The sequence below is a fragment of the Prevotella sp. Sow4_E9_plate genome (assembly GCF_052116205.1).
Lineage (GTDB): Bacteria > Bacteroidota > Bacteroidia > Bacteroidales > Bacteroidaceae > Prevotella.
In genome coordinates, this window is record NZ_JBQKLN010000021.1 from 1 (window position 1) to 57,671 (window position 57,671).

The 57,671-nt window shown below is 45.1% G+C and carries 38 protein-coding genes and 1 pseudogene (1 of these 39 running past the window's edge); 32 read left to right on the forward strand and 7 right to left on the reverse strand.

The genetic code is table 11. The annotated features are described in order from the left end of the window. Window positions 1–138 precede the first annotated feature (138 nt). Window positions 139–723 (reverse strand): DUF3575 domain-containing protein, encoded by a 585-nt coding sequence (locus ACTQ53_RS09670; protein WP_441932860.1) that lies wholly within the window; start codon window positions 721–723, stop codon window positions 139–141. Window positions 724–1,292: 569 nt separating this feature from the next. On the opposite strand from ACTQ53_RS09670, the gene ACTQ53_RS09675 reads away from it, so the two are divergent. Then, complete coding sequence (locus ACTQ53_RS09675) at window positions 1,293–1,898, forward strand: hypothetical protein (protein ID WP_441932861.1); 606 nt, start codon at window positions 1,293–1,295, stop codon at window positions 1,896–1,898. After that, window positions 1,853–2,287, forward strand: a complete 435-nt coding sequence (locus ACTQ53_RS09680; protein WP_441932862.1) for a helix-turn-helix transcriptional regulator — start codon at window positions 1,853–1,855, stop codon at window positions 2,285–2,287. Before ACTQ53_RS09675 ends, ACTQ53_RS09680 begins: the two co-directional genes overlap by 46 nt. Before the next feature lie 91 nt (window positions 2,288–2,378). Here the strand turns inward: ACTQ53_RS09680 and ACTQ53_RS09685 are convergent, their stop codons facing one another. After that, complete coding sequence (locus ACTQ53_RS09685) at window positions 2,379–3,893, reverse strand: NAD(P)H-hydrate dehydratase (protein WP_153124688.1); 1,515 nt, start codon at window positions 3,891–3,893, stop codon at window positions 2,379–2,381. Window positions 3,894–4,019: 126 nt separating this feature from the next. Between ACTQ53_RS09685 and hpt the strand changes: the two genes are divergently transcribed. From hpt to ACTQ53_RS09715, 6 genes are all read left to right on the forward strand, one after another. Then, complete coding sequence (gene hpt, locus ACTQ53_RS09690) at window positions 4,020–4,559, forward strand: hypoxanthine phosphoribosyltransferase (protein WP_217761246.1); 540 nt, start codon at window positions 4,020–4,022, stop codon at window positions 4,557–4,559. A gap of 37 nt (window positions 4,560–4,596) precedes the next feature. Continuing rightward, window positions 4,597–4,689 (forward strand): DUF6722 family protein, encoded by a 93-nt coding sequence (locus ACTQ53_RS09695; RefSeq protein ID WP_441932863.1) that lies wholly within the window; start codon window positions 4,597–4,599, stop codon window positions 4,687–4,689. A 421-nt stretch (window positions 4,690–5,110) separates the two neighbouring features. After that, window positions 5,111–5,683, forward strand: a complete 573-nt coding sequence (locus tag ACTQ53_RS09700) for an adenylate kinase (RefSeq protein WP_022122168.1) — start codon at window positions 5,111–5,113, stop codon at window positions 5,681–5,683. Between the two features lie 116 nt (window positions 5,684–5,799). Next, the gene (gene obgE, locus ACTQ53_RS09705; RefSeq protein WP_217761247.1) at window positions 5,800–6,960 is read left to right on the forward strand and encodes a GTPase ObgE; all 1,161 of its coding nucleotides are present in this window, start codon (window positions 5,800–5,802) and stop codon (window positions 6,958–6,960) included. Window positions 6,961–7,071: 111 nt separating this feature from the next. Beyond that, window positions 7,072–7,914 (forward strand): peptidoglycan editing factor PgeF, encoded by an 843-nt coding sequence (gene pgeF / locus ACTQ53_RS09710; protein WP_218416647.1) that lies wholly within the window; start codon window positions 7,072–7,074, stop codon window positions 7,912–7,914. Window positions 7,915–8,051: 137 nt separating this feature from the next. Beyond that, on the forward strand, window positions 8,052–9,266 hold the full coding sequence (locus ACTQ53_RS09715; protein ID WP_294968036.1) for a M23 family metallopeptidase: 1,215 nt from the start codon (window positions 8,052–8,054) through the stop codon (window positions 9,264–9,266). A 117-nt stretch (window positions 9,267–9,383) separates the two neighbouring features. On the opposite strand, the gene ACTQ53_RS09720 is transcribed toward ACTQ53_RS09715, so the two are convergent. Together ACTQ53_RS09720 and ACTQ53_RS09725 are read right to left on the reverse strand one after the other, a co-directional pair. Then, window positions 9,384–9,584 (reverse strand): hypothetical protein, encoded by a 201-nt coding sequence (locus tag ACTQ53_RS09720; protein ID WP_006848784.1) that lies wholly within the window; start codon window positions 9,582–9,584, stop codon window positions 9,384–9,386. A 62-nt stretch (window positions 9,585–9,646) separates the two neighbouring features. Beyond that, the gene (locus tag ACTQ53_RS09725) at window positions 9,647–10,831 is read right to left on the reverse strand and encodes a phosphoribosylaminoimidazolecarboxamide formyltransferase (protein WP_295348121.1); all 1,185 of its coding nucleotides are present in this window, start codon (window positions 10,829–10,831) and stop codon (window positions 9,647–9,649) included. Between the two features lie 148 nt (window positions 10,832–10,979). Between ACTQ53_RS09725 and ACTQ53_RS09730 the strand changes: the two genes are divergently transcribed. After that, complete coding sequence (locus ACTQ53_RS09730) at window positions 10,980–11,261, forward strand: hypothetical protein (protein ID WP_295348118.1); 282 nt, start codon at window positions 10,980–10,982, stop codon at window positions 11,259–11,261. A gap of 130 nt (window positions 11,262–11,391) precedes the next feature. On the opposite strand, the gene rplS is transcribed toward ACTQ53_RS09730, so the two are convergent. Next, window positions 11,392–11,757, reverse strand: coding sequence for a 50S ribosomal protein L19 (gene rplS / locus ACTQ53_RS09735; protein WP_117663883.1), 366 nt, complete (start codon window positions 11,755–11,757; stop codon window positions 11,392–11,394). A 266-nt stretch (window positions 11,758–12,023) separates the two neighbouring features. On the opposite strand from rplS, the gene ACTQ53_RS09740 reads away from it, so the two are divergent. Together ACTQ53_RS09740 and ACTQ53_RS09745 are read left to right on the forward strand one after the other, a co-directional pair. Beyond that, window positions 12,024–12,806 carry a 5'-nucleotidase C-terminal domain-containing protein gene (locus tag ACTQ53_RS09740; RefSeq protein ID WP_441932864.1) on the forward strand — a complete coding sequence of 261 codons (783 nt, stop codon included), beginning with the start codon at window positions 12,024–12,026 and terminating at the stop codon, window positions 12,804–12,806. A gap of 33 nt (window positions 12,807–12,839) precedes the next feature. Next, window positions 12,840–13,718 carry a bifunctional metallophosphatase/5'-nucleotidase gene (locus ACTQ53_RS09745; RefSeq protein ID WP_441932865.1) on the forward strand — a complete coding sequence of 293 codons (879 nt, stop codon included), beginning with the start codon at window positions 12,840–12,842 and terminating at the stop codon, window positions 13,716–13,718. Window positions 13,719–13,802: 84 nt separating this feature from the next. Here the strand turns inward: ACTQ53_RS09745 and ACTQ53_RS09750 are convergent, their stop codons facing one another. Together ACTQ53_RS09750 and ACTQ53_RS09755 are read right to left on the reverse strand one after the other, a co-directional pair. Next, on the reverse strand, window positions 13,803–15,473 hold the full coding sequence (locus ACTQ53_RS09750) for a glycoside hydrolase family 43 protein (protein WP_441932866.1): 1,671 nt from the start codon (window positions 15,471–15,473) through the stop codon (window positions 13,803–13,805). Window positions 15,474–15,665: 192 nt separating this feature from the next. Next, complete coding sequence (locus ACTQ53_RS09755) at window positions 15,666–19,787, reverse strand: hybrid sensor histidine kinase/response regulator transcription factor (protein ID WP_441932867.1); 4,122 nt, start codon at window positions 19,785–19,787, stop codon at window positions 15,666–15,668. 427 nt (window positions 19,788–20,214) lie between these two features. Between ACTQ53_RS09755 and ACTQ53_RS09760 the strand changes: the two genes are divergently transcribed. The 21 genes and pseudogenes from ACTQ53_RS09760 to ACTQ53_RS09860 all read left to right on the forward strand — a co-directional run. Beyond that, window positions 20,215–21,609, forward strand: coding sequence for a cellulase family glycosylhydrolase (locus ACTQ53_RS09760; protein ID WP_441932868.1), 1,395 nt, complete (start codon window positions 20,215–20,217; stop codon window positions 21,607–21,609). A gap of 150 nt (window positions 21,610–21,759) precedes the next feature. Further along, window positions 21,760–24,888, forward strand: a complete 3,129-nt coding sequence (locus ACTQ53_RS09765; RefSeq protein ID WP_441932869.1) for a SusC/RagA family TonB-linked outer membrane protein — start codon at window positions 21,760–21,762, stop codon at window positions 24,886–24,888. Between the two features lie 19 nt (window positions 24,889–24,907). Continuing rightward, a complete protein-coding gene (locus tag ACTQ53_RS09770; RefSeq protein WP_441932870.1) occupies window positions 24,908–26,872 on the forward strand; it encodes a RagB/SusD family nutrient uptake outer membrane protein in 1,965 nt (654 codons plus the stop codon). Between the two features lie 44 nt (window positions 26,873–26,916). After that, window positions 26,917–29,784 carry a SusC/RagA family TonB-linked outer membrane protein gene (locus ACTQ53_RS09775; RefSeq protein ID WP_441932871.1) on the forward strand — a complete coding sequence of 956 codons (2,868 nt, stop codon included), beginning with the start codon at window positions 26,917–26,919 and terminating at the stop codon, window positions 29,782–29,784. A gap of 22 nt (window positions 29,785–29,806) precedes the next feature. Then, the gene (locus ACTQ53_RS09780; protein ID WP_441932872.1) at window positions 29,807–31,624 is read left to right on the forward strand and encodes a RagB/SusD family nutrient uptake outer membrane protein; all 1,818 of its coding nucleotides are present in this window, start codon (window positions 29,807–29,809) and stop codon (window positions 31,622–31,624) included. 20 nt (window positions 31,625–31,644) lie between these two features. Continuing rightward, the gene (locus ACTQ53_RS09785) at window positions 31,645–32,694 is read left to right on the forward strand and encodes a DUF5627 domain-containing protein (RefSeq protein WP_441932873.1); all 1,050 of its coding nucleotides are present in this window, start codon (window positions 31,645–31,647) and stop codon (window positions 32,692–32,694) included. 41 nt (window positions 32,695–32,735) lie between these two features. Continuing rightward, complete coding sequence (locus ACTQ53_RS09790; protein WP_441932874.1) at window positions 32,736–34,964, forward strand: endo-1,4-beta-xylanase; 2,229 nt, start codon at window positions 32,736–32,738, stop codon at window positions 34,962–34,964. 480 nt (window positions 34,965–35,444) lie between these two features. After that, window positions 35,445–36,944 carry a glycoside hydrolase family 43 protein gene (locus ACTQ53_RS09795; protein ID WP_441932875.1) on the forward strand — a complete coding sequence of 500 codons (1,500 nt, stop codon included), beginning with the start codon at window positions 35,445–35,447 and terminating at the stop codon, window positions 36,942–36,944. Window positions 36,945–37,118: 174 nt separating this feature from the next. Then, window positions 37,119–39,023 carry a sialate O-acetylesterase gene (locus tag ACTQ53_RS09800; protein ID WP_441932876.1) on the forward strand — a complete coding sequence of 635 codons (1,905 nt, stop codon included), beginning with the start codon at window positions 37,119–37,121 and terminating at the stop codon, window positions 39,021–39,023. Window positions 39,024–39,287: 264 nt separating this feature from the next. Next, window positions 39,288–42,389, forward strand: coding sequence for a SusC/RagA family TonB-linked outer membrane protein (locus ACTQ53_RS09805; protein WP_441932877.1), 3,102 nt, complete (start codon window positions 39,288–39,290; stop codon window positions 42,387–42,389). Between the two features lie 19 nt (window positions 42,390–42,408). Further along, entirely contained in the window at window positions 42,409–44,211 is a 1,803-nt protein-coding gene (locus tag ACTQ53_RS09810) for a RagB/SusD family nutrient uptake outer membrane protein (RefSeq protein WP_294968072.1), read from the forward strand. A gap of 136 nt (window positions 44,212–44,347) precedes the next feature. After that, a pseudogene (locus tag ACTQ53_RS09815) lies at window positions 44,348–45,634 on the forward strand (family 43 glycosylhydrolase); the annotation flags it as partial. Further along, window positions 45,635–46,843 carry a glycosyl hydrolase family 8 gene (locus tag ACTQ53_RS09820; RefSeq protein ID WP_441932890.1) on the forward strand — a complete coding sequence of 403 codons (1,209 nt, stop codon included), beginning with the start codon at window positions 45,635–45,637 and terminating at the stop codon, window positions 46,841–46,843. It abuts the pseudogene before it with no gap. A gap of 12 nt (window positions 46,844–46,855) precedes the next feature. Next, entirely contained in the window at window positions 46,856–47,560 is a 705-nt protein-coding gene (locus ACTQ53_RS09825) for an acetylxylan esterase (protein ID WP_295348093.1), read from the forward strand. Window positions 47,561–47,580: 20 nt separating this feature from the next. Then, the gene (locus ACTQ53_RS09830) at window positions 47,581–49,071 is read left to right on the forward strand and encodes a family 43 glycosylhydrolase (RefSeq protein WP_441932878.1); all 1,491 of its coding nucleotides are present in this window, start codon (window positions 47,581–47,583) and stop codon (window positions 49,069–49,071) included. 419 nt (window positions 49,072–49,490) lie between these two features. Continuing rightward, on the forward strand, window positions 49,491–50,102 hold the full coding sequence (locus ACTQ53_RS09835) for an HU family DNA-binding protein (RefSeq protein WP_441932879.1): 612 nt from the start codon (window positions 49,491–49,493) through the stop codon (window positions 50,100–50,102). Between the two features lie 182 nt (window positions 50,103–50,284). Beyond that, on the forward strand, window positions 50,285–52,822 hold the full coding sequence (locus ACTQ53_RS09840) for a TIM-barrel domain-containing protein (RefSeq protein WP_441932880.1): 2,538 nt from the start codon (window positions 50,285–50,287) through the stop codon (window positions 52,820–52,822). Window positions 52,823–52,934: 112 nt separating this feature from the next. After that, complete coding sequence (gene xyl3A, locus ACTQ53_RS09845) at window positions 52,935–55,541, forward strand: xylan 1,4-beta-xylosidase (protein WP_441932881.1); 2,607 nt, start codon at window positions 52,935–52,937, stop codon at window positions 55,539–55,541. 199 nt (window positions 55,542–55,740) lie between these two features. Next, a complete protein-coding gene (locus ACTQ53_RS09850) occupies window positions 55,741–56,292 on the forward strand; it encodes a hypothetical protein (RefSeq protein WP_441932882.1) in 552 nt (183 codons plus the stop codon). Window positions 56,293–56,355: 63 nt separating this feature from the next. Next, complete coding sequence (locus ACTQ53_RS09855; RefSeq protein ID WP_441932883.1) at window positions 56,356–57,525, forward strand: RHS repeat domain-containing protein; 1,170 nt, start codon at window positions 56,356–56,358, stop codon at window positions 57,523–57,525. Between the two features lies 1 nt (window position 57,526). After that, on the forward strand, window positions 57,527–57,671 hold the beginning of the coding sequence (locus ACTQ53_RS09860; protein WP_153087547.1) for a hypothetical protein. The gene runs 392 nt beyond the window's last position; the window shows 145 of its 537 coding nt (coding positions 1–145); the start codon lies at window positions 57,527–57,529; its stop codon lies off the right edge, out of view.

A 57,671-nucleotide genomic window follows, 5' to 3' on the forward strand; every position in this document is an offset into this window, starting at 1 on the left:
AAGGACATTGATGCTTGGACTACCGAGCACTTGTCCAAAAACTGGGTGACAGAACGAACCAAAACACTCAAACAAGTGAGTTAATATTGGAACATAGAACTGGACACCCTACTTATTAATATAATAATGTATCACGAATTAGAAGACATACACCAGGTTGAGTGCCGCCTTGGTAGGGCCTACGTAGTGATGATCCTTGTCATTCTCGAGTCTCTCACCGCATTGTGGACATTCGTATTTATCCGCTTTTGAATAAACGTATCCCACTCCGAGTTCAGCCTCGAAGTTCCAATGCTTAGATAGTGCCCAGGTATAGCCGTATGCAATACCTGCACCAACGAACCATCCTTCGTATCTATAATCTTTCAATTTGGAGAAGTCGGTACCTAGGAACTTGAAATCAAGATCTACGTTACCAATATTATGAGAACCTCCAAGAGCGTGGAAACCGATGAAGGAGCCCATCATCTTATTGCAGAACCAGTATCTGGCTTCTGGCTGAACAAGCCAATGCTGCCATTTCTTGTTCTTGGAAAATGTCCAAGGGTTGTAGTTGCCGGATACATCCAAAGTCCATTTTGGTGAAAGGCCGAATTCAAAACCGAGATTTATGGTGCTGGTTGCATCATAAAGGAGGTTTGTTTTCAAGGCCGCATTCTGAGCGATGGCTGGGCAGATGAAGCTGCTTACAGCCAGTAGCGCAATTAAAATCCTTCTGTTCATACTTAAAATCCTTTAATGATTTAAGAATGACAAATAGTTTCTCTAAAGAAACGCATCATCATCTTTTACTTATACTTTTACTTATACTTATTTTTTTCTATTTATCAATAGGTTTTGAACTAGACTTCATTTATTAAAGAATAGTTAGCCTATCATTTACTTATCTTTTACTTATTATCATCTTTAACCATTTTATAACTCTGTTCTTAGATGCCTGTCAGCAACTTCGTGAGTTGATTGAAAGTTCGTGCTTTAAAAATCGAACTTTGTTTTTTCGATTGCAAATATAGAGCTTTTTTGCTTAGCTTCCAACAAAAGTAGCGCCTAAAAATGCTGATCACCTGCAAAAAAGGGACAAATGAAACACTGAAAAACCCTGAAAATGCTCCTTTTCTACATTTTTTTGATACTTTTTCCCTGAATTTCTTGGGCTGTTTCATTTTTTAGTTGTACTTTTGCAGCAGAGAACAAATAGTAAATCTGCAAAAGGGTTTATGATGAATATAAATCTCTAATGGAATGTAATAAGTCCTGATAGGACAGGATAGTATTAATCAATAAGTAAGATAATGAAAGCTAAGAACAAACTTTGGGATTGGTGTATGCGCCTAGAACATCATTTATTCCCAGACTTTTGTGGTGTGGTGGATCGCCGCAGGGTAATCGCCTTCGTCCTCTTGTCACTTATAGAGATATTGATCATTCCCTATCATTTCATTTTATTTTACATAATGGATGCGTGGATAGGCTTTTGCTATAACCTGGCTCATACCATCGGACTTGCAATTTTACTCTATCTTGTGTTAGCTCGCAAGGTTGTGTTTAAGAACGGCATCTCCATGCTCTATATCCTTGTATTCGTCAAATTGGCAGTTGACAGTATGTTATGTCTGCGTTATGGTGCCAAACAGGACAACCTCAGTGTAATGAGCAACATCTTCATCATGTTTATTCTTGCTATTACAGCCCAGAGCCAGCTACTCAACAAAATCAGTATTGGCTTTACCATTGCTCTGCTGCCTGTAGTAGCTGTAGCTATTTCGCATACGCAATTCTATGTACTGCTTTTTAGTGGCAAGGCGATTCTTGTTGGATTCTTAATGATTTTCTATGTGTGGTTATATAAAATATGGATCATGTCATCACCAAGGAACTCCGTCAGCCTAACCAGTTGAGGGAAGAAGAGAAGAAGGCGCTGCATCTGCTTGCCGACCTGAAGGAGAATGAGAAGGATATGGCGGTAAATCTGATGAACCGACTGAGACCCGAACAGCAGCAGAATATCCTGAAACGTGCCGCAGAACAGTTGAAAAGCAGTGAGCAGAGCAAGAAGGCTTGGGATCTGGTGTGTATTGACCTCACCAATAGCGAAAGACAGATTTGCCAAATGGTCATGGAGGGTAAGAGCTTGAAGGAAATCTGTATAGAATTGAACAAAAGCGAATCGAATATCACCAGTCAGCGTAGTCATATCCGTAAAAAGCTGAATATGGATCGAAAAGACGATTTGAAGCGCGAACTTGAAAAACGCTTTTATGAAGCAAGATACAAAGTAGAATCATAATGCAATATTAAAAAAGGGTAGGCTTACAAGAAGCTTACCCTTTTTTATTTATTATTGTGGCTTTTCAAGTTTTGCCATTTTCTTATAATTCTTAGTCTTCCATTCTAAGGAATGCCTTTGGCAGATATTGTATGATATCACTGGCAATGAGACTTTCCTTGCCCAGGTCTTTTGCGGCAAGGTCGCCTGCCAGACCGTGTAGATGCATTCCCAATCGGCAGGCATCTGCCTGCTTGTATCCTCGTGCCAGGAGGGCTGTGATGATACCTGTAAGTACATCACCGCTTCCGGCTGTTGCCATGCCACTGTTGCCGGTAGAGCAGAATTCTACTTTTCCGTCCGGATGGCAGAGGGCTGAATAGTGTCCTTTTAATATAATGTACGCCTGTAAGCGCTCAGCCAGTTCGCTGGCTTTCAAGAGCCGTTCGCTGCAACTGCTGCTGGTATTGCCTGCCAGGCGGTCCAGTTCTTTTGGATGGGGTGTGAGGATGATGTCCTTTGGAAGTTGCTGCATCCAGGCACGGTGGCTGGAGAGAATGTTCAATGCATCAGCATCTACGACCACCGGACAGCTGGCACGGCGCAGTTGGGCTATCAGGGCGATGGCGGTAGTCTCGTTGGTTCCCAGTCCAGGACCGATGCCCATGGCATGGAAGTTCTCTGTTTCCACCGGCTCGCTGAAGATGGTTTCTTCAGAATCCATCTGAAGTACCGCTTCCGGTACGCTTATCTGCATAATCTCGTAGTTGCGTTTGGGCGTATGTGTAGTCACTTTGCCTACGCCGCTTCTCAGACAAGCCTTGGTGGCAAGGACCGATGCACCGCACATACCGTAGCTTCCGGCAATGATAAGTGCATTGCCCATGTTGCCCTTATGCGCAAAATCATTACGGGGATGCATCAGCAGTCTGATGTCCTTTTCCTCAAGGATGCTGTATCTGCAATCTGTATTCTTGATATATTCTGTAGAAAGTCGGATGTCAAGTACTTTCAGATGCCCCAGGTATTGCTGGTTGTCTGCCATCAGCATGCAGAGCTTTTTCTGCTGAAGGGTAAGAGTCTGGTCTGCCCGGATAATGTTGGAGTGGATGTTGTAGGAATTATCTTCGGTCATCAGTCCCGAAGGAATGTCGATACTTACCACCTTGGCAGCACTCTGGTTGATGTATTTTACCATAGCAGCAAAACCTCCAGCCAGCGGTTTGTTCAGTCCGCTGCCAAAGAGACCGTCAATCACAAGCGTACCTGCTTCGAGCTGTGGAGGATCGAAGTTGAGAACGACTTCCGTGAATTTCACTCTTTTTGCTTCCTGGAGCCTTTTCTTGTTGGCTGCACAGTCTGCTGAGAGTTTATTGTGTACGTTGAACAGATATACATTCACCTGATATCCATCCTCGCTGAGCAATCTGGCAACAGCAAGTGCATCGCCACCATTGTTGCCGGGACCGGCAAAGACAACCACGGGTGTGCGGTTGGTCCATTCTTCCTCGATGGCACGAGTCAAAGCTTTGGCAGCGCGTTCCATGAGGTTGAGCGATGAGATGGGTTCATGCTCAATGGTGTATTTGTCTAGCTCATGTATCTGAGCACTTGTAAATATCTTCATATCTTACTGTATGTTATGTCCGATTATCTGATTAAATTAATGCAAAAGTACTAAAAAAAGTCGATGAATGGATGAAGTTTCATGTTTTTTTCGTAATTTTGCAGAAAATATTATATCATCAAGACTATGGGCATAGTAAAAATCAAGGATAAGACCTTCAAGACCTCCATTCCAGAGGCTGAGATTCTGAAGAAGGTACAGGTCGTTGCCGACCGTATCAACAAGGATTACGAAGGTAGGAAGCCAGTGTTCCTGGCTGTGTTGAATGGTTCGTTTATCTTCGCTGCCGATCTGATGCGAATGATTACGGTACCGAGCGAGATTTCGTTTGTGAAGTATGCTTCCTACGAGGGCACCAGCTCTACCGGCAGCATGAAGACCCTGATGGGCATCAACCAGAACCTGGAAGGCCGTGATGTCATCATTGTAGAAGACATTGTTGATTCCGGTTTTACCATGGCTCACATGATTGAGGATTTGAAGAAGAAGAATCCTGCCAGCATCGAGATTTGTTCGCTCCTCGTGAAGCCAGGCAACCTGAAGGTTGATCTGGACATTAACTATGCCGTGATGGAAATTCCTAACGATTTCATCGTAGGATATGGATTAGATTATGACCAAGAAGGCAGAAACCTCCGCGATATCTACACGATTGTAGAAGAATAGAGGGTGAAGCATATGGGAGAAGATTAGTGATTATTGCTTGGATGTCTCCAAGTACTTCTTGACTGCTGTATTTGTTACTTCGATGATGCAGGATCTCAATGATGTTCGTTGGATGTTGTCAGCGGATTAATAGCAATCATATTGTTTATAGCAGGTATTTATATTAGGAAGAATAAAAAAGATAACGATAAAAAGAAGAAATAATGGCAAATTTAAGTTTGATGGCATTTAATTGCCTTTTAGATATTCCTTTTTTGGGTACATACATTATTTTGGCTATGGTAGGAATCCCTGCTATAGTATTCTTGTTATTTGTTATGACTCCCAAAGGAAAGCAATGGTTTAACAGTATAAATTAAGTTTTTGACCCAAAGTATAACAATAAAAATAGGAGGACATAAAATGGATGCATTATTTTTTTTAGGTGTTGTAACAGTTCTCTTTGGAATTGTTTTTGCTGTTCTTTTGTCTCCAAAGGGACAGAAGTGGGTTAATAAATATAGTTAAGTTTCTGACACAACATAAAACAATTTATATATATTAAGGTAAAAATGAAAAATATCGTAATTTTCGGTGCTCCAGGTGCAGGTAAAGGTACACAGAGCGACAAGATGATCGAGAAGTATGGTCTCGGTCACATTTCTACAGGTGACGTACTTCGTAACGAAATCAAGAACGGTACAGAACTTGGTAAGACAGCTAAGGGTTATATCGACAATGGTCAGTTGATTCCAGACGAGTTGATGATTGACATCCTCGCAAGTGTATACGATAGCTTCGGTAAGGATCACGCTGGTGTTATCTTCGATGGTTTCCCACGTACCACTCCACAGGCTGAGGCTCTGAAGAAGATGCTCTCTGAGCGTGGTCATAAGATTGCTGCCATGATTGAGTTGGCAGTTCCTGAGGATGAGCTGATGGCTCGCCTGATTAACCGCGGTAAGGAAAGCGGTCGTTCTGATGATAATGAGGAGACTATCAAGAAGCGTCTCAATGTTTATCATACACAGACTGCTCCGCTCATCGACTGGTATGAGAAGGAAGGCATTCATCACCACATCGAGGGTCTCGGTACAGTAGATGAGATCTTTGCACGCGTTTGCAATGTAATCGACAACTTGTAATCAAGATAAAATAATCTTCCCAGCAAGGCTGCGGGGAAGATTTATTCGTTAAATAAAAGAAGAATCTTTTGTTCAATAAAAGAAGATTTATTCATTCAATTAAAAAGGAAAAATAAATGGCTGAATCCAATTTCGTAGATTATGTAAAGATCAACTGCCGCTCTGGTAAGGGTGGTAAAGGCTCCATGCACCTGCGCCACGTGAAGTACCAACCTAATGGTGGACCTGATGGTGGCGATGGCGGACGTGGAGGAAGCATCTATCTTCGCGGCAACCACAACTACTGGACTTTGCTGCATCTGAAGTATCAGCGCCACTTCTTCGCCGAGCATGGTGGCAATGGAGGACGTGACAAGTGTCATGGTACCGATGGCAAGGACATCTATATTGATGTGCCTTGTGGTACCGTGGTGTATAATGCCGAGACCGGCAAGTTTGTATGCGATGTGGCATACGATGGTCAGGAAGTGCTGCTTCTCAAGGGTGGTCGCGGTGGATTGGGTAATTTTCAGTTCCGTTCTGCCACTAATCAGGCGCCTCGTTATGCACAGCCTGGAGAACCTATGCAGGAGATGACCATCATCATGGAGTTGAAGCTCCTTGCCGATGTGGGTCTGGTAGGTTTCCCTAATGCCGGCAAGTCTACCTTGCTGAGTGCTGTTTCCAGTGCTCGTCCTAAGATTGCCAACTATCCGTTTACTACGCTCGAACCGTCACTGGGTATCGTGGATTATCGCGATCACCAGAGTTTTGTCATGGCCGACATTCCTGGCATCATCGAGGGTGCGAGCGAAGGAAAGGGCTTAGGTTTGCGATTCCTGCGCCATATCGAGCGCAACTCCCTGCTGCTCTTTATGGTGCCGGGCGATACAGATGATATCAAGAAGGAATATGAGGTATTGCTGGGCGAGTTGAAGAATTTCAATCCAGAGATGCTCGATAAGCACCGTGTGCTTGCCATTACCAAGTGTGATCTCCTGGATGATGAGCTCATCGAGATGTTGAAGGATACTCTTCCTACTGACCTTCCTGTGGTCTTCATTTCTTCTGTTACCGGACAGGGTATTCAGGATTTGAAGGATGTACTCTGGAAGGAACTGAACTCAGAGAGCAATAAGCTGCAGGAGATTACTGCCGAGGATACTCTCGTGCATCGTGATAAGGACATGTCCCGCTTCCAGCAGGAACTTGAAGCTGAGGGTGAGGACATCGTTGAATATATCGATGAGGATGAAATCGAGGATGTTGATGACCTCGATGATTTCGAATATGAGTAGATTTAATTGAAGAGTGAAGAACGAAGAGTGAAGAAACAATGTTCGGCGACCGCAGGGAAAGCCAATTCATTTGTTTCGTGAGCGTAAGCCTAATTTAACACTTAACATTAGATGATAAAGGAATATAATATAGCCGCTGGCGTCAAGGCTTTCTCTACTACCCGTAAGGATGGAGTAAGCCAGGGCAACTATGGCGAATTTAATATCAATGAGTTTTGCGGTGACAATGCAGAACATGTGGCTGAAAACCGCAAGCGTCTTGCCACAGAGTTGGGTATTGATACAGCCCATCTCATCATGCCGCATCAGGTACATGGAGTAGAGGTGCGTAATATCGCAGATGAGTTTTTTACCATGCCAGAGAATATCCGTAAGATGGTACTTGAAGGCGTAGATGCTATAATGACCGATCAGGCTGGTGTATGCATTGGCGTTTCTACTGCCGATTGCATCCCGGTGCTTCTTTATGATGAGGAGCATCATGCAGCCGCCGCCATCCATGCCGGATGGAGAGGGACCTTGGCTCGCATCGTTCACAAGACTCTTCAGGAGATGGCTTTTGCCTATAAGACAGATCCCAAGAAGCTGAAGGCGGTGATAGGTCCTGGTATTTCTCTCGACAGTTTTGAGGTGGGAGATGAGGTATATGAGGCTTTTGAGCAGGCTGCCTTTCCGATGGAAGAGATTGCAGAGCAGCGCCCTAATGCTGCCTTCTCTGCAGATCCTGCTGAGCGTGATCGCCTGGCTGCCGAAGGTAATATCGTTCAGCCCCTGAAGTGGCATATCAATCTTCCGCTCTGCAACAAGCAGATTCTTCTGCACTGTGGTGTAGCCGAGGAAAACATTCAGGATTGTGGCATCTGTACCTTCCAGCATAGCGACGAGTATTTCTCTGCTCGCAAGTTGGGCACAGAGAGCGGCAGAATCTATACGGCCATCCTCCTGGAGAAATAAATAAGATTTTTCATGATAACATCCATTTCTATCTTTTCTATGAACGAAGAGGGAGAAGTGGATGTTTTTCAATTTACAGTTAATAGTTTACAGTTAATAGTTTATAATTAATTTAGAGATTTAGAACGATAGAGATAATGAGTAGATTAAGACAGAGATTGGGGCTTGTAGCCGTCTCGGGCATGCTGATGCTATCCCTGAGCAGTTTCATGCCCGCCAAAAATGAGTTTACTGCCGCCGAGCAACAGCAGGTGAGCATCGCAACGCCAGGCCTCTTTGCCCAGAGTCAAGCCTTCAATGTTGACTTTGAGATATTCCGTGCCAAGGAATATTCCTTCCCGCTTCCTGTGGGCAAGGCTAGCCTTACCAATGGCAATAGCGTGATGCGCATCGAAACCTCGAAGGGCGACGCCGTCAAGGCGATGTTTGATGGTTATGTGCGACTCTCGCGCAAAACCGAGTCGATGGGTAATGTCATCGTCATCCGTCACGACAATGGTCTGGAAACCGTGTATGCCAACAATGCCGAGAACCTGATGAAGGTGGGACAGCATGTGGATGCCGGACAAACCATCGCCATCGTGGGTACCAAGGAGGGTGAGACCTACTGCGAATTCTCCATCATGGTGAATGGTGCACGCATCAACCCGGAAACCATCATCGAACTGAAGAGTCATAAGCTCCGCCGACAGACCGTGCAGTTCCGCAAGACAGGCAGCCGCATCAACATCACGGTGATAGGCGGCAAGGATTCCTCCGTTTCTAGAAACGATAAGAGTGATAGAAATGATAAGGGGGCAAATAAGAAGTCGGGCAGCCGGGCTGGCGATCATGCCATGACTCTCGACCCTGACGAGGTGAACGATCCGTTTACCATCACTAACACCTTCCTTCTCGATTTGGAGAAGATAGAGGAGAAGGCATGGTCATATCCATTGCCTGATGCCCGTGTCATCAGTCCATACGGAGGTGTCCGCCGTCACTCGGGTGTGGATTTGAAGACCAAGCCTAACGACGAGATTTATGCCGCCTTCGATGGCGAGGTGGTTGCCTCGGGACCTTACTACGGCTATGGCAACTGCATCCGAATCAAGCATGCCTACGGCTTGGAAACGCTCTATAGCCATCAGAGTAAGAACATGGTGAAGAAGGGTGATAAGGTGAAGGCAGGCCAGGTAATCGGTCTTACGGGCCGTACCGGAAGGGCCACCACAGAGCATCTCCATTTCGAGGTGTCTTTCGGCGGCAAGCGCCTGGATCCAGCCATCATCTTCGACCACAGTAACCATAAGCTGAAAGCCGCTACCTTGCATCTTACCAAGGGAAAAGGCGTGAAAAGCGTAAAGAACTGATAAAGACCAAATCAAGGATTGATTTGAAACAGAACAGATAAAAAACTTCGCCCGTGTACTGTTGAAATCTCAACAGCGCACGGGCGAAAGTTTTATCTGTATGCAGGGAGATAGAGATTATTTCTTCTTCTGCGATTTACGGTTGGCTCTCTGTTGGCGATACTTTGCCTTCTGACGGGCAGAGCCGCTGCCGTGAGCACCCGTAATATACTTCTTTTTCTTGGCTTTGGTCTTCACCTTGTCGTCGTCGTCCTTCTTGGGACCGCCTCCGCCTTTGAAGACCATACCACCCATGATAATATCGTCAATATCACTCATATACTTTGAACTTTGAACTTTATGATAAGTAAAGCCGTTGAATTCTTCACTCTTCACTTAAATTAGTGATGGAAGAGGCGAACGTGAGTGAACGCCATGGCAATGCCGTACTTGTCGCAAGTATCGATAACATTATCGTCACGGATGCTACCGCCTGCTTCTGCTATGTATTCCACACCACTCTTGTGAGCACGTTCGATGTTGTCGCCGAATGGGAAGAAAGCATCGCTACCAACGCTTACACCCTTGTTCTGTGCAATCCAAGCCTTCTTCTCCTCGCGGGTCAATGGCTCAGGCTTCTCTGTGAAGAACTGCTCCCAAACGCCATCCTGCAATACGTCTTCCCACTCATCAGAGATGTAGACATTGATGGTGTTGTCACGGTCTGCACGGCGAATCTTCTCCTTGAAAGGCAGGTTCATCACCTTAGGACACTGGCGCAACCACCACTCGTCTGCCTTGGAACCTGCAAGGCGGGTACAGTGGATACGGCTCTGCTGACCGGCACCGATACCGATAGCCTGACCATCCTTTACGTAGCATACAGAGTTACTCTGAGTATACTTCAGGGTGATGAGCGAGATAATCAGATCGCGCTTAGCCTCAGGAGTGAAAGTCTTGTTCTTGGTAGGAACATCCTCGAAGAGAGCTGGGTCATCGAGCTTCACCTCGTTGCGTCCCTGTTCGAAGGTAACACCGAATACCTGCTTGCGCTCGATAGGAGCTGGCACGTAGTCAGGATCAATCTGGATGACGCAGTAGGTACCCTTGCGCTTCTCCTTCAACACCTTGATAGCCTCAGGAGTATAGCCAGGAGCAATAACGCCGTCACTTACCTCACGCTTGATGAGGAGGGCAGTAGCCTCATCGCATACATCGCTCAGGGCAACAAAGTCACCGTAAGAGCACATGCGGTCTGCACCACGAGCACGAACATAAGCGCAAGCCAAAGGAGAAAGTTCGAAATCTACGTCATCGCAGAAGTAAATCTTCTTCAATGTGTCGCTCAGTGGCAAGCCGATGGCAGCACCGGCAGGAGAAACGTGTTTGAAACTAGCGGCAGCAGGCATTCCTGTAGCAGCCTTCAGTTCCTTGACCAATTGCCAAGAATTGAAAGCATCCAGGAAGTTGATGTAGCCTGGTCGGCCGTTGATAACTTCGATAGGCAGTTCCCTTCCGTCATCCATATAGATGCGAGAAGGCTTCTGATTCGGATTGCATCCGTACTTAAGTGCTAATTCTTTCATCTTGTAAGAAATATAATTGAATTCTGCTGCAAAATTACAACTTTTTTGTGGTAAAAACAAAAATAATCAGGAAAACATTACCTTGTTTCGATTTTATTATGTACTTTTGCTCTCTGTTAGAATAAATGAAATTTGAGAAATAGAGAAATTGAGAATTTGGGAAAGGAAAATCACAATGAAGAATGATTTGAAAATTCTCGCCGTAGCTTTAGAGAAGAAGCTCGGCAAGGCACACGTACAGCACGATGAGAAGCATAGTAAGACAAAAGTGCTACACAAGGTGTGGGATATTTTAAAGGGTAAGGAAAAGCCTTCGGCGCAGACACTCAACCGCTTGGCATTACTTGCCGGCTTCCAAAGTTGGGCGGATTTCCAGGGAGCATTGCATGGAACCGATGATGGGTTGACGAACTATAGCACCGGGGAATAAGCAAAACACTTCACTCAGGTTGAAGGGTATTTTTCTTGATGTAAAATTGATATGGAAATATAGAAAGGGCATCCTATCGGAAGATGGGATGCCCTTTTCAAATTCTAATTTTAATAGGTAACTAAGAAAATTACTCAGCGCTCTTAGCGATGGTCTTCTTCTCAGCGATACGAGCCTTCTTACCTGTGAGCTTACGCAAGTAATACAACTTAGCGCGACGTACCTTACCGTGCTTGTTCACCTCGATAGAATCGATAGCTGGTGACTCGATAGGGAAGATACGCTCTACACCTACTGTACCAGACATCTTACGAACTGTGAAACGCTTCTTGTCACCATGACCAGAGATCTTGATAACTACACCACGATAGAGCTGGATACGCTCCTTAGTACCCTCGACGATTTTGTAAGCGACAGTGATAGTGTCACCTGCCTTGAACTCAGGGAACTTCTTGCCGGTTGCAAATGCTTCTTCAGCAACTTTAATCAAATCCATTTTTTGTATAAAATTAAAAATTGTTTGTCGTTCCAACGCAACATGGACGGGTAACACTTCTACCCAGACAACAGCGGTTACGCCGAAAAGCGGGTGCAAAGTTACGACTTTTTCTCTTATCTCGCAAATTTTCAGATACTTTCTTTCGATTTCCTCGCAGTTTTTTTGTTTTCTTTACTACTGTCATTGAATTTTTTCGCAAATTTCGCAGATTTCGCAGATTTATTTTGTAACTTTGCACTCTAAAAGTATTTATTGTATTAAGTATGAAGAAAAAAAATAGTATCAAGATTTTGCTTGCTTCTGCAACCATGCTGCTGATGGCGTTTCCAGCTTTTGCACAGAAATTCAAGGTGGCAAAGGTAGAGAGAACCCGTATATTGGTAGATAAAAAATGGGATGCTCAGCCTGATGCTGAGGCTGCAGGGTTTCTTGCCCCTTATAAGAGCAAGGTGGATAGCATCATGGGTCCTGTGGTGGGTAGCATCGCTCATGATATGACCCGTCATCGCCCTGAGAGCGAGCTCAGCAACCTGCTTTGCGACATCCTGGTTTGGGGCGGTAAGCAGTTTGATGAGCAGCCGGTATTCTCTGTCTATAATATGGGTGGCATCCGGAGTAATCTTGCCAAGGGCAAGATTACTGTGGGTGATGTGAACGACATGGCTCCTTTCGAGAACAAGATCTGTTTCCTCACTCTGACCGGAGACAAGGTGCTCGAACTCTTCCAGCAGATAGCGCATCGTGGCGGTGAAGGCTTGAGCAGCGCTGTGAGAATGGTGATAACTAAGGAAGGTAAGCTGATGAACGTTACCATAAATGGTGAACCTGTTGACCCACAGAAGAGTTATCGTATTGCTACGCTTGATTACCTGGCTGAGGGTAACGACCAACTCGTGGCTTTCAAGAGCGGTACTGACGTATTGGCTCCCATGCAGCGTGAGAACAACGTGAGATATATCATCATGAATTACTTCCGTGAGATGATGGCGCAGGGCAAAGAGGTGGAATCAAAGATTGAAGGCCGCTGCGTGGTGGTGAATGAATAATTGATAATGGATAATTTATAATTGAGAATTCTGATGAAACATACATTATTATATATCGGTCTGGTTTTGGCATCGTTCGCGATGCTGCCAGCTACTGTACAGGCTAAGGCTAAGAAGGAGGCGAAGGTTGTCAGGCAGCTTGTGGTGCTCCATACCAATGATACCCACTCCTGCGTGATGCCTATCAATCCCAACCTGGCAGATACAGCGACAGCCAATCGTGGCGGTTTCCTCCGTCGTGTGGCTATGATTAAGGAAGAGCGTAAGCAGAATCCTGATCTCCTGCTCTTTGATAGTGGTGACTTCTCACAGGGATCACCTTATTATTCTCTCTTCAAGGGCGATGTAGAGGTTGGCTTGATGAACGAGATGAAGTATGATGCTGCTACCATCGGTAATCATGAGTTCGATTTCGGTATCGACAATATGGTTCGTCTCTTCAAGATGGCGAAGTTCCCAATAGTATGCTCAAATTATGATTTTACGGGTACAGAGCTTGCCGATATCGTCAAGCCATATGCAATCATCAACCGCAAGGGTTTGAAGATTGGCGTCTTCGGTCTTGGTCCGGAACTGGCGGGATTGGTAGCCGAGAAGAACTACGGTTGCATCAAGTATTTCGACCCAATAGAAAAAGCAAGGGAGATGACAGAGATTCTGAAGAACAAGGAGAAGTGTGATGTCATTATCTGCATCTCTCATCTGGGATGGAAGATTGATGGCATTGACGATTCTGAAGTAGCACCAGCTACCCGCAACATCGACCTGATATTGGGTGGTCATAGCCACACCTACTTTAAGCAGCTGGAATACCTGAACAATCTCGATGGCAAACCTGTTCCGGTAGATCAGAATGGCAAGAATGCCATCTGGGTAGGTAAAATGACATTGGATATTGTAAAGAATAAATAAAACTTATACAAAGGAAAAATACAAAAGACTCCTCGAAAAACTCGGGGAGTCTTTTTGTATTTTTATGATTTATAATGATATCTGTTATTCCTTGTTGGAAGAGGCATAGAGTCCGATGCAGGCACCGATGAAGCCACCGCTCTTTTGGGTGCTCAGGTTGCTGGCATCCACGCCTTTGGCGAGCAGCTGCCAGTCGCCGCCTTCCTCTGCATAATAGAAATCGTAGTATCTATCATGACCTTCAACCTTCAGCTTCAGCTTGCCAGCCTTGATAGGAGCAGAAGCAATGAGGGCATTGTTCTTCTCGGCACGGGTCAGGGTAATCATCAGCTTGCCCTTCTTCATGGTCTTACCCAATACGAAGTTGTGGTCTTCCTTCTGGAGAAGTGCCAAGCCTGCGATATCCTTGTCGTTGCGAGGAGTAAAGTTAATCTCTGTCTCGGCAGTGAAGGTTCCGTGCTGCTGACGAGCCCAGATGGCTGACATCGGTTCACGCTTGTAGACATTGCCCGGCAGGAGATTGAACTTCAATTTGCCGTTTTCTACCTTGTAACAGTCAACGAAGTCGCGGAGGAACATCCAGCGTGGGTTCAAATCCTTCAGACCTACGCCGTTGTCGGCTGTATCGAAGTTATCCACATAGCTGAAGTTGCCAGAGAACTCATTCTTCTCTGCTGGCTTCAAGCCTGCCTTTTCGCCTACTGTAGAAATTGGGGTGTTCTTGGCAAGAATCTCTGGCCATCCATTCTTCCATGTTACCGGCAGGAGATAGGTGTCGCGACCTGTGTTGTACATATCTTCCTCGTAAGGACGGCAAGCTAGGAATACAGCCCACCAGTTACCTTTGCCATCTTCTACGATGTCGGCATGACCGGCACTTGATACTGGGTCCTTGCGATTTGGATCCAAGCCTGTGCGCTGGGTGAGGATAGGGTTGTTAGGGCATTCCTCCCATGGACCCATCGGATTCTTGGCACGCAGGATTACCTCGCTGTGCCATCCGCCTGTACCGCCTTCTGCACACATCAGATAATAGAACTTGCCCTTCTTGAAGAGGTGTGGACCCTCAATCCAGATAGGACGAGCCTCTACATGGGTTCCGCCACGGAGAATCTCCTTGAAGTCTCCCTTGATGCTGTCGCCCTTCACGTCGAATTCGAAGCAGCGGATAGCACGCTGACCCTCATAGTCGGCACCGCCTACTACCGGACCGTTATGCACGATATATCCCTTTCCGTTGTCATCAAAGAAGAAGCTAGGGTCGATGCCGTCAATCTTCTTCAGATAGATAGGCTCGCTCCACCCCTTGGATGGGTCCTTGGATTTGACGAAGAAGTTTCCGGCTCCCACGTTGGTGGTGATCATATAGAACGTCTTGTTCTTCTTGTTATAGCTGATGGCTGGTGCGAAGATACCGGCTGATACTTGCTGACCCTTCAGGGGCACCTGCGATTGGCGGGTGAGCACATGGCCGGCAGGAGTCCAGTTTACCAGGTCCTTGCTGGTTGAGAGAGGCACACCTGGGAAGAAGGTGAAGGATGAGTTCACCAGATAGTAGGTGTCGCCCACGCGGCAGAGGGATGGGTCTGGATAGAATCCTGCCAATACTGGGTTGTAGTACTGATGCGTCTTGTCTATCTCTACATTGAAACGGGCATCATTGCCGGCATACTTGAAGTAGTCGAACTCTGCTGTCTGTGCCTGCGCTCCTGCTGCAAGCATCATCGAAAGCGATAAGATTGCTAATTTCTTCATTATGATTGTTGATTTTAAAGATTATACAAAAAATGCAGCGGAAAACCAGGGAGAGAATCCATACTGGTTTTTCCGCTGCAAAGTTACGGTTTTATTTGCAATCTTTCATTGTGAAATGTAACCAAGAGTTTTTCCTACGTTTCATATAGTCTTGTTTTTGTTACATATTCTTTTTTCTATTGTTTATCATCTTTATTCCTTCATGGCATTCTGCATGTATTCTCTAGGAGAACAGCCGTAGAGGTTCTTGAACATGGTGCTGAAACTTGCGGAATTGGTGAAACCGCAAGCGTACATCACGCCGGTGATGCTCTGCTTGCCATCCTTCAGCAACTTGGCTGCCTGCTGCAGACGGATGTTGCGGATGAAGCTGTGTGGCGTCTGATTGGTCAGCTCCTTCATCTTGCGGTGCAGGTGCACGCGACTGATGCCCACCTTTTGTGCAATCAAGTCCACACTCAGGTCGGAATCGTTGATGTTTTCGTTGATTACCTCCATCACCCTTTGCATCAGGGAATTGTCTGGTGTCTGCATTTCTATCTGCTCTACCTGGTGGTTCTGGCTTTCATTGCCCGTGAACTTGTTGCGCAAAGTGCGGCGCACGGTGAGCAGGTTGATGATGTTGCGGCGCAGGATGTCCATATTGAATGGCTTCAGTATGTAGGCATCGGCACCGGTCTGTAATCCTTCCAGCTGATCTTCTTCACGGCTCTTTGCCGTGAGCAGGATGATAGGCACATCATTGGTGTTGATGTTTGATTTCAGCTTGGCGCAGAGGGTGGTTCCGTCCATTTCCGGCATCATGATGTCGCTGATAATGAGGTCTGGCTTATTCTTCAGAATCTCGTTGAGTGCCACCTTTCCGTTAGGGTAGGTGCGTATCTTGAAGTCGCTGGCGAGCTGGGCCTTCAGGTAATCCTGGATATCCTCCTCGTCTTCCACAATCACGATTTCAGCCTTGTTTCCCCTAGCTGAGGCTGGCAGATTGCCCTCCATATCCGTTGTGCCGGCTGCGCTTTCGGCTTTTTCGGCATTTTCCGTTTCCTTCACCTCCTGTTCCAGCTGTTTCACCTCGGCAAGTTCCAGGTTCTGCTCTTCCTTCACCTCTTCTTCGTCGATGAGTTCTTCGGGTTTCAGATGGTCCTTGCCCAGCGGAATGCGGATGATGAACTCGCTGCCGTGCTCAAACTTGCTCCCCTTCTCGCCCTCGTTGTTGCGGGCTGAGATGGTGCCGTAGTGCAGTTCCACGAGCGAGCGGGTGAGGTCGAGACCGATGCCCGTACCGATGTTGCGGTCGCTAGGGGCGGCAGGAGTCTGGTAGAAGCGCTGGAAGATGGTTTCCAGCTTATCTTTTGGAATACCGATGCCGCTGTCCTTGACGCTGATGTAGGCATGGTAGTCGGTGTGGGTGAGCGAGAGCAGGATGTGGCCTGCCGTAGGGGTGAACTTGAAGGCGTTCGAAAGGATGTTGATAATCACCTTGTCGAAGTTGTTTCGGTCTATCCATACGGGCAGTTCTTCGCTGTCGTGCTGGTATTCGAAGTCGATGTTCTTGGCCAGAGCCTGCTGCCTGAAGAGTTCGTATTCCTCGTTGATGAACGCCACCATGTTGGTCTGGCACATGCGCATCACCATCTGTCCCTTGTCTATCTTTCTCAGGTCCATCATCTGGTTGATGAGGTGGAGGATACGTTCAGAGTTCTTTCGGATTATCTCGTAGATGCCCTGTCGGTGAGGCTCCTTGTCTTCCTTGATGAGCGAGAGCAGCGGCGTGATGATGAGCGTGAGCGGCGTGCGGATTTCATGACTGATGTTCATGAAGAACTTGATCTTCGCCTCGCCCATCTCTTCGGCGTGGATGTGCTGCTGCAGGATGAGCAGGTCTTCCATCTGGTGCTTGCGGTGGCGCAGGTAGAGCATGATGGCTGCTATGAGGAGCAGCAGATAGAAGAGCTTTGCCCAGATGCTGGCATACCAGGCTGGGTGAACGATGATGGTGAACTCCTTCACCGGTGTTTCGTAGCCGTTGCAGATGGCCTTGATGCGGTATTTGTAGCTGCCGGGAGCCATGTGCGAGAAGGCAAGTTCGTTCTGTCCGGCTGGCACGGTGCGCCAGGCATCGCCGTTGATGCTGTAGGCGTATCTTATCTGCTCCACATTATTATAGGTGAAGGTAGAGAGCTGCAGGGAGAAGGTGTTGTCATCGTGCGAGAGATTGAACTCCCGTGCCACTGTTACCCAGCTGTCCGTGATGGTATAGCTGCCCGACTCCATGCCTGGTGTCACTGTCTTGTTGTTGACCACGAAGCCCGAGATAACCACCTTTGCCTGCCATGGATGCTGCTTTACCCGGTCGGCCTGGAACCAGTTGATTCCGCCAGAGCCACCCACCAGAATCACCTTCTTATCCTGGGTGGTGCATATGGAAGCATCGCTGAACTCGTTGCTCTGCAGTCCGCTTTCGTTATAAAACCTGATGATGCTGCCATCCTTGGGGTTCAGCCTGTTGAGTCCGCTGTTGGTACCCAGCCATATTTTGCCCTTGTTGTCTTCTGTGATACTCGCCACACCGTTGTCGGTGAGTCCTTGGGCTGTGGAATAATGTTTAGGCTCTATTCCCTTTCTGAAGTCGAAGCAGAAGGCTCCATCCTCGGTGCCATACCATACGTGGTCTTTGCTATCTACAAACACGCAGTGCGAAAAACGGTTCTTGTTCAGGCAGTTGATGCCCTTGAAGGTGGAAACCCAGCTGTTTCGCTTGCGGTCGAGGCACGCCAGTCCCACAGAGGTGGCTATATACACGTGGTTGCCATCCTTTGATAAGGCCATCTTGACGAGGTAATCGTTGGGCAGGCTGTTGACCTTGAGGTTGTTATCTGCACCATATTTAGCCTTGTAGTTCCTTCGGCTTCCGTCTTTCTGCAGGCAGAAGAGACCTTCGCCCATGGTGGCTATCCAGATGTTGCCCTGTGGGTCTTGCTTGATATCGAAGATGCCCACCGACTTGCTGATGCCCAAATCAACAGGGTGGAAGCTTCCGGCTGCATCCATATAGCCCAGACCGTCGTTATAGGTTCCCACCCAGGTTCTGCCCTGCTGGTCCTTACAGAGGGTGAGCACGGTGCTTTGGTTTAGGAAATGCCCCTCTACGCTGCAGGTTGCTATATTAAATAGGTATAGGCCATCCTTGTCAGTACCCACCCACACCTGGTTGCCCTGGTTGATGCTGAGGCTGGTAACGCAGTTTTCTCCAATCACGTTGCGGTTGCCTAGGCGGAAGCCCATGTAGTTGAAGTCGTTCTTTATGTTGCTCTGCATGAACACGCCTTTCTGCAGCATGCTCACCCAGATGTTGCCCTGATTGTCTTCTATGATGCTGGTTATCTTGCTCTTGGCCAGGTTCACCAGTCGGCTGAAGAGAGGGTTATCCTGCAGGAATCCGGTCTGAGGGTCATATACATAGATGCCCAGTCCGTCGCTGCCGATATAGAGCTTGTTGTTGCGGCTGATATAGATGTTGTCGATGGGCAGGTTTCCGATGCTGCTGATTCGGGTAAAGACGTTGCTTCCTGCCCTGAGCAGATGTACGCCCTGGTTCTTGCTGGCGAGATAGATGTTGCCCAGGGCGTCCTGCTGGATATCCTGTGCGTTCACGCCTTCGGTACCGACAAAGTGGGAGGTGACTCTACCATTTGTTTCTTTGCGATACAGTCTTCCGTCTTCGGTGACAATCCAGAGTCTGCCCAATTTATCTTCCAATAATTTGTTGATGTATTTCAGTTTTTCCACTTCACCCTTCATTGCATGGCATACCTGAGCATCCGACTTTTTGAGCAGGATGCCATATCCGGATGTTCCAACGGCAAGATCCTTGTTTCGGAGTCTATAAACCAGGGTTACGTATGTGGTGAGTTCTTTGCCTTTCGAGTCGAACATAGGGATTTTTCGGAATCCACTTCCCGTAAAAGCCAGCAAAGAGTTGTTGGTTCCTAATATAATATATCCCTTGTCATCCTGGGTGATACTATTGATGTAGTTGCTGTTCAGCCCTTGACTATTGGGCAAATCTTTCTTCATGATAGAGATATGGTAACCATCGTAAGCATTCAGTCCGTTACGGGTAGCAATCCAGATAAAACCACTCTTGTCTTGGAACACTTGTGTGGCAAGATTGCTTGATAGTTGATTGTCTGTATTGAACAGTTTACCGCTCTGCCCCAATGACGGGAGGATAGAGAAAACTGATAGAATGAGTATCAGAAGGATACTTTTCACGACTAAGTGGCATTGTGTATTCATTGCTAGTTTAATCATTATTGGTTTATCAAGCGAGCTTATTGCTAGCTTTTTCTGAGTGCAAAAATAGTGTTTTTTTTTGGATTATTCAAGTAAAAACAAGGATTTTTTTACTTTGAGTGAAGAAAATGTTACATGTCGTAAAGTATTTGTTACATCCTGCAAGCGATTAGAAAAGAAATCGTTACTTGTAATAAAGTACATATTATATAATAGCAGTATCTTTGCAACTGAAAAAAAGTTTGTTTTTTTAATAGGTTAGGTTTAATAGTTAGGTTTATTAATAGTTAGGTTTACTAACGTTTAGATTTAATTTGGTTTATAACATTCAAGATATCATGTTGCTATAGGCTCATGATTAATTGGTTTTCTAAGAATGGTGCGTAGTGATTACGCGCCATTCTATTTTACAAAATATGATAGAATCTAAAAACAACAACTAGATATGAAAAAGAAAATAATACTTGGCTTGGCGATGACCATGGTGTCATTGCTTGGCAATGCGGCTGACAATCTTTCTGCCCTGCATGTAAAAGGAAAGAACCTTGTCGATGCCACAGGTAAGACGGTTGTCTTGCATGGCGTAATGGATACGCCAAACCGATACTTCAACGGTTGGAGATGGCAGCAGTGGAAGGCTGACTATTCTGAAGCCGACATCCAGCCTTGCTTGGAATATTTCTCTAAGCAGTTTGCTGCTATTACCGACAAGGAGCAGGGAGCTTACTGCACCGTGTTCCGTCTGCACATGGATCCTTGCTGGACCAACGATCCATCGAAGAAGGCAGAGAATGAGGCTGACATCTCGGCGTTCAGCATGGCGCGTTATCGCCTATATCTCCAGAAACTTTATATACCATTGATTAAGGATGCCATCGCTCATGGGCTTTACGTCATCGTTCGCCCACCTGGCGTCTGCCCTGGCGACATCAGCGTTGACGACAAATATAATCGCTATCTGAAGGCTATATGGAAAGCTTTTGCTGCTGATGAGTATATCCAGCAGAACTCTGGATTGATCTCCATCGAACTTGCCAACGAGCCGGTGAGGGTTCATCTGAGTGATGGATCTAATTCGGATAAAGCATTGCATGATTACTTCCAGCCGGTGGTGGATGTGATTCGCGAGCAGGGGTTCAAGGGAATTATCTGGGTTCCGGGTGCAGGTTATCAGAGCCAATATCAGAACTACGCCAAGTATCCTATTACCGATAGCGAGGATAATTTCTCGTATGCCGTACATGTATATTCCGGCTGGTATGGCAACATGACCGACAAGAACTGCAATCACGATACCTTTATCCGCAACTTCAAGAGTCAGGTGCCGATGGTAGAGACAAAGCCTATCATGGTAACGGAGATAGACTGGAGTCCGGAAGATCCTGACAAGGCGAGTGAAGGTCACTACAACGAGTGGGGACAGTGGATACAACCTAACCTGGGAAGCTGGGCAACAGCATCTACCTCGAAATGGGGATTGGCATGGAAGGCTGTTCATGACCATTTCGGCAATATCGGCATGACCCTTACCCATCCGCAGGAGTACTATGACATCGATGAGTATCTGAAGACCGGCAAGGTGATTCCGGGTTTCCAGAATGCCAAGAAGCACAATCTCTTTGAAGAGTGCTGCGGCTATGCCTGTATGAACTGGTACAAAGAATGGTACATGAAACAAACAGACACGGGAATTGAGCAAAAAGTGAACGATGCTGAGGTTGTCGCCACCTATTATTATAATATAGCTGGTGAAAAAGTGAATAAACCTCAAAAAGGTGTCTATGTAATAAAACAAGTGTTAAAAGCTGGTAAGATTCGTTCTTTTAAAGTTTGTTATTAACGGCAAAGTATCTGTTACAAGAGACAAAGTGCATCTGAAATGAAACAAGTATCTTTGCACCCGTGAATAGACAATCATATAAAATGTGAATGCATAAACTATAAAACATAAATCAAAAATGAATAGAACATGATTGAACAAGTGTTAACAATGAAACGGACAGCAGCCTTATGCTTGGTGGGAGCTTTCTGCAGCCTGAATGCTCAGGCACAGAATATCCAGGTCAAGGGTAATCTTGTTGACGGTACAGGTGAGCCTCTGATAGGTGCCACTGTAAAAGTGAAAGGTAATGCCAGCGTCGGTGCGGTCACCGACTTTGATGGTAATTTCAGTATCAGTGTTCCTTCAGAGAATTCTACCCTGGTATTTACATACGTGGGTATGAAGGCCAAGGAAGTAAAGGTAGGTACGAAGAGAGAGTTCAAACTTACTCTTGAAGACGACAATGCCATCGGCGAAGTTGTAGTTGTTGGTTATGGTCAGCAGAAGAAGGCTTCTGTCGTAGGTTCCATCACCCAGACTACTGGTGAGGTTTTGGAGCGTGCAGCTGGTGTTAGCGACGTTGGTTCAGCCTTGACAGGTAACCTCCCAGGAGTTGTTACAATCCAAGGCAATGGTATGCCTGGTGAGGAGGAACCTCAGATTATCATCCGTGGTTCTAGCTCATGGAACAATTCCGACCCTCTCGTTCTCGTTGATGGTATTGAACGTCCTCTGAGCAGCGTGGACATCTCTTCTGTGGAGAGCATCTCTGTACTGAAGGATGCTTCTGCTACTGCAGTCTATGGTGTGAAGGGAGCCAATGGTGTCATCTTGGTTACCACCAAGCGTGGTCAGGAAGGCAAGGCTAAGATTGACGTTGGTTTCAATGCTACGTTGAAAGCTCCTTCTAAGTTGCCTAATAAGTACGACTCTTATGATGCGTTGATGCTTCGCAACCAAGTGGTAGAGCGTGAACTGGGCATTTATCCTGAAGGTGTTTCATATCTTCGTCCTCAGTCTTTTATAGACAACTATCGAAACCAGACTACGGAGGAGCAGCGTGAACGTTATCCCAATGTGGATTGGCAGGATGCACTTTTCAAAAAGTCTGCAGTGTCCTATAATGCCAACGTGAACGTGAGTGGTGGTACAAAATTCGTTAAGTACTTCGCTTCTGCTGATTTCGTGCATGAGGGTGACCTCTTCCGTGAGTATGACAATGGTCGTAATTACAACTCTGGCTATGGATACAATCGTATCAATGTTCGTAGTAACTTGGACTTTGCCATCACAAGTAGCACTACTTTGAAGGTAAATGTGGCTGGTAGCAATGGCGTAAGAAAAGCTCCTTGGAGTAACATGAGCAATAGTGAGTGGCAGATTGGTCAGCAGTGGGCTGGTGCTTATAGCATCGCCCCAGATGTGTTCTTGCCACAATATTCTGACGGCACATGGGGATTCTATCCAGCTGCTTCCAATGTAAGTAACTCTGCACAGAATCTTGCTATTGGTGGTACAGCACAGGCTACAACCACTCGTATCAATACAGACTTTACCCTTGAGCAGAAATTGGATTTCATAACCAAAGGCTTAAATTTCCGTGGTACTATCTCTTGGGATAATGTTTTTGTTGAGACAGGACGAGGTATCAATGACTTGTATAATGATGCCCAGACTAAGTATATTGATCCTGAAACAGGTCAGGTTACTTATGGCAAAGAACTTGAGGGACAGAATAAGTTTGATTGGCAGCAAGGTGTGAACTGGACAACGGAAGGTGGTTCTGTAGATAATAACCAGACTGTTCGCAACCTCTACTATCAGTTGCAGCTCAACTGGGCTCGCAAGTTTGGACAGCATGATGTATCAGCCATGGGCTTGTTCTCACGTCAGGAGAATGCACGTGGTAGTGTGATGCCAACTTACCGTGAGGACTGGGCATTCCGTGCAACCTATAGTTATGCAGGTCGTTATAACATCGAGTATAATGGTGCCTATAACGGATCAGAAAAGTTCAGCAAGGACAATCGTTTTGCCTTCTTCAATTCTGGTGCTATCGGATGGACCATCACTGAGGAAAACTTCATGAAGTCTCTTCGTGACAAGCACATCATCGATATGTTGAAGTTCCGTGCTTCCTATGGTGAGATTGGTGATGACAACTTAGGTCCAGACCCATTTGATTCTACTCGTCGCTGGTTGTATATGAGTCAGTGGGCGTATGGCGGCAAGACTACTATGGATCTTGACCATACAGAGAGCATCTACACATGGTATCGACAGAACACTCTTGGAAATGATAATGTGAAATGGGAAACAGTTAAGAAAACCAACTTCGGTATTGATTATGGTTTCTTGGGAGGCTTGATTACTGGTTCTTTGGATTTCTTCTGTGATCGTCGTAATGACATCTTGATTTTCGGCTCCAACCGTTCTGTTCCTTCTTATTTCGGAACGACAGCACCTACTATTAATAAAGGTAAGGTTCGTACTAGTGGTTACGAGTGGGAATTGAAACTTAATAAGGTGTTTGCTAATGGCTTGCGACTCTGGGGTAATTTCAATATGACCCATGCCAAGAATAAGGTAATTTTGAAGGATGATGCCATCCTTACTCCAAATTATCAAAAGGAGGCAGGATTTGCCATGAATCAGTATCGCTCTTATATAGATAGGGGCTTTATCAATAATATTGATGATTTGATAGGTTCTCCGGCGCACGACTCCAATGACAATCACCGTTTGGTTGGTGACTATTACATTGTTGATTTCAATGGTGATGGTGTAGTTGATAGCAAGGACTCGGCTCCTGTAGGTTATAGTAGTAGTCCGCAGAACACCTATAATGCTACTATTGGTTTCGAATGGAAGGGGTTCTCTGCTTTCGCTCAGTTCTATGGAGTAACTAATGTGACCCGTGACGTAGGATTGGGAAGCTTTGGTAATAAGCTTGATAATGTTTATGATATTGGTACTTGGTGGAATAAGAATCAAACCAATGCAGAATGTGTCCTCCCTCGTTGGGGTGCCACTGCTTCAAGTTACTTCGATGGTACACAGTATATGTATGATGGCTCTTACATTCGTTTGAAGAATGTCGAGATTGCTTATACCTGGACCAAGGGTTGGATTAAGGCATTAGGCGTAAACTACCTCAAGATTTACTTGAATGGTAATAACCTCTGGCTCTGGACTCGTATGCCTGATGACCGTGAGGCAAACCTCGGTGGTGGTGGCTGGTTGGGAGCATACCCTACGGTTCGCCGCTTCAACTTAGGTGTTAAATTCTCATTGTAATTATAAAAAAAATATTCAGATGAAAAATAAGATAAAGACATTATTGTTGACGGGATGCGTCTCGCTGGCTCTCGGTACTTCGCTGAGTTCTTGTCAAGACTACTTGGACAAGGAGCCAGACTCAACAGTTTCTGCAGACGATGCCTTTGCCAATTTCCGTAATTTCCAAGGTTTCGTTGAGGAAATATACAACTGTATCCCTGATAAAGAGAAATGTAACTATTGTCCTTCATGGAACTGGGGTGATGATGAAATCTTCAATCCTGAGGCTGATAATAGAATGACCCATCAGGTTGATTTAGGTAACTTCCGTGCATGGGAAACTACTGGTAACTGGCTAAAGCGTGATGGTTCTTCTACTTCCACAGATAAGTTCGCACACGGTATTTGGAACCATGCGTGGTATTGCATCAGAAAATGTAATCTCGGTTTACAGAATATCGACAAGTTTGTGACTGGAAGTGCTGAAGAGAAAAAACTGATAGAGGGTCAGCTCTATTTCTTCCGTGCATGGTGGCATGAGGAAATGATGGAGTATTTTGGTGGTATGCCTTATGTGGATACTTATCTCGATGCCAATGCCGAGCTGAATTTGCCACGCCTTTCTTATCGGGAATGCGCTGATAAAGCGGCAGCAGATTTCCGCAAGGCTGCCGATTTGTTGCCTATTAATTGGGATAAGACTTCTGCAGGTGCTGCCACACAAGGTAAGAATGATCTTCGCATCAATAAGATCATGGCTCTTGGTTATCTTGGTAAAACCTATCTTTGGGCTGCTAGTCCTTTGATGAAGAATGGTGCGCAGACTGGTGCCAGCAAGAATGGCAAGACTTATGATTATGATCAAGAATATGCTAAGAAGGCAGCTGAGGTTTTTGGTGAACTGCTCTCTCTTGTGGAAGCTGGTCAGACACAATATGCATTGGCAGAGTTTAAGTACTCAGACATCTACAATCATGAGAAATCTTCTGATGCCAATAGCTGTTTTTCTGATATATTCTATACCAAGAAGCAGAACTGGAAAATGCCAGGAACGGTTGAAGCTATCTTCCGTGGTCCATCTGCTGATTTCAATGGCTCTAACTGGAACACCTCTAAGGTCTTTGGCCCTAAGGTACAGAAAGTCGTTGCTCATGATAATGTCATTCACCAACCTACGGCCAACCTTGTAGAGGCTTATGGAATGGCTAACGGAGAACCGATCTATTTGGTTGAGAATGGTCAGTATGTACTTAATCCAAAGTCTGGTTTCGACCCTGCCCATCCTTTCAAAAATCGTGATCCCCGTTTCTACCACGATATCGTCTTTGATGGTTTTAAGTATTTGAACGGATCACCTGGTCAGTATGCAGATTTACAGTATTGCCAATTATATACGGGTGGTAATATGCGCCCAGTAGCAAATGCAAGCCGTACGGGTTATTTCATTCAGAAGTTGGTGCCTCATACTTGTAATGAAGTGGATAAAGATTACGACTGGGGTGCAGCTTTCCACTGCTATTTGCCATATATGCGTCTTGCAGACATATACTTGATGTATGCAGAGGCTTGTGCTGCATTCGGTGGTGCTTCTGGAAAGTCTTCAAACTTTGGTAAGACCGCAGAAGATGCAATTAATACTCTTCGCGACCGTTGTGGTGCTGGTCATGTTGCTGCAGAATTTGTTGCAGACAACCATAAGTTCATGGACGAGGTTCGTCGTGAGCGTGAGGTAGAACTTTCTTTCGAAGGATTCCGTTTTTGTGACTTGCAGCGTTGGTTGCTTCTGACAGAGGCACCATATAATCAAAAATTCTCACAGGAGTTTGACCGTGTGGAAAGTGCTGACTTCTTTAAGAATCATGATCCTAAGGACGCTCAGGTTGCCAATTATCGCAGAGAGTTGATATTGACTCGTAATTTCGGTACCAAGCACTATTGGTTCCCATTGCCAATCAAGGAGACTCAGCTCTATCCAGAGTTTAGACAAAATCCAGGCTGGTAAGGTTTAAAATTATAAATTAGTAATACTAAATGAATAATGATAGTATGAATTCAATATTCAAATCATATAATTATAAGCTTTTTGTAGCAAGTCTTGTGGCTTTGGCTCCTCTTGGTGCCAATGCCAAGACTGCACAGACAAGCGAATCCGACACAGCCAGTGCCGACAAGGAGATGGTTCAGGTGGCTTACCGAAAGGTAGCCAAGGATGACCTCTTGGGCGGTGTGTCTGTAGTCGATGTAGAGAACTTGATGAAGAAGAACTACCATACTTATAGCCTCGACAATATGCAAGGTTATGTAGGTGGTTGGAATGGCAATTCTCTCTGGGGTATGGATGCCGACAACGCTGGTTATCTCGTCTTGGTAGATGGTGTGCCTCGTGAAGCTAACAACGTTCAACCAAGTGAGATTGCACAGATATCTTTCCTCAAGGGTGCGCAGGCTGTGGTGCTCTATGGTAGCAAGGCTGCCAAGGGAGCTGTAGTCATAACCACCAAGCGTGGTCATAATGATGGCTTGAAGGTCGAGGTGCAGGCTAATGCAGGTTTGAATGTAGCAATGTCTTATCCAGAGTATCTTTGCAGTGCAGAGTATATGACTCTCTATAACGAGGCTCGTCGTAATGATGGTCTGTCTGAACTTTATTCTACTGAGGACATCTATAATCATGGAGCAGGTTTGAACCCTTATCGTTATCCTAATCTCGATTTCTATTCTTCTGATTATCTCAGAAAGATGAACAGCCGTTATGAGGCTACTGCAGAAATCAGCGGTGGTGGTAAGCGAGCTCATTTCTATAGCAATATCAACTATTATCGCCAGGGCGATTATATCAAGTTTGGTGAGGCAAAGAATAATAATACCCAGCGCTTCAGCGTTCGTGGTAATGTGGATATAGACATTACTGATGATATTAAGGCTTGGGTCAACTCCAGTGCAACCTTCTATGATTCTCATTCTGCAAAGGGTAATTACTGGGATGCTGCTGCTACTTGGCGTCCTAATTTTCCACAGAATGCAGCTCCTCTTATCTCTACAGATATGATAGCCCCTAATGCTAAGGCTGCTTGGGACTTGATGAGCGTTGCGAAGTTGGTTGATGGCAAATACTTCCTTGCTGGTACTCAGGCAAACTCCTCTAATGTTTTTGCTGATATCTATTCTGCAGGAAGTAGTAAATTTACTAGTCGTCAATTCCAGTTTGATACGGGTGTCAATATCAACTTGCACAAGGTGTTGAAGGGCTTGTCTTTCGAGACTCATTTCGCAGTTGACTATGCCACCTCTTATAATACTTCTTTCGATAATAGCTATGCTGTTTATATCCCAACATGGGCTAACATCGATGGCAAGGATATGATTGTCGCATTGAAGAAGGAAGGTGAGGATAAAAAGTCTGGCAACCAGAACATCAGTGGAAGTACAGATAACCAGACCATGTTTTTCTCTGGTCAGTTAAACTACAACAATACTTTCAACAAGGTTCACAATCTGTCGGCAATGTTGATAGCTTCTGGCTTCCAGCAGTCGAAGTCTGGACAGTATCATAAGAACTCTAGTGCCAATCTTGCATTCGATGCTTCTTACAATTATGCCCAGAAGTATTACGCAGATTTTGGATTAGCTGCCATCCACTCTGCCCAGTTGGCTCCAGGTCATCGTGAGGCTCTCTCACCATCACTTTCTTTGGGTTGGAGACTCAAGAATGAGTCTTTCTTGAAGAATTCCAAGGTGGTAGATGACATGATGATTAGTGTATCAGGTAGTATTATCAATGAGGATATTGATATAGCAAATGGTGACAATCGCTACTATCTCTATCAGAGTATTTGGACTTCTGATTACGGCTATGGATGGTATGATGGATCTGGCGATAAATACACCTATTCAAAAAGAGGTGAGAACAAAGACCTTGATTTTATCAAGCGCAAAGAGTTGTCTCTGAATTTCAAGACATCCTTGTGGCAGAAATTGGTGACATTGGATGCAAGTTTCTTCATCAATTCGATGGAGGGTTATATCATCTCTTCGCCAACATTCTATCCATCTCATTTGAATACTGGTTATCCTGCGGCTTCGTTTATGCCTGTACTTAATTACAACAATAATCGAAGAGTTGGATTTGATTTCGCAGCCAACTTCAATAAGAAGGTAGGTGATGTGGATCTCTCACTTGGTGTGACAGGTACTTACTATACAACCAAGGCTACCAAACGAGATGAGAACAACGTTGAGCAGTATCAGAACAGACAAGGAAAGGCACTTGATGGCATTTGGGGCTACAAGAGCGCAGGTCTCTTCCAAAGCGAGGAGGAAGTCAAAAATTCTCCAGACCAGAGCTATTTTGGTGGAACAGTTAAACCTGGTGACATCAAGTATGTGGATGTAAATGGTGATAATAAAATTGACCAATACGACCAAGTCTTCTTGGGTAAGGGTGGTTGGTACGGAGCACCATTCACGCTTGGTGTCAATCTTACAGCTAAGTGGAAGAACTTTACCTTCTTCGCTCTTGGTACCGGTAACTTCGGTGCTTGGGGAGTCAAGAATAATTCTTATTGGTGGGTAAAGGGCGATAGCAAATATTCTGCTGTAGTTCGTAACCGATGGACAGAGGAAACCAAAGAGACTGCAACCTATCCTCGTTTGACATCTCTTGATGGTAACAACAACTTCCAGACATCAGACTTCTGGATGTACAAGACAGATGCATTCCGCTTGGCTAAGGTCCAGATAACTTACGACTTGCCTAGTACTTTGTTCCAAAAGACATGGCTTAAGGGGTTGTCGGCATACGTAAGCGGAGCTAACTTGCTTACCATTTCAGGAGAGCGCGAAGTTTTAGAGATGAACGTTGGGTCTGCGCCTCAGACACGCTATTATAATATAGGTGTGAAGGCAACATTCTAATCATTTTAAAATGTAGAAAGAAATGAAAGTAAAAAATATATTTATATTAGCAGCAATGTCGCTTACTTTGGCTTCTTGCTCAGATCTCTTCGAGCCTGCAGAGGAAAACAACCGTGGCTTGGATGAGATTTACAATGAGCCAACATACGCTCAGGGACTATTGGGATATGGTTATGCGATGCTTCCTTACAATACCAAGAGTGTTACTGATGTTGCTACAGATGACGCTGTAAGCAATGACTTGACAAATGGCTTTCTCAAGATGGCTACAGGTTCTTGGACTGCTAATAACGATCCTATGTCTAAATGGACAAATGGTCGTGCTTGTATCCAATATCTCAATATCTTCCTTCAGGAGGTAGATAAGGTAAACTGGGCAAAGGACGAGAATGCCCGTAAGATGTATTGTGATAGCCGTAAAGGTGAAGCTTATGCTTTGAGAGCTCTCAACTTGTATTATCTTTTGATGAATCATGGTGGATGGACAGCCGATGGCAAATTGCTTGGCGTTCCTAATTTGACAGAACCAGAGACTTCTACTGATGATTTCAACAAGCCACGTAATACATTCCAAGAGTGCTTGGATCAAATCTATAGCGATTTGGACGAGGCTGCCAAGCTTCTCCCTCTTGATTACAATGATTTGACAGATGATAACGATGTTCCTGCCAAGTATAAGGAAATCGGAGTAAAGACCGCAGGAGACTACAACCGTGTGTTTGGTACCATTATGCGTGGTCGTATCAGCGGTCGTATCGCTGAGGCTATTCGCTCACAGGTATCTTTGCTTGCAGCTAGTCCTGCTTTCTCTGAAGGTACAAACGTGGATTATGCTAAGGCTGCTGACGATGCAGCTACCGTTCTTGACCGTATCAATGGTGTGAATGGTTTGTCTGCTACAGGTAATAATTGGTTTATGCAAACCAGGGAAATCGATGCGCTTGGCTCAGGTGCTTGTCCTGCTGAAATTCTTTGGCGTGGCAGTCGTACCAATGGTTCTGATGACTGGGATCTTGGTCTGAACCAAGAATCTGATAATTTCCCTCCGTCTCTTTATGGTAAGGGTAGAATCAACCCAACTCAGAATCTGGTCGATGCATTCCCTGCTGTAAATGGTTATCCTATCACCGATGCTCGTTCTGAGTATGATAAGTTGAATCCTTACAGCAATCGAGATCCTCGTCTTGACCTTTATATCATTCATGATGGTAGTACTTATAAGGGAAAGACCATTCATACAGACATTACGACGGCTAATAACAATGATGGTTTGAATAAGATTTCCAATTCTACTCGTACAGGCTATTACATGAAAAAGCTGTTGCGTGAGGATTGTAATCCTGACCCTAATGCAAAGAATGCTCAGTATCATTATCCTGTGTATATTCGCTATACTGAGATATTCCTTGATTACGCTGAGGCTGCCAACGAGGCTTGGGGACCACAGGGTAAGGGATCTCACAACTACTCAGCTTACGATGTAATCAAGGCAATCCGTGAGCGTGCCGGAGTTGGCGAGTTTGGCGAGGATCCATACTTGGATGAGTGCGCTGGTAGCAAAGAGAAAATGCGTGAGTTGATTCGCAACGAGCGTCGTTTGGAACTTTGTTTTGAAAATAAGCGCTTTAGTGACCTTCGCCGTTGGAAAGCTCCTCTAAATGAGGCTGTGCGTGGTGTTGAAATCACTTCAGAGGCTGGTGTCCCATCATACAAAGACATGAAGGTTGAGGATCGCAGCTATAAAGATTACATGTATTACGGTCCTATACCACAGAGCGAAATGTTGAAGTGGAGCAACTTGCAGCAGAATAAGGGCTGGGAAGTAAAAAATAACGACTAATATTTAAAATGATGAAAACAATGAAGATAAGCAAATATTTGTCCATGGCTGCATTGGGAATCTTGGCTTTAGGCTTTAACTCTTGTGAGAATGGCGACCAAGAATTTCCTGATTATGAGGGCGGTACTACTGTATATTATCCTTATCAGTATATCGAACGTTCTGTAGTTTTAGGCAATGATGAGAATCGAGATAATACGGATGATAACAATCATGTATTGTATATCGTATCTACAATGGGTGGAGCATATAATGGAAAAAACATCACATTGAATGTAGATGTTGATAATTCATTGTGTGACAATCTGTATTTTGAGGATGGTGTCACTCCTGTAAAGCCAATGCCTAGCAATTATTATACAATTCCTACCAAGACGGTTGCGTATAATGGGAAATTGCAGGGACGTCTTCAGGTTAAGTTGGAGGATGCTTTTTTTGCTGACCCTGATTGTGCAAAGAATACATATGTGATCCCAGTTCGCATCAAGGAAATGGTGGGAGCCGATTCTATTCTTTCGGGTTCTCCTGCCGTTGCAGGTTCAACTCCTGTTCGTACTGATGCTTCAGCTTGGTCTGTTGTTCCTAAGGATTATATCCTTTATTGCGTTAGGTTTATGAATCCATGGGATGGCTATTATTTCCGTAGAGGAACTGACAAGATTACAGAGAATGGACAAACTAAAGAGGTAAAGCGTGAAGGTGCAACTCTTGAAAAGGATGAAGTGAGTCGAATTACAACCAAGAGTTTGAAGGAATGTAATTTCGAAGTCTCTGTAAATAAAGCTGACGGCTCTAAGGTCACTTGCAACTTGAAACTTACGTTCGATGATAATGGTAATTGTACTGTTACTTCTGATACAGAGGGCATGACTGCTTCTGGTTCAGGAAAGTTTGTTGAAAAGGGAGCTAAGTTGGCTTGGGGTAACAAGGATCGTGACATCCTGACTCTCAATTACAAGGTTGATTTCGGTTCTGGTATTGCATTGGAAACATCCGATCAGTTCGTTGCCGAGACTCGTGGTAACACCAATGGTGTTGTTCAATTCAGTCCTCAGTATATCAAGAAGTAATATTCTTGATAGATAAGTGTCATTCTAATAATTTGATTATTATGAAATTGAAAAATATTAATTTAGGTTTAGGCTTGATGGCTCTCTTGGCTTTGTCTTCTTGTGCTGATGACAAGTTCTCGGAGTACAGAACTGATATGACCAAGAATTTGAAGGATTATCAGTATCTGAATAACTACGAGCCTTTGAAGAAATACATGGAAGATATGAAAGCTGCCGGCAAGTGCAATCCCGACTTTAAGTTGGGCATTGCGCTCGAAGCAGCCGAATTCAACAAGCAGGGACTTGTATATTGCCTTGCTGGTAGCAATTTCAATGAAATGACTGCTGGTAATGCCATGAAAATGGCTTCTTGTGTGAAAAATGATGGCAGTATGGATTTTTCGTTAGTCAAGGAGTTCGTCAAGAATGCGCAAGATGCAGATATGACGATTTATGGTCATACGCTGGCTTGGCATGCTCAGGCAGCCAATAAGTACCTCAAAAATCTTATCAAGGATAAGGAGTTGCCACCTGATCCAAATGGTGGAAACAAGTACTTGGAGATTGCTTGTGGCGAAGCTGGTGCCAATAAATGGGATAAACAGATTAGTTATGTGTTGCCTAAGGCATTGGTTAAGGGACAAAGTTACGTGATGTCCGTTAAGGTAAAGGCTTCGGATGGTGGAACTTTTGCTGCTTGGCCTATTTGGGAAGCAAGTGATAATAAAAACCAATGGGGTGGTAGTAATGATGTGCAGTATATGGCTGATTATGACATCACTAACGATTATTCTACTTTGACTTGGGAGTTTACTGCCAATTTCCCTATTGATAAGCTTCAGTTTGTGTTTGGTAACGTAGGAGGAACCATTTCTTGCGATGACTTTAAGTTGACGAAAGCTGGTTCTGATGAGAATCTTATTGAAAATGGAGACTTTGCAAAAGAGTCGGCTCATGGTTGGAACCAGACTGGCTGTAGTAACATCAAGGTGGCTTCTGCAGCCGCATCTGTCGCGGTAGAACAACTAGTTAATGAGCAAACCTATACTGATGGACCTTTCCCATTCTATGCTATGGGATGCGAACCACCTGTTGTGAATGGTGCTATCCATTTTGTTCCAACAGGAGCTTGGTCTCAGTTCTTTGTTATGCCAGGTAGCAACAATACGCTATCTGAGGGTAATTATGTGGTTTATCTTGACTTGTCTGCTTCAAAGGATGCTAGTGGAGTAGAATTGACTATGCAGAATGGTTGGGGTGCCAGTGATCAGGCTATTACTGTAAAAGTACCTGTTTCTGCTGGTCGTCATAACGTAAAACTTCAGATGCCTAATATTGCTGGAGGTAATTATGATATTATCTTGAAACCACAGACTGCAGATGCTACTTTGGATGTACATTCTGTTCAGGTTTGTCAGGTCAAGAATCTCAACTCCATTCCTCTCACCGATGAAGAGAAGAAAAATGTTCTTACCACTGCCATGGGAACTTGGATTGATGGTATGATGGAGGCTACTGATGGTTATGTTACATCTTGGGATGTTGTGAACGAGGCCCTTTCTGGTGACGATAAAGATGGTGATGGCAAGTACGACTTGCAGTCTGCTAAACGAGGCAACGTTTCAGCTGACGATGCAAAGAACAATTTCTACTGGCAGGATTATCTTGGCGACCTCGACTATGTTCGCTTAGCCGTGGCTGATGCTCGCAAGAGTTTCGCCGACCATAATGGTGACCCTGAGAAATTGAAACTCTTCATCAATGATTATAACCTGGAGAGTGATTGGGACGACAATGGCAAGTTGAGGAGTTTGATTCAGTGGATCAAGGATTGGGAGGCTGATGGTGTTACCAAGATTGATGGTATCGCATCTCAGATGCATATCTCTTGCTATGCTGATCCTAAGACTCAGGAAAATAAGAAAAATCATATCGTCAAGATGTTGGAGTTGATGAAGGAAAGTGGCAAGCTTTGCAAGATTTCTGAACTTGATATGGGTTATGTCGATGCCGCTGGCAATTCTGTAACTTATGATCAGATGACCGAGGAACAACACAAGGAAATGCGTGACCTCTACACCTTCGTTCTCCAGAAGTACTTCGAGATTATTCCTGCTGCTCAGCAGTATGGCATCACTCAGTGGTGTGCTACAGATTCTCCTAAGGATTCAGGTTGGCGCAAGGGTGAGCCTACAGGTCTCTGGGATCTCAACTATCTTCGCAAGCATACCTATGCAGGTTTTGCTGCTGGTCTTGGCGCTCCTGAATTTTGGAACGGCGCCAAGTAATTACTCTAAAAGACATTAGTTTTAGGTTTTATCATACAAAGATTAACCCAAAAAAGATGTTAGTCGTTAAGGTTGGCTGTGTTGTGATGACACGGTCAACCTTTTTTATATAGTATAAAATGTTGCTTTATTAGGAAATAGATTATTTTATATCCCTTTTCCCTTTTTTCATAAACTATTTGTAACACCACATAAAGTTATAACTGACTTTTTATACTATCTTTGCCAACAGATTAGAGTAACCTCTCAATCTTATAACTGAATTTATTAACTTAATAACAAATTGTGCTTATGAAAAAAGTTATTTACTTTGCTGGCAGCATATCGCCATTGTGGATGATATCGCCAAGACTATCATGACTAACATAACATTCATAGGTATTATGGGTGCTATTCTTTCTAGTGACAAATACTCACATAAATATAAATTTAGTGTAAAACATAAGTTCTATATTAATGTAGGACGATAACAGTTTACGTATGAAAAAGAAAAATATCCAGACCTCCATTTTATCAATGGTCATTGCTGCATGTATGATATCTCATCAGCAAAATGCGCAGGCCGGAGAAAATCAGTCCCTGCAAAATGATTCCGTACCTTATGTAACCATGCCGGACGTATCCCCAAAACTCACTACAGGAGATGGAAATCCCCTGCTGGATTTTATGTTTACAGCGGATCCAACTGCAGTAGAATATAATGGCAGAATTTATGTGTACGCAACAAACGATCAGCAACAATATGATTCAATAGGCGGTTACGGAAAAAACTCCTACGAATACATCAAATCTCTGGTGATGATGTCTTCCGATGACATGACAAACTGGACCTATCACGGAATTATTAAAACAGACAGCATCGCCCCATGGATACAAACATCATGGGCACCGTCGATCGCAAAACGTGAGGAAGCGGACGGCAAGACTCACTTCTACCTCTATTTCTCTAATAGCGGGGGTGGAACCGCAGTGCTGACATCCACATCCCCCATAGGACCGTGGTCAAGCCCGCTGAATCATAGTTTGGTAGACACAAACACTCCCGGCATAGCAGGAGAATGCAAAGCTGCTTTCGATCCGGGTGTAGTCATCGATGACAAAGGAAAAGGTTGGCTGACAGTAGGCGGAGGATGTGCTCGCATTATGCGTTTGGGAAAAGACATGATTAGTGTGGATGGCCCGATAAAGCCCATCAGGGCTCCCCATCATTTCGAAGCTAACGAATTAAACTACATCAACGGCACATACATTTATACTTATAATATAGATTGGCAAGATTTTAGCGACTGGCCTCTCCCGACAGAGAAACCAACCACCTGTTGCATGAGTTACATGACTAGCAAAACTCCGCTGGTAACCAAAAGTTGGAAATACCAGCACAACTATATGAAAAACCCTGGAGATTATGGATTTGACTACAGCAACAATCATACACATCTACACAAATTCCGCGGGAAATGGTATGTATTCTATCACACAATGAGTTTGCAACATAGTTTCAATACAACAGCTGGTTTTCGTAATGTTTGTGTCGATGAAATACAAGTTGACGAGAATACTGTGAATATCCACATGGGTAATCAGACTCTGAAAGGCGTAAAACAGATACAGCCTATGAATCCGTTCATCATCCAGCAGGCCGAAACCACAGCTGCCACACAAGGCGTCAAGTTCACAAATGGAAAAAGCATCGGGGACATGTATGCCGTTACCGTTCCCAACAAGACTGGCATCATTGCTGTCAGAGGTGTGGAATTCAACAAAGTACCTTCCAGCCTGGAAATTAAGGCATCCGGAAACGGAATCATAGAAGTTCGCCGGGATAGGCCGGACGGAGAAGTCATAGCTTCAATCAAAGTTGGTACCCCGCAAATGAAACTCATAGAATCCCAACTTCAAAAGAATATGACAGGCACAATGGACCTCTGTTTTGTCCTGAAAGGAAACAATATCACATTCGACGAATGGAAGTTCAAATGATACCTTCCTGATGACAAGGAGGGTGCATTGCCCATTATGATGCACTCTCCTTAACTTCCTGTACGTATCCCGCGCTGAGGAGAATATGCATGGAAGCTGTGCTATCAAACATAACTATAAAGGCAATGTTATCAGAAAAAGATAATTCAGTAATTGATATTTAACATATAACAAATGAGACGTTTAATAATTATCGCATCTCTTTTCATGAATCTGTGCCTTCCTATGGGGACACAGGCAAGTAATGGGGGCAATGTAAGCCCCGATCCAAATTTTCAAATTTATCTATGTTTCGGACAGTCAAACATGGAGGGTAATGCCGCCATCGAAGACATCGACCGAACAGGTGTGAATCCAAGATTCATGGCAATGTATGCCGTGGATGATGAAAAAGCTGGATGGAAAAAAGGACAGTGGCATACTGCCGTTCCTCCTCAGGCACGACCAGACACTGGCCTTACTCCTGTAGATTATTTCGGAAGAAAGATGGTGGATAACCTGCCAGACAGCATCAAGGTGGGAACCATCACCGTGGCGGTGGGCGGTGCCAGCATCGACCTCTTCGACAAGCGTACCTGTAAGGCGTACCTGAAGAAGCAGCCCGACTGGATGAAGAACTTCGCTTCCAAGTATAACGGCAATCCATACGCCCGACTCATCGAACTTGCCAAGATTGCCCAGAAGCAGGGCGTTATCAAGGGTATCCTGCTGCATCAGGGTGAAACCAACAATGGCGATGCCAACTGGTCTAACCGTGTGAAGATCGTGTATAACGATATTCTGAAAGAGTTGCACCTGAAGGCAGAAGATGTACCTTTGCTCGTGGGCGAAACCGTTCAGAAAGACCAGGGCGGCAGCTGTTGGCAGCATATCGCCATTGTGGATGACATCGCCAAGACCATCCCTACTGCCCACGTCATCTCTTCCAAGGGATGTCCGCAGCGTGGCGACGGATTGCATTTCATTGCCGAAAGCTATCGCACCATGGGTAAGCGTTATGCCAACATGATGCTCTCGCTGCTCGGTATCATTCCGGATGCCAACTATCCGCGTGTGGACAAAGACCGCCGTGCCTACGTCAAGCTTCACGCACCGGAGGCAAGGCAGGTAATCTTCGACATCTGCGGAAAGAAGTATCCGATGAAGAAGGATCTGGATGGCGACTGGTATGGTGTTTCTGACCCATTGGTAGTAGGCTTCCACTATTATTTCCTGAATGTGGATGGTGTACAGGTAGTAGATCCAGCCAGCGAAACCTATTTCGGATGCTGCCGAGAGGCGAGTGGTCTGGAGGTTCCTGAGGGAGCCGAAGGCAACTACTATCGTCCTCAGCAGGGAGTAGCTCAGGGTCAGGTTCGTTCGGTATCTTACTATGCTGCATCTCAGGGCAAGTTCCGCAGAGCCATGGTTTATACGCCTGCAGAATATGAAACCAATCTCACCAAGCGCTATCCAGTGCTCTATCTGCAGCACGGAATGGGAGAGGACGAGACGGGCTGGAGCCATCAGGGCTATATGCAGCACATCATGGATAATCTCATTGCCGAAGGCAAGGCTGAGCCTATGATTGTGGTAATGGAGAGCGGTGATGTGAAGCAGCCTTTCGTACCACGTCCTGGCAAGGATGTAGATGAGGAGCGCAAGCTCTATGGTGCTTCTTTCTACGATGTGATTATCAAGGATCTGATTCCGATGGTAGATAAGAAGTTCCGCACCTATACTGATAGAAACCATCGTGCGATGGCTGGTTTGTCATGGGGCGGTTGCCAGACTTTCAACACCGTGTTGCCGAACCTGGATAAGTTCTCAGCCCTGGGAACTTTCAGCGGAGCGCTTTTCGGTGTGGATGTCAAGACCTGCTTCAATGGCGTTTTTGCCGATGCAGCGAAGTTCAACAGCCAGATAAACTATATGTTCATGGGCTGCGGTTCTGAAGAGAACTTCGGCACGGAGAAGATGGCGAAGGAGCTGAAGGATCTGGGCATCAAGCTTGATGTCTATGTTTCTCCTGGTACTCATCACGAGTGGCTCACCTGGCGCAGATGTTTCAAGGAATTCGTTCCTCATCTGTTTAAGTAACACGACAAAAAATCAATAAGCTGATATTTTAAGTTGAATCCCGAAGCGGCATGGCTGCTTCGGGATTTTTTGATGTTATATTTATATTATCAAATGTATCATTTGGGATTTTGTTATTTTTCAGAAAGTATTTGTAACATAAAACAAAGCTATGTAACAAAATAAATCTTAATTTTGCAGCGTGCTTCTTTAACAAAGAAAGCTATTTATTAAAAATGTACAATCGTAAACTTATAAAAATAAATAATTTTAATCTATTCTCTTATGAGGAACTTTAAAAAGATTGAAAAGCCGTTAGCGTTGCTATCCTTTCTCTGTTTATTCCCAGCTGGGATGTCGGCTCAGAGTATTGTAAAAGGAGTAGTTACAGATCCAAGTGGTGAACCTATCATTGGTGCTACAGTGAAAGCTGCAGGCAGCAAGCTGGGTGTGATTACTGATTTGGATGGTAAGTTTAGCATTGATGCTGCACCTGATGCAACATTAACGATTACCTATGTGGGTATGGAGCCTAAGACCGTGAAAGCTCAGGCTGGTAAAATGCTTACCATTACCTTGAAGGATGATTCTAAAGTTCTGAATGATGTCGTTGTCATCGGTTATGGCGTTCAGAAGAAGAGCGACCTGACAGGTGCAGTTGCATCTATCAAGAGCGATGATATCAAGGGCTTGTCAGCTACCGATGCCGGTGCTGCCCTCCAGGGTAAGGCTGCCGGTGTACAGATTATTAATTCGGGTGGTCCGGGTGAGGCTGCCGATATCCGTATCCGTGGTTATTCTTCTAATAGTGGTAATATCGGTCCGTTGCTCATTGTCGATGGTCTGAAGGTGGATAACATCCAGTATCTGGATCCATCTATGATTGAAAGCATGGAGGTATTGAAGGATGCCGCTTCTGCTGCCATCTATGGTGCGCAGGCAGGTAATGGTGTCGTTATCATCACAACCAAGACGGGTGCTGCCAATGGCGGTAAGGCACAGATCTCTTATAGCAGCAAGTTCACTATCCAGTCGTTGGGAAAGAAGGCTGAGATTTTTGATGCTCCTGAGTATATCGAGTATCACAAGTACTTGGGTGACTTGACCGATGATCTTCTGAAGAAGAACAACTATAATGGTCAGAACACTAACTGGTATGACGAGGTATTTGAGAACAGTCTGGTTCATCAGCATAGCCTCACCGTGCAGGCAAGCAATGGCAAGGGCCGTTTCCTCGCCAGTCTGAATATCCTCAACAATAATGGTATCGTAAAGGGCGACAAGGATACTTACAAGCGCTTCACCGGTCAGATTAATGCTGATTATGATGTTTACAAGTGGTTGAATGTGACGACCAATACTTCTTTCGAGAAGTGGAAGACCCAGGGTGTGACCAAGGGTTATGGTTCTATTCTGAACTCTGTGGTTTCCATCGACCCATTAACTCCTGCTTATTATAGTAATGTCGATGATCTGGCTCCTGCCATGAAGTCGGCTCTCGAAGCAGGCAAGGCGGTGATGCGAGATCCTAACCATAACAATGACTACTATGCTACTTCTAAATATATAGAGGATGCAACAGGTAACCCATTGGCTCAGAAAGACCGTCATGACATCACCAATTCCGGTATCAATGTGCGTGGAACCGTGGCTGCCAATCTCAAGCCATTCAAGGGCTTTACCTTTACTTCCCGTCTGGGCTACCGCATTACCCAGAGCAATTACCATAAATTTGAGGCGCCATACTATCTCAATACAATGGCCAACTCAACCAAGTACAACATTGAGGCACGTTCCAACAACGGCTTGTACTATCAGTGGGAAAACTTCGCCAACTATATGAATACATTCGGCAAGCATACAGTGGGTGCGATGGCAGGTATGTCGTTTACCAAGAATCATTGGGACAACAATACCATTTCTTCAGAAGGCGATGATATTCTTTCTGCCTATGAGTCCAACTTCCGCTACATCGACTACTTGCTGGCTGATGCCACCAAGAGCGTGGGCAATGCTCCGAGTGATGCTACCGAGCTTTCTTACTTCGGACGTTTGAGCTATAGCTACGACAACCGTTACTTCCTGCAGTTCAACTTCCGTCGTGATGCCTTCGATACATCCAAGCTTTCCAAGAAGGCTCGTTGGGGTAACTTCCCATCTTTCTCTGCGGGATGGTCTATCAGCAATGAGAAGTTCTTCAAGGATCATATAGATCGTGATGCAGTTTCCTTCCTGAAGCTCCGTGCATCATGGGGTCGCAATGGTAATGTCAATATCCTGAACGGTTATCCATATTCTTCTCCTATCGCACTCAACCAGAGCTTCTATCAGTATAATCCGTCTATCGGTGATGGTAAGCTTACCTATGGTTCCAAGCCAACTGGTCTTGCCAATCCAGATTTGACGTGGGAGACATCTGAGCAGGTGGACTTAGGTCTTGATGCTCGTTTCCTTAACGACCGTCTTACCTTGGGTGTTGACTGGTATCGCAAGACTACCAAAGACCTCTTGATTGAGATTGCTCCTCTTCCAGAAATCGGTGTCAACAAGACTGTTGTGAATTCCGGTAAGGTTCTCAATTCAGGTCTCGACTTCGAATTGGGTTGGAGAGACAACATCAAGGACTTCAAGTATGGAGTTACCGTGAATGGTTCTACCTTGAAGAACGAGGTAAAGGAGGTTTCTGCTATGGTAAACCGTCTTACCGAGGTAGGTATTGATGGATTCAACAACCAGTTGAAGCCAACCTTCGAGGCTGGTCACTCCGTATGGTATTTCCGTGGTTACAAGTATGCAGGTGTTGCAGAAGATGGCAGTGCCCTCTATTATGACAAGAATGGCGAAATCACTTCAGCTCCAACCGATGAGGACAAGCAGGATCTGGGTGCAGGTATTCCTAAGTTTACCTATGGTATCACCATCAATCTGGCTTATAAGGGATTCGACCTCTCTGTATTCGGAACAGGTGCAGCAGGCAACAAGATTTACAACCTGATGGTATCTGCCGACCGCCCATTGATTAACGGTATCGACACCTATTGGAAGGATTCATGGAGAGAAGACCGTACCAATGCCAAGTATCCTGATATGAAGAAGGTTGCTACCGACTGGAAGTTCTTCAGCTCTGATGCTGCTATCTTCAGCGGTTCTTACTTCAAGTTCAAGCAGATTCAGTTGGGTTATACTTTGCCAAAGCTTATCACAAGCAAGATTGGCTTGAGCGACCTCCGTGTTTACTGCTCATTGGATGATTTCTTCACCATCACCAACTATCCTGGTGCCGATCCTGAGACAGCTTCCATGAACAGTGGTGCATCCCGTGGTTTCGATAATGGTACCTATCCAACTTCCAAGAAGATGGTATTCGGTATCAATGTAACATTCTAACCTTTTAAAATGAAAAGAAATGAAGAAAATATTATTTTCAACCATATTGACACTCGCTGCAACAGCCACCATGACACTCACCACATCTTGTGAGGATCAGTTGGATATCGAGCAGAAGGGTGTTATCCCATCAGAGAAATTCTATCAGACTGATGCTGATGCCGAGGCTGCCCTGGTTGCGGCTTATGAGGGATTCATGTGTAATGTAGTGGGACGTAATCACGATGGTGGTGGTCCTGGCATCTACACTCCTTATAAGATTATCACCAATATGTGTGGCGATGATGTGCTCTATGCCAGTGGTAACTATGGCGACCACGAGTTCAGCGGTATGCTCAATGAGTTCCGTTACGATGCTGAGGCAGAGGTGCCTAAGTTTATGTACACCGGTCTTTATCTCTCGGTATATACCTGTAATCTCGTTACAGATCACTTCCAGAATGCAGCAGATACTCCAGTTAAGAAGCGCTGCGTAGCTGAGGCTCGTGTTCTTCGTGCCTTCGACTACTTCCTGCTGGCTAATCTCTGGAATAATCCTCCGTTCATAGATCACGTATTGGCAGGAACAGATCTTCCTTATAACTGCAACAAGGATCCAGAGAATCCTATGGACCACAAGCAGCTCATTCAGTGGGTGGCTAAAGAGTGCGAGGAGGCTGCTGCCGACCTCGACGAGCGCAAGGGCACCGATGATAAGGATGGTGCCGTTAAGGTGACCAAGGGCTTTGCATGGGCTCTGGCTGGTAAGGCTTACCTCTTCGCCGGTGAATATGATAAGGCTAAGACTGCTCTCAAGAAGGTTATCGATTCTGGCAAGTATGCACTTGTTCCTGGCGATCGCTATATGGACAACTTCCATATCGAGGGCGATGGCAACGAGGAGAAGGTCTTCGAAATCAACTTCGAGTACAATGCTGGTAAGGGAGCATGGGCTGGTATGATTCAGCGTTCAAGCTGGATGGAATCTAATGCCTGGAACTGGCGTGCCGGCAACTTCGTCAAGTCACCACAGAGTGTTTATAGTGGTATTGATGGTTGGGGAGGTCTTGGTGTTCCTCAGTGGTTTGGTGATGAATTCTATGCCAATGATGGTGATTCCTATCGCTTCAAAGCTACTTTGAAGCATATTGATGATGCTGTCTATAAGATGGAATATGCTGACCCTGCATTGAATGCAATGTCGGTAGAAGAGAAGATGAAGAGCAAAGAGGTGGGTATCAACGACCCTGTACAGGGACTTTACGACAACTCATTCTGGTTGGCTTTCAAGCAGATAATCAGAAAGGCTGATACTGATGGCAACAAATATGGAGACAATATTCGTCTGAACAACTATGTTGTGATGCGTTATGCTGAGGTATTGCTCAATTATGCGGAAGCTTGTCTCAATACAGGCGATCAGTCTGAGGCTAAGAAGTACATCAATATGATTCAGGAGCGCGCCGGTTCAAAGACCATCAGCCAAACAGTAGATATGGATGTACTGAAGAGGGAGAAGTCTTACGAGCTCTGGCTGGAAGGCTGCCGCTGGTTCGATGTGATGCGTTGGAAGGATGCCAAGGCTATCGAGCGCCTGAAGAATGTAGGCTCTGACTGTCCTCATGTATTCGATAAGTTGTTCCGTGCACCTAAGGCTGATGACCGCAAGGTTACCTGGGAACATGGTACAGAGGCCAACAGCCGTTTCTATACCGTATCTACCAGTGCAGCCAAGGATGCCGGTTTCGAAGTAGGTTTCAAGGAGGGCAAGCATGAGTTCTTCCCTTATCCACAGACCGTGAAGGATAAGAATCCTAACCTGGAGCAGAATCCTGGTTGGTAATCATGAAGTTGTTTTGTAAATATAACGTTTTTAGAACTATAGATTAGTTTGCCAATTAGGGGGTGTTTTGAAAAGAAGCACCCCCTTTTTTCTTCTTTAAAGGGATTTGCGTATGAAAACATGGATGTGTGCCTTGATGCTGGCGTTATCGACAGGAGCTTCTGCTCAGAACCCGATTATCAGCGGACAGTATTCTGCTGATCCTACGGCTCGCGTATTCAACGGGAAGATGTATCTTTATCCTTCTCATGACATTCCGAGTCCTATCGAGAAACTGAAGGAATGGTTCTGTATGGCAGATTATCACGTTTTCTCTTCTGCCAATCTTACTGAGTGGCAGGATCATGGAGTCATCGTTTCGCAGGATAAAGTACCTTGGGTACAAGACGGAAGTTATACGATGTGGGCTCCTGATTGTGTAGAGAAAGGCGGGAAATATTACTTCTATTTCCCAGCCGCTCCGAAAGGGGAGGAGAAGGGATTCGGAATAGGTGTGGCGGTTGCCGACCAGCCGGAAGGACCATTTATGCCGATGTGGAAACCCATAGAGGGAGTTCATGGTATAGACCCTTGTGTGTTGATAGATAAAGACGGACAGGCTTATATCTACTGGGCTGGAGCTGGTTTGCACATGGCTAAGCTGAAACCAAACATGACGGAACTTGCCTCGGACCCCAAACTGGTAGAGGGATTGCCTGAAGGATTCAAGGAAGGACCGTTTGCCTTCGAACGTAACGGCAAATATTATTTCACCTTCCCTTGGGTACGTGAAAAGAATGGCACCGAAACGCTGGCTTATGCCATGGCTGACCATCCGATGGGACCTTTCACATTCAAGGGCATCATCATGGATGAGTCGCCTACAAAGTGCTGGACCAATCATCATAGCATCGTGGAATATCAGGGACAGTGGTATCTCTTCTATCATCATAATGATTATTCCCCAAAGTTCGACAAGAACCGCTCGGTACGAATCGACTCTCTGAACTTCAATCCTGACGGAACGATACAGAAGGTGATACCTACGCTAAGAGGTGTGGGAATGACGAACGCTCGCTCGCGCATTCAGATAGACCGCTATTCTGCGCTGCAAGGCAAGGGTATTGGTATTGATTATCTGGATAAAAACAACTGTTTTGCCGGATGGAAGACTCTCTTCTCAAAATCGAATGCTGCTCTTATATATAATAAGGTGGATTTCGGTAACGAGAAGGTGGCGGAAATCACTGTTCGTGCCAAGTCGCCAAAGGGCGGTGTGCTCGTAGTCAGAGCCGATGGCAAGAAGGGAAATATCATCGCTAAAGTGAAGATTCCGAAGTCGGCAGGCTGGAAGAATATCCGTGCCCAGGTGCTCCATGCTCCTCTAGGCGTCCATGCTTTACACGTATCCTTGCAGAGTGGTGCCGATGTAGAGGTTGACTGGTTGGGTTTCGATGCTTTGCCTTGGGATAAAGGAGCTTTCGAAACTCATCAGTACCGCAATCTCTTTGCCGAAATGGGCTATAAGCAGACAGATATTGACAGGAAGGTGAACGAAGTATTCAATGATGTATTCTATGGTAAGAATAAGGTCTATTTCGAAGTAGGCGATTCCATGGGATATGTCAGCGATATAAAGAACAATGATGTGAGAACCGAAGGCATGTCGTATGGAATGATGGCTGCCGTGCAGTTTGATAAGAAGGACATCTTCGACCGCCTCTGGCGATGGAGCAAGAGATACATGCAGCATCAGGAAGGACCTTATAAGGGCTATTTCGCATGGAGCTGTAAGACTGATGGAACGAGAAATGCGCAGGGAGCCGCATCTGATGGTGAACTCTATTTCGTAACTTCGCTCATCTTTGCATCCAACCGATGGGGCAATGATACGGGCATCAACTATCTGAAGGAAGCGCAGCATATTCTAGATTGCAGCATGCAGAAGGCGGGAATGGACCGCACAGCTCCGCTCATCAATCTTGAACATCAGCTCATCACCTTTACGCCCGATCATTGGGGCGGGAAGTTTACCGATCCTTCTTACCATCTCCCTGCCTTTTACGAGGTTTGGGCAAAATGGGCTAACGACGGACGTTCTCAGTTCTGGAAGGAATGTGCAGAGAAAAGCCGTGAGTTCCTGCATAAGTGCATCAATGAGAAGACGGGCTTGAACCCGGACTATTGCAACTATGATGGAAGTCTGATGAAGACGGGGCAGTTGCTGGGTGATGCATTCCGCTACGATTCATGGCGAGTGCCAATGAACATAGCGCTCGATTATTCATGGGCTTGTAAGGATAAGGAGTGGCAGCAGAAATATGCCAATACGCTGCAGAACTTCCTGTATAGTCAGGGTATTGATTCTTTCCTGGATCAGTATAATGTAGATGGAACGATGGTAGAAGATATTCTGCCGGCAGGTACGGCTCCTAAGGCGCTCCGCCATTCTATCGGTTTTGTTGCCACTGCGGCTGCGGCTTCATTGGTCAGCAATCATGTGAAGGGCAGGGAATTCGTCAGTCATTTCTGGAATGCCAAGCATGAGCCAGATAAAGAAGGCTTCTTCGATGGCTACTACGACGGACTGTTGCGTCTCTTCGCCTTCATGCATCTGAGTGGCCGTTATCAGATTATCGAACCTCAAAAATAAAAAGAATAGTCTATGAACAACTTTTTCAATAAAATAGTAAGATTGTTTTGTTTATGTGTATTCCTTTTTGGACATTCCTCTGCGGATGCCCAAAATAAGGAATTACCTGTAGACATTAATCCTTATTTCGGACCTGTCGGCAAGCAGCCTGTCGTGCCCAATGCGGCTGGCTTTATACAGAGATGGTTGCTTCTGGAGCCAATCTCGATGCCAGTCAAAAGCAATGTCGTTTTTACTGATTCTTATCTGAAGGAGATATTCCATACGCAGTATTTCCCTAAACAGATGGAAACAGTTCCTAAGGATGGAGCCGTCGTGAAGGTGGGCAAGGAAAAACTGAAATGGCATGCGCTGGACAGTAAACTGTTTAATGTGAAACTCTTCCGTTTCGCTACTTCGTTCGAAAAACCCAAGTATGGTGTCTTGTTCTGGGCGGTTACCATTATCGATTGCCCTGAGGAGATGAAAAACGTCCGCTTGGCTGTTGGCTCGAATGGTGCTTCCATGTGGTGGCTCAATGGTGAGGAGGCGGTGATGCTGGAAGGCGACCGAAGGATGGTTCGCGATGATGTGGTTTCTAAGAAGCTTACCTTGAAGAAAGGTAGAAATATCCTTCGTGGTGCAGTCATCAATGGCCCAGGCATGAGCGACTTCTGTGTCCGATTCATCGACGGACAGGGCAAGCCTGTCAGAAACCTGTCTATTCACGTGAAGTAGTGCAATCAATAAAGAAAGTTATGAAACAGAACAATATATTTTTCAGATATTTTAGCCCGGTTGCTGTTCAGCAGAAACTTTATGCCGCTGCTTTGGTTGCCTTGTTGTCTTCTTCTGCTTACGAGGCAGAAGCCCAGGTTGGCGAACCTTTCATTCATGATCCTTCTACCATTGCCCAGTGTGATGGAAAGTATTATACCTTTGGAACGGGTGAAGGTGGAATCTGGTCGGAGGATGGCTGGACCTGGCAGGGTGGTGCTGTTCGTCCCGGAAGAGGAGCGGCTCCTGATGTGTTGAAGATTGGCGACCGTTATCTTGTAGCCTACAGTGCTACGGGTGGTGGATTGGGAGGCAGTCATCGTGGTGATGTCCTGACGATGTGGAACAAAACGCTCGATCCGAAATCGCCTGATTTCAAATATACTGAACCGGTGGTGGTAGCTTCTTCTTTGGATGATGAAGATTGTGATGCCATTGATGCGGGCTTGTTGCTCGACCCTACTACCGGCAGACTCTGGCTCAGCTATGGTACCTATTTCGGATTTATCCGTCTGGTAGAACTTGATCCGAAGACAGGTAAGCGGATGGAAGGCAACGAACCCGTCAATATCGCCATCGACTGTGAAGCTACTGATTTGATTTACCGCAACGGCTGGTATTATCTTCTCGGCACTCATGGCACCTGTTGCGATGGTCCTAATTCTACCTACAATATCGTGGTGGGACGTTCGCGAAAGATAACCGGTCCATACGTAGATAATGTGGGCAGAGTGATGTTGCAGGGCGGAGGAAAGATGGTGATTGCTGCCAATAATCTGAAGACGGGTCCCGGTCACTTCGGGCGCTATATCGAGGAAGAAGGTGTAGAAAAGATGTCGTTCCACTATGAGTCTGATTTCAGACAGGGAGGACGAAGCGTGTTGGCTATCCGTCCTTTGTTGTGGAAGAACGACTGGCCTGTGGCTGGTGATGAATTTCATGCCGGAACCTACGAGATAGAATCGGAACGAAGAGGCTATGCCCTGGAGATTGCCGTAGATTTCGTGAGAATGCAGCGGGATATCGAACCTTTCTGGATCAAGCCGACCAAGCCTTTGAAGAACATCGAACCTCAAACCTTGAAGGAGGTAGAAGCAGGATGGCCTAAGGGCGAGGTGAAGGTAAGAATGAACGATTACATGTTCCGTCCTCATCAGAAGTGGAGTATCATGCCTGCCGGAAAGGGTGGTTATCTGGGTGGCCCTTATTATAAGATCTGCATAGAAGGCACTACCCGTTATCTTACCGCAACCGCTCAGCATGATGTCATCGCCAAACCTGAGTTTACGGGTGAAGATGCCCAGCTTTGGCGCATCGAACAACTTACCGATGGCACCTATCGCATTATGCCGAAGGCTATACCAGGCACAGAAGAGAAACTGGCATTGGTTTCATTAGGCGACTGTACCCCAGGCTTGGCTCCTTTCGATTTCAACAGCGACAATTCTAAATGGAATTTCAGACAACAATAAATTCATGATGATTTGATAAGTTACTGAACTTTCGCATATCAGGAAGTTAAAGGAGTTAAGGAAGTTAAGGAGTTAAGACGTATGTCTTTCTGTTTAAAAACTATGCTAAAAAAGACTGTTGTCTTAACTCCTCAGCGACCGTAGGGAGCGATAACACCTTTAACTCCTGAACTTCAAAACTGGAATAAGTTATTTTAATGGTCTTAGAAACCTGTATTATTTACTTCTTAAATACAGTTCTGTGTGGTTGTCGGCAGCTGCCGGCAATCTTGCTGTCATATATCCGCAAGGTTGCTGCCATATGCCAGCAACCTTGCTGGCAATTGCCAACTATTAAATAAATCTAATTCTTATGATCAATAGATACAGCTTCTGTGATTATTTCATATATTTGCAGAAGATAATAAAACAAAGCAACTATGGACTTAAAGTATGATGTTTATACTATTACCAATGCTGAGGGTAGTGGTGAGGAACGTAAATACGTTCGATTGAAGCAGTATGAGGCGATGACGGCTCACGAACTGGAAGCCACCATCCAGCAAAGATGTTCACTCACCAAGGGTGATGTGGCTGCAGTGTTGTCAGAACTTCATGACATTGTCGTGTCTGAATTTTCTATGGGACGCAGGGTTTATATTCCCGAACTGGGATATTTCTCGCTTGCTGTAAACCTGGAAATGCCTGCGGATAAGCCTAATAAGAAGATTACGGGAAAGGAAGTACGTTTGCGGGGAATCAATTTCCGTCCGGAGGCTGGGCTGTTGAGGGAAATAGATAGAAATATCCATTTCGTCCGTTCCCAGTATTCCAGTCGTTCAACTATTTTTACAGAAGAGAAGCTTTGGGCAAAATTGCAGGAATATTTCCTGAAGAACCGTTATATCACCATCAAACTCATGAGGATACTGTTTGGACTGTCTCGCCACATGGCACAAAAGTGGATAAATCACTTCATAGCCAAAGGCTTGTTGGTAAAGGATGGTACTCCCCGTTCACCGATTTATTTCTTGAATAATAAAACGGAATAGTTGAGAATATGAAGGGAAATAAACCATATATCATCAAACGGTTATTTCTATGTGCTCAATACCCGACAGGGCCTTTCTGATAATTGTATTCTACAGATGATGCTGTCTTTTGCAGTCGAAATACTATCTTAAGTATTTGGAACAGTACAAATCATAAACCCTCTAATAAAATAAACAAAAGTATGCTAAAGAATTTATCTCTCATTGCCCTTTTGGGCTTCGCTGTAGTTGGCGTTCCAAGTGAACTCAGCGCCAAGAGCGTAAAGGTGGCAGGCACCCAGAAAGGTACGGCTGCCAAGTCTGTCACCCGTCAGGTGGCTCAGCAGAATGTGACCATCGAATTCTATTCTCCATCCATCGTCCGCATCTTGAAATCTGATGCTGGACTTGGTGCTCCTGTTCAGAAGAAAAGCTATTCTGTTGTTTTGAAACCTCAACAGATGAAGGACGTTCAAATACGGGAAAATGGTGATGTTGTAAAAATAAACTCTGGTTTTATCTCCGTAGAACTGAATCAGCAGACTGGCGAAATCCGCTTTCTTTCGAAGGATGGAAAGTTGCTGCTTACCGACACGAAGACCCGTCTGGAAGCCCGCAAGGATGAAGCCAACAAGGGCAAGTACCGCATAGAGCAGGACTTCCGTCTTGCCGACGACGAGGCCATCTATGGTCTGGGACAGTTGCGTGATGTTTATATGAATCAGCGTGGCCGCCAGAACATCGTACTCTGGAATCATAACACCTATATCGCCATCCCTTATTTCACCAGTGAGAAAGGCTATGGTCTTTACTGGGACAATGCTGGAAAAACCTATTTCAATGATATCGTAGCATCCAAGAACAATAGCAACCAGCCATCATGCACTTCCTTTACCAGTGAAGTGGGAACCTGCGCCGACTACTATTTCATGTACAAGGATGGTACGCAGGATGGAGTCATCGCCAGCATCCGTGAACTGACCGGACAGGCTACAATGTTCCCGAAATGGGCGATGGGCTTCTGGCAATGCCGCGAGCGCTATAAGACCAGTGATGAACTGGCAGGCGTATTGGATAAGTATCGCGAACTGAAGATTCCTACTGATGCCATCGTGCAGGACTGGCAGTATTGGGGATGCGACTCCAACTGGAATGCGATGAAGTTCCAGAACCCATACTATATAAATAAGGTGGGCGACCCAGCCTATGCCAAGTATCTTCCTACCGATATGAAGCAGATGAAGGCACAGGGAGAACCCCGCCTGAAGAGTCCGGAAGAGATGGTGAAGTATGTTCACAAGAACAATGCCCATCTGATGATTTCCATCTGGGCTAGTTTCGGTCCGTGGACAGAGCAGTATCGTGAACTGAAGAAGATGAATGCCCTCCTTCCTTTCGATACCTGGCCAAGAAACAGTGGCGTGATGCCATACGATGTCTTCAATCCGAAGGCTCGCAACCTCTACTGGAAGTATCTTACCCACCTCTACCAGATGGGCTTCGATGCCTGGTGGACCGATTCTACGGAGCCAGACCATTTTGAGAAGCCGGGCGATGAGAACTATCAGACCTACGATGGTTCATGGCTGGGCGTGAAGAACGCCTTCCCATTGTTGCACAACAAGAGCATCTACGAGCACCAGAGAGCGATGAAGGGCAACACAAAGCGTTCGCTCCAGATGACCCGAAGCGGCAGTCTCGGTATTCAGCATTATGGCACCATCTGCTGGAGCGGTGATGTGGTGGCTTCCTGGAACGAGATGAAGAATCAGATTCCATCGGGCTTGAACTTCTCGCTCTGCGGTATCCCATTCTGGAACACCGACCTTGGTGGTTTCTTCTACTGGGAGTTTGAACAGAATCCAAAGAACCCTGCCCTTCAGGAACTGCAGACCCGCTGGATGCAGTGGGGAACCTTCATGCCATTGATGCGCAACCACTGTTCTTCGCCGATGGTAAGCGAACTGTATGAATTCGGAAAGCAGGGCGACTGGGCTTATGATGCTATAATTAAGACCATCAAGCTGCGCTATCGCCTTTTGCCTTATATCTACAGTACGGCTGGCGACTGTGTACAGAATAGCGGAAGCATGATGCGTGCCCTGGTAATGGATTATGCCCACGACAAGAAGGCTTCCCGCCTGAACGATGAGTATCTCTTTGGCCGCAACATTCTGGTGAAGCCGGTAACCGATCCTTTATACACCTGGAAGGATAAGGAGAAGAAGGGTCATACCATCTATCCTGATGTAAGGAAGGCAGCTGCGCCTGTGAATGTTTACTTGCCAAAGGGTAATAAATGGTATGATTTCTGGAGCAATGCCCAGTATGAGGGTGGTCAGGATATCCAGCGCCTTTGTCCTATCGACATCATGCCTGTATTCATCAAGGCAGGTACCATCCTGCCATTCGGTCCTGAAGTGCAGTATAGTTCAGAGAAGCCTTGGGATGAGCTGGAAATCCGTGTCTATCCTGGTGCAGACGGTTCGTTTACGCTCTATGAGGACGAGGGTGACAACTACAACTATGAGAAGGGTAAATTCTCTGAAATCAAGTTTGTTTGGAATGAAGCAGACAGAACCCTGAACATCGCACCACACAAGGGCAGCTATAAGGGAATGCTCCAGCATCGCAGATTCCACATCGTACTGGTGGGTGCCAATAGTGGTGCGGGCGATCAGCCTATGCAGGCAAGCAAGAGTGTGGAATATGACGGAAAGGCTGTAAAGGTACAGATGTAATTTACATAATTTAAACTATTTGATACTTGTGATAAAATAGTATTCTGCTTTTTTGTTTACCTTTGCAGTGCAAATAACAATTTAATATACTAATAGCTTAATAGTAATTACAATGAACAAGAATGTTATATACGCAGCTTTGATGTTTGTGGTAACTACGTCCTCCGGCAATGCCTCAGCGCAGCAGTTGCCTTATCAGAATCCAGCCCTCTCGGCTCATGAAAGAGCGGTAGATTTATGTGGTCGTCTCACTTTGGAAGAGAAAGCTTCTCTGATGCTGGATGATTCGCCGGCTATCCCACGATTGGGAATCAAGAGATTCCAGTGGTGGAGCGAGGCACTGCATGGTGTGGCGAACATGGGAGATGTAACCGTCTTTCCGGAACCTATCGGAATGGCAGCTTCGTTTAACGACAGAATGGTGTATAGAGTCTTTGATGCAACATCTGATGAAATGCGTGCCAAATGGAATGAACTGCAGCAGAAGGGAGGAGATGTAACCCGTTTCCATGCTTTATCTGTCTGGACTCCAAACGTGAATATCTTCCGTGATCCTCGCTGGGGACGTGGACAGGAAACCTATGGTGAGGATCCTTATCTTACCAGTAGGATGGGATGTGCCGTGGTGCGCGGATTGCAGGGACCTGAAGATACTAAATACCGCAAACTCTGGGCTTGTGCCAAGCACTATGCGGTTCATAGCGGACCGGAATGGGCTCGCCATACAGACAATATTACCGATGTCACGCCGCGTGACCTTTGGGAAACTTATATGCCTGCCTTCAAATCGCTGGTGCAGGATGCCAAGGTGCGCGAGGTGATGTGTGCCTATCAGCGTTGGGATGATGAACCATGCTGCGGCAACACCCGCCTTTTGCAGCAGATTCTCAGGGATGAGTGGGGATTCAAGTACCTGGTAGTTTCCGACTGTGGCGCTGTTACTGATTTCTGGGAGAATCATAAGGTTTCGAGCAATGCCAGAAATGCAGCAGCTAAGGGCGTGCTGGCTGGCACGGATGTGGAGTGTGGATATAATTATGTATATAAGTCGGTGCCTGAGGCAGTGAAGTATGGTGCCTTGACAGAAGAAGAAGTTGACAAGCATGTGATACGTCTGCTCGAAGGTCGTTTCGATTTGGGCGAGATGGATGACAACAAGATCGTATCATGGTCGAAGATTCCTGTATCTGTGCTTTGCAGCAAGGCGCATCGCCAGCTCTCGCTCGATATGGCTCTGCAGACCATGACGCTGCTCCAAAACAAGAATGAGGTTTTGCCTCTCAATAAAAAAGTAAAGAAGATTGCTTTCATCGGACCGAATGTGGATAACGAACCGATGATGTGGGGAAACTATAATGGTACTCCACGACAGACAATTACCATCCTGGATGGTATCAGGAGTCGTTTGAAGAAAAACCAGGTTGTCACCTTTAATGGATGCGACTTGGTGAACGACCAAGTTTTGAATTCTTACTTCGACCAGTGTAGCATGGATGGCAAGATGGGCTTTAAGGGCACTTTCTGGAACAATCGCAAGATGGAAGGCAAGCCTGTTGTCATCACCCAGGAGAAGAATCCTGTGCAGGTAACGACCTATGGTCAGCACTCCTTCGCTCCTAATGTGAAGCTGGTGGGCTTTTCTGCAAAATATGAAACCGTGTTCCGTCCTAAGCAGACAGACAAGGTGTTGCTCGACGTGGCTGGTTGCGGTCACTACGAGGTTTATCTGAATGGTGAGAAGAAGGCAGAGCATTCTATCTGGCGTACTACCGAGAGTCGTATCGAGTTCCAAGCCGAGAAGGGCAAGGAGTATAAGATAGAGATCCGCTATCACGAAATGCCAACCTATAATGCGGACATGAAGTTCAATATCGGTCATGAGAATCCTATCGACTATCAGGCTTCGCTCAAGCAGTTGAAGGATTGCGAGACAGTAGTCTTCGTAGGTGGTATCTCTCCACAGTTGGAAGGTGAGGAAATGCCTATCGAGATTTCTGGCTTCAAGGGTGGTGACCGCACCAACATCGAATTGCCTAAGGTTCAGCGCAATTTCCTGAAGGCTTTGAAGGAGGCGGGCAAGAAGGTTGTCTTTGTCAACTGTTCGGGTTCTGCCATTGCCTTGACTCCAGAGACAGAGAGTTGCGATGCCATTCTCCAGGCCTGGTATCCTGGTCAGGAAGGTGGTGAGGCTGTGGCTCGTGTACTCTTCGGAGAGTATAATCCTGCTGGCAAGTTGCCTATTACGTTCTATAAGAATTCAGAGCAGTTGCCTGATTTCAAGGACTACAGTATGAAGGGCAGAACCTATCGTTATATGAACGATGCGCTCTTCCCATTCGGATATGGTTTAAGCTACACTTCTTTCCGTATAGGTGATGCTACACTTTCCAACTCTATCTTGAAGAAGGGTGAAAAGATTACGCTGAAGGTACCGGTAAGTAATGTTGGAAAGAAGGATGGAACCGAGATTGTGCAGGTGTATGTGAAGGATCCTGCCGATACCGAAGGACCATTGAAGAGCTTGAAGGCTTTCGAGAGAGTGGAGGTGAAGGCAGGAAAGACTGCTGAGGCTGTCATCACGCTGGATAGCAGAAACTTCGAACTCTTCGATGCTGCCACCAATACCGTGCGTGCCAAGGCAGGTAACTATGAGGTATATTATGGCAATAGCTCGGCAGATAAGGACTTGAAGAAGATAATGGTAAATTATGAATATTAAGAAAAATCTGACTAAGAAGGCAGGCTTGAAAGTATTGTAAATTGAAAGAACTTTAAGTATCATGTTGTTTCTTTGTGCCTTGGCCATTTCAGTCAAGGCACAAAGCAGTACATCATTTTGATGGAAATATCGAAACAAATGGATATCTTAAAGAGTGTTCAATTAAGGCTAGAAAAGAAACTGTTAAAAATTTTGCTAAATGAAAAGAATTTTGGCGTTGTTTGTGTTTTTTGGGTATTTTTTGCTCACATATAGTTTAGAATACCATGAGCAAGTTTATTATGTTGCTCATGGAACGTTAGATCGTGATACGATAAGATGTGTGTCTTTTGATGTCGTGAATAGTAACATGGAACCAATTGTAATTCTTTTTACAGAGGATGATTTGGAAAAAATGAATTTTGAAGAAGTGTTATATAGAAAGTGCTATCGTCGTTATGGCGATTTTTCGTTATCTTGTTGGGCATATGATAATGTGATAAATTGTGGAGAGCCATATTCTTTTATCTTTCCTCAGACATTTATAAAAATTGTATATCCTATGAAAAGGTTTAAGTTTACTATAATCTCTTCGAATATCCCTTTTGAAAAGATAAAAAGTTATGTTTCACGGCATATGATAGTTTGTAAAGAATCAGATATTAATAAATATATTTCAAGTTTTATAACTAGTGTCGAAGAGAATAAGGTTACTTGCATGTATGATTCTTTAGTAGTAGAATGGGAGTGCATGCGAGTTTTGGAAGAATAAAAATTAAGTCTTAAATGGCAATATGAAATTGTTTGCAATAGTTGGATAATAATATCGTACGTTATGGAAAAAGAAGTTTTAGTTTTGATGTTATTGTCTGTTTTTAGCTTGATGTCAGTGGCTCTGAGTCCTACCAAGAATTATATTCTTGAGAGGCAGATGCTTGATGCCTGTGGAATCCAAGCCATAGCTAACATCAGCCGCATGCAATGGCAATCAAGCAAAGACCATGTGCTCCGTGGTTACGACTTTGCCTATGATGGCTTGAACCGTTTGGAGGAATCCACCTATGCGGAGGGTGCGGATATGAGCCAGAACAAGAGTTCTTTCGACAATAATCAGAATCCTACCTTCCATTATTACGAGAAAGACCATCTTGGAAGTATAAGGATGGTGGTGAATGAGAATGGCACGATAGAGCAAGTGAATCATTACTATCCTTTCGGTGGAGTATATGGCGACTTGTCATACAATTCTGAAACCCAAAGAAATAAGTACATAGGTAAAGAGTTCGACCACATGCATGGATTGGACTGGTATGACCATGGGGCAAGAATGTATGATGCTGCCAAGGTGAGCTGGGATAGAGTGGATAGACTTGGTGAAAAGTATACTCAACTTAGTCCGTATCTATATTGTGGAAATAATTCTCTCGTAAATGTTGATGCAGATGGCAAAAGAGTAAAAACTATTTATTTCAAAGATAAAGAGGATCCTCAATGGTATAGAAGTTCAAAGTCTTTTTATTTGGCGATGATGCAGTTTGCGCAAACTGATTTTGGAAAACAAATATTGTCAGATTTTACTCCAAAAGGTTCATATTTCTTTGGGGTGAAAGGTAATGGAAAATATTCAAAATATGATTTAGAACTGCAAGAAATTGACATTACTGAACCTCAAAAGAAAACTGCATATTGGAGAGACATAAATGCTCAAACACAATTGTTAGAAACTGATCAGGGAAAGCCAAGATTTGTTGTTATCTTTGATGTTGATCGCCCTACAAATGAATTGACAAAAACAATAGCTCACGAATTGGCTGGTCATCTTTATAATTATGAAAGTGTTTTGAAACTTTATGAAGATACAAAAGTTTTTCAAAAAGCTAATTTTGAATTTTTCAAAAAAAGCAGTAAACAAGAACATTTAGAGATGGAAAATAAGAAATACGAAAAAGTTAATCTCTATCAACAAGTTATGAATCAGATAGAACAATTTTTTAAGCATAAATGACATGAAACATATTATTTTTTATATTGTTGTAAGTATTTTGTTTGTAAGTGTATTCTCTTGTAAGCAGAGAAAAAATATGCAGTACTTACCATTTTTCTATATGAAGAATTATGAAGTGATGCATTCTAAAAAGTATATATCAATTC

Excerpts from the sequence above, each read along its gene's own strand:
- ACTQ53_RS09670 (WP_441932860.1), bottom strand. The coding sequence starts at position 723 with ATGAACAGAAGGATTTTAATTGCGCTACTGGCTGTAAGCAGCTTCATC.
- ACTQ53_RS09675 (WP_441932861.1), top strand. The coding sequence starts at position 1,293 with ATGAAAGCTAAGAACAAACTTTGGGATTGGTGTATGCGCCTAGAACAT.
- ACTQ53_RS09680 (WP_441932862.1), top strand. The coding sequence starts at position 1,853 with ATGGATCATGTCATCACCAAGGAACTCCGTCAGCCTAACCAGTTGAGG.
- ACTQ53_RS09685 (WP_153124688.1), bottom strand. The coding sequence starts at position 3,893 with ATGAAGATATTTACAAGTGCTCAGATACATGAGCTAGACAAATACACC.
- hpt (WP_217761246.1), top strand. The coding sequence starts at position 4,020 with ATGGGCATAGTAAAAATCAAGGATAAGACCTTCAAGACCTCCATTCCA.
- ACTQ53_RS09700 (WP_022122168.1), top strand. The coding sequence starts at position 5,111 with ATGAAAAATATCGTAATTTTCGGTGCTCCAGGTGCAGGTAAAGGTACA.
- obgE (WP_217761247.1), top strand. The coding sequence starts at position 5,800 with ATGGCTGAATCCAATTTCGTAGATTATGTAAAGATCAACTGCCGCTCT.
- pgeF (WP_218416647.1), top strand. The coding sequence starts at position 7,072 with ATGATAAAGGAATATAATATAGCCGCTGGCGTCAAGGCTTTCTCTACT.
- ACTQ53_RS09715 (WP_294968036.1), top strand. The coding sequence starts at position 8,052 with ATGAGTAGATTAAGACAGAGATTGGGGCTTGTAGCCGTCTCGGGCATG.
- ACTQ53_RS09720 (WP_006848784.1), bottom strand. The coding sequence starts at position 9,584 with ATGAGTGATATTGACGATATTATCATGGGTGGTATGGTCTTCAAAGGC.
- ACTQ53_RS09725 (WP_295348121.1), bottom strand. The coding sequence starts at position 10,831 with ATGAAAGAATTAGCACTTAAGTACGGATGCAATCCGAATCAGAAGCCT.
- rplS (WP_117663883.1), bottom strand. The coding sequence starts at position 11,757 with ATGGATTTGATTAAAGTTGCTGAAGAAGCATTTGCAACCGGCAAGAAG.
- ACTQ53_RS09740 (WP_441932864.1), top strand. The coding sequence starts at position 12,024 with ATGAAGAAAAAAAATAGTATCAAGATTTTGCTTGCTTCTGCAACCATG.
- ACTQ53_RS09745 (WP_441932865.1), top strand. The coding sequence starts at position 12,840 with ATGAAACATACATTATTATATATCGGTCTGGTTTTGGCATCGTTCGCG.
- ACTQ53_RS09750 (WP_441932866.1), bottom strand. The coding sequence starts at position 15,473 with ATGAAGAAATTAGCAATCTTATCGCTTTCGATGATGCTTGCAGCAGGA.
- ACTQ53_RS09755 (WP_441932867.1), bottom strand. The coding sequence starts at position 19,787 with ATGATTAAACTAGCAATGAATACACAATGCCACTTAGTCGTGAAAAGT.
- ACTQ53_RS09760 (WP_441932868.1), top strand. The coding sequence starts at position 20,215 with ATGAAAAAGAAAATAATACTTGGCTTGGCGATGACCATGGTGTCATTG.
- ACTQ53_RS09765 (WP_441932869.1), top strand. The coding sequence starts at position 21,760 with ATGAAACGGACAGCAGCCTTATGCTTGGTGGGAGCTTTCTGCAGCCTG.
- ACTQ53_RS09770 (WP_441932870.1), top strand. The coding sequence starts at position 24,908 with ATGAAAAATAAGATAAAGACATTATTGTTGACGGGATGCGTCTCGCTG.
- ACTQ53_RS09775 (WP_441932871.1), top strand. The coding sequence starts at position 26,917 with ATGAATTCAATATTCAAATCATATAATTATAAGCTTTTTGTAGCAAGT.
- ACTQ53_RS09780 (WP_441932872.1), top strand. The coding sequence starts at position 29,807 with ATGAAAGTAAAAAATATATTTATATTAGCAGCAATGTCGCTTACTTTG.
- ACTQ53_RS09785 (WP_441932873.1), top strand. The coding sequence starts at position 31,645 with ATGAAGATAAGCAAATATTTGTCCATGGCTGCATTGGGAATCTTGGCT.
- ACTQ53_RS09790 (WP_441932874.1), top strand. The coding sequence starts at position 32,736 with ATGAAATTGAAAAATATTAATTTAGGTTTAGGCTTGATGGCTCTCTTG.
- ACTQ53_RS09795 (WP_441932875.1), top strand. The coding sequence starts at position 35,445 with ATGAAAAAGAAAAATATCCAGACCTCCATTTTATCAATGGTCATTGCT.
- ACTQ53_RS09800 (WP_441932876.1), top strand. The coding sequence starts at position 37,119 with ATGAGACGTTTAATAATTATCGCATCTCTTTTCATGAATCTGTGCCTT.
- ACTQ53_RS09805 (WP_441932877.1), top strand. The coding sequence starts at position 39,288 with ATGAGGAACTTTAAAAAGATTGAAAAGCCGTTAGCGTTGCTATCCTTT.
- ACTQ53_RS09810 (WP_294968072.1), top strand. The coding sequence starts at position 42,409 with ATGAAGAAAATATTATTTTCAACCATATTGACACTCGCTGCAACAGCC.
- ACTQ53_RS09825 (WP_295348093.1), top strand. The coding sequence starts at position 46,856 with ATGAACAACTTTTTCAATAAAATAGTAAGATTGTTTTGTTTATGTGTA.
- ACTQ53_RS09830 (WP_441932878.1), top strand. The coding sequence starts at position 47,581 with ATGAAACAGAACAATATATTTTTCAGATATTTTAGCCCGGTTGCTGTT.
- ACTQ53_RS09835 (WP_441932879.1), top strand. The coding sequence starts at position 49,491 with ATGGACTTAAAGTATGATGTTTATACTATTACCAATGCTGAGGGTAGT.
- ACTQ53_RS09840 (WP_441932880.1), top strand. The coding sequence starts at position 50,285 with ATGCTAAAGAATTTATCTCTCATTGCCCTTTTGGGCTTCGCTGTAGTT.
- xyl3A (WP_441932881.1), top strand. The coding sequence starts at position 52,935 with ATGAACAAGAATGTTATATACGCAGCTTTGATGTTTGTGGTAACTACG.
- ACTQ53_RS09850 (WP_441932882.1), top strand. The coding sequence starts at position 55,741 with ATGAAAAGAATTTTGGCGTTGTTTGTGTTTTTTGGGTATTTTTTGCTC.
- ACTQ53_RS09855 (WP_441932883.1), top strand. The coding sequence starts at position 56,356 with ATGGAAAAAGAAGTTTTAGTTTTGATGTTATTGTCTGTTTTTAGCTTG.